This window comes from Commensalibacter sp. M0133 (assembly GCF_016101485.1).
GTDB lineage: Bacteria > Pseudomonadota > Alphaproteobacteria > Acetobacterales > Acetobacteraceae > Commensalibacter > Commensalibacter melissae.
On sequence record NZ_JACFQI010000002.1, the window covers coordinates 115344 to 173014 of the forward strand.

50 protein-coding genes and 1 tRNA gene (2 of these 51 cut by a window edge) are annotated in these 57671 nt (G+C 39.3%); 25 read left to right on the plus strand and 26 right to left on the minus strand.

Translation table 11 applies throughout. The features are described from left to right. From H3T46_RS05430 to H3T46_RS05445, 4 genes are all read left to right on the plus strand, one after another. Positions 1-80 carry the end of a pseudouridine synthase gene (locus H3T46_RS05430; protein WP_198197778.1) on the plus strand. 697 nt of this gene lie to the left of the window's left edge, so only the last 80 of its 777 coding nucleotides appear in the window; the start codon falls outside the window, past its left edge; its stop codon occupies positions 78-80. 4 nt (positions 81-84) lie between these two features. Next, positions 85-642 (plus strand): 16S rRNA (guanine(966)-N(2))-methyltransferase RsmD, encoded by a 558-nt coding sequence (gene rsmD / locus H3T46_RS05435; protein WP_110439128.1) that lies wholly within the window; start codon positions 85-87, stop codon positions 640-642. Between the two features lie 70 nt (positions 643-712). After that, positions 713-3397, plus strand: coding sequence for a DNA translocase FtsK 4TM domain-containing protein (locus H3T46_RS05440; RefSeq protein WP_347401014.1), 2685 nt, complete (start codon positions 713-715; stop codon positions 3395-3397). 17 nt (positions 3398-3414) lie between these two features. After that, entirely contained in the window at positions 3415-4080 is a 666-nt protein-coding gene (locus H3T46_RS05445) for an RluA family pseudouridine synthase (protein ID WP_230873474.1), read from the plus strand. 31 nt (positions 4081-4111) lie between these two features. On the opposite strand, the gene rfbD is transcribed toward H3T46_RS05445, so the two are convergent. Genes rfbD through rfbB form a run of 4 tightly spaced genes read right to left on the minus strand, consistent with a single transcriptional unit; the run spans position 4112 to position 7550 of the window. Continuing rightward, positions 4112-4990: a dTDP-4-dehydrorhamnose reductase gene (gene rfbD, locus H3T46_RS05450; RefSeq protein ID WP_155580986.1), complete on the minus strand. Its 879-nt coding sequence runs from the start codon at positions 4988-4990 to the stop codon at positions 4112-4114. A gap of 12 nt (positions 4991-5002) precedes the next feature. Further along, positions 5003-5563 (minus strand): dTDP-4-dehydrorhamnose 3,5-epimerase, encoded by a 561-nt coding sequence (gene rfbC, locus H3T46_RS05455; protein WP_198197780.1) that lies wholly within the window; start codon positions 5561-5563, stop codon positions 5003-5005. Positions 5564-5592: 29 nt separating this feature from the next. Next, positions 5593-6498, minus strand: a complete 906-nt coding sequence (gene rfbA, locus H3T46_RS05460) for a glucose-1-phosphate thymidylyltransferase RfbA (RefSeq protein ID WP_155580988.1) — start codon at positions 6496-6498, stop codon at positions 5593-5595. Beyond that, positions 6495-7550, minus strand: coding sequence for a dTDP-glucose 4,6-dehydratase (rfbB, locus tag H3T46_RS05465; RefSeq protein WP_155568600.1), 1056 nt, complete (start codon positions 7548-7550; stop codon positions 6495-6497). The genes rfbA and rfbB overlap by 4 nt, the downstream gene beginning before the upstream one ends. A gap of 158 nt (positions 7551-7708) precedes the next feature. On the opposite strand from rfbB, the gene H3T46_RS05470 reads away from it, so the two are divergent. Together H3T46_RS05470 and H3T46_RS05475 are read left to right on the plus strand one after the other, a co-directional pair. Then, the gene (locus H3T46_RS05470; RefSeq protein ID WP_122124140.1) at positions 7709-8368 is read left to right on the plus strand and encodes a histidine phosphatase family protein; all 660 of its coding nucleotides are present in this window, start codon (positions 7709-7711) and stop codon (positions 8366-8368) included. Between the two features lie 129 nt (positions 8369-8497). Beyond that, positions 8498-9826: an oligosaccharide flippase family protein gene (locus tag H3T46_RS05475; protein ID WP_198197782.1), complete on the plus strand. Its 1329-nt coding sequence runs from the start codon at positions 8498-8500 to the stop codon at positions 9824-9826. A gap of 194 nt (positions 9827-10020) precedes the next feature. On the opposite strand, the gene H3T46_RS05480 is transcribed toward H3T46_RS05475, so the two are convergent. Both H3T46_RS05480 and moaC read right to left on the minus strand, forming a co-directional pair. Further along, positions 10021-10096: transfer RNA gene (locus H3T46_RS05480), tRNA-Lys, on the minus strand. A 77-nt stretch (positions 10097-10173) separates the two neighbouring features. Further along, complete coding sequence (moaC, locus tag H3T46_RS05485) at positions 10174-10647, minus strand: cyclic pyranopterin monophosphate synthase MoaC (protein ID WP_198197784.1); 474 nt, start codon at positions 10645-10647, stop codon at positions 10174-10176. 56 nt (positions 10648-10703) lie between these two features. Here moaC and H3T46_RS05490 point away from each other — a divergent pair, with 56 nt between their 5' ends. Genes H3T46_RS05490 through mog form a run of 5 tightly spaced genes read left to right on the plus strand, consistent with a single transcriptional unit; the run spans position 10704 to position 13802 of the window. After that, positions 10704-10952: a MoaD/ThiS family protein gene (locus tag H3T46_RS05490; protein WP_110439136.1), complete on the plus strand. Its 249-nt coding sequence runs from the start codon at positions 10704-10706 to the stop codon at positions 10950-10952. A 1-nt stretch (position 10953) separates the two neighbouring features. After that, positions 10954-11412 (plus strand): molybdenum cofactor biosynthesis protein MoaE, encoded by a 459-nt coding sequence (locus H3T46_RS05495; protein WP_155566063.1) that lies wholly within the window; start codon positions 10954-10956, stop codon positions 11410-11412. Next, the gene (gene mobA, locus H3T46_RS05500; protein ID WP_198197786.1) at positions 11405-12019 is read left to right on the plus strand and encodes a molybdenum cofactor guanylyltransferase MobA; all 615 of its coding nucleotides are present in this window, start codon (positions 11405-11407) and stop codon (positions 12017-12019) included. Before H3T46_RS05495 ends, mobA begins: the two co-directional genes overlap by 8 nt. Beyond that, positions 12003-13211, plus strand: a complete 1209-nt coding sequence (glp, locus tag H3T46_RS05505) for a gephyrin-like molybdotransferase Glp (RefSeq protein WP_198197788.1) — start codon at positions 12003-12005, stop codon at positions 13209-13211. Before mobA ends, glp begins: the two co-directional genes overlap by 17 nt. A gap of 24 nt (positions 13212-13235) precedes the next feature. Beyond that, positions 13236-13802 (plus strand): molybdopterin adenylyltransferase, encoded by a 567-nt coding sequence (gene mog, locus H3T46_RS05510; RefSeq protein WP_198197791.1) that lies wholly within the window; start codon positions 13236-13238, stop codon positions 13800-13802. A gap of 10 nt (positions 13803-13812) precedes the next feature. Here mog and moaA read toward each other — a convergent pair whose 3' ends face one another. From moaA to H3T46_RS05555, 9 genes are all read right to left on the minus strand, one after another. Beyond that, positions 13813-14802, minus strand: coding sequence for a GTP 3',8-cyclase MoaA (gene moaA / locus H3T46_RS05515; RefSeq protein ID WP_347401015.1), 990 nt, complete (start codon positions 14800-14802; stop codon positions 13813-13815). A 130-nt stretch (positions 14803-14932) separates the two neighbouring features. Further along, positions 14933-15547 (minus strand): ABC transporter ATP-binding protein, encoded by a 615-nt coding sequence (locus H3T46_RS05520; protein ID WP_232350013.1) that lies wholly within the window; start codon positions 15545-15547, stop codon positions 14933-14935. Between the two features lie 50 nt (positions 15548-15597). Continuing rightward, positions 15598-16275 (minus strand): molybdate ABC transporter permease subunit, encoded by a 678-nt coding sequence (gene modB, locus H3T46_RS05525; protein WP_198197795.1) that lies wholly within the window; start codon positions 16273-16275, stop codon positions 15598-15600. A 6-nt stretch (positions 16276-16281) separates the two neighbouring features. After that, positions 16282-17058, minus strand: a complete 777-nt coding sequence (gene modA / locus H3T46_RS05530; RefSeq protein WP_198197797.1) for a molybdate ABC transporter substrate-binding protein — start codon at positions 17056-17058, stop codon at positions 16282-16284. An 18-nt stretch (positions 17059-17076) separates the two neighbouring features. Then, positions 17077-17763 carry a respiratory nitrate reductase subunit gamma gene (gene narI, locus H3T46_RS05535; RefSeq protein ID WP_110439144.1) on the minus strand — a complete coding sequence of 229 codons (687 nt, stop codon included), beginning with the start codon at positions 17761-17763 and terminating at the stop codon, positions 17077-17079. Next, entirely contained in the window at positions 17747-18403 is a 657-nt protein-coding gene (narJ, locus tag H3T46_RS05540; protein WP_198197800.1) for a nitrate reductase molybdenum cofactor assembly chaperone, read from the minus strand. Before narJ ends, narI begins: the two co-directional genes overlap by 17 nt. Beyond that, entirely contained in the window at positions 18403-19959 is a 1557-nt protein-coding gene (narH, locus tag H3T46_RS05545; protein WP_198197802.1) for a nitrate reductase subunit beta, read from the minus strand. Before narH ends, narJ begins: the two co-directional genes overlap by 1 nt. A gap of 10 nt (positions 19960-19969) precedes the next feature. Continuing rightward, positions 19970-23668 carry a nitrate reductase subunit alpha gene (locus H3T46_RS05550; RefSeq protein ID WP_155566073.1) on the minus strand — a complete coding sequence of 1233 codons (3699 nt, stop codon included), beginning with the start codon at positions 23666-23668 and terminating at the stop codon, positions 19970-19972. A 32-nt stretch (positions 23669-23700) separates the two neighbouring features. Then, on the minus strand, positions 23701-25083 hold the full coding sequence (locus tag H3T46_RS05555) for a NarK family nitrate/nitrite MFS transporter (protein ID WP_155566074.1): 1383 nt from the start codon (positions 25081-25083) through the stop codon (positions 23701-23703). Positions 25084-25358: 275 nt separating this feature from the next. Here H3T46_RS05555 and H3T46_RS05560 point away from each other — a divergent pair, with 275 nt between their 5' ends. The 3 genes from H3T46_RS05560 (at position 25359) to H3T46_RS05570 (ending at position 30166) form a co-directional block, all read left to right on the plus strand. Further along, positions 25359-27539 (plus strand): TonB-dependent siderophore receptor, encoded by a 2181-nt coding sequence (locus H3T46_RS05560; protein ID WP_198197804.1) that lies wholly within the window; start codon positions 25359-25361, stop codon positions 27537-27539. Positions 27540-27601: 62 nt separating this feature from the next. Then, a complete protein-coding gene (locus tag H3T46_RS05565) occupies positions 27602-29491 on the plus strand; it encodes a histidine kinase (protein ID WP_198197806.1) in 1890 nt (629 codons plus the stop codon). A gap of 18 nt (positions 29492-29509) precedes the next feature. Beyond that, the gene (locus H3T46_RS05570; protein ID WP_122124155.1) at positions 29510-30166 is read left to right on the plus strand and encodes a response regulator transcription factor; all 657 of its coding nucleotides are present in this window, start codon (positions 29510-29512) and stop codon (positions 30164-30166) included. On the opposite strand, the gene H3T46_RS05575 is transcribed toward H3T46_RS05570, so the two are convergent. Beyond that, positions 30163-30915: a HesA/MoeB/ThiF family protein gene (locus H3T46_RS05575; protein WP_110439153.1), complete on the minus strand. Its 753-nt coding sequence runs from the start codon at positions 30913-30915 to the stop codon at positions 30163-30165. The two genes, H3T46_RS05570 and H3T46_RS05575, sit on opposite strands and share 4 nt — an antisense overlap. A 206-nt stretch (positions 30916-31121) precedes the next feature. Here H3T46_RS05575 and H3T46_RS05580 point away from each other — a divergent pair, with 206 nt between their 5' ends. Continuing rightward, on the plus strand, positions 31122-32822 hold the full coding sequence (locus H3T46_RS05580) for an alginate export family protein (RefSeq protein WP_198197808.1): 1701 nt from the start codon (positions 31122-31124) through the stop codon (positions 32820-32822). A 96-nt stretch (positions 32823-32918) separates the two neighbouring features. Here H3T46_RS05580 and H3T46_RS05585 read toward each other — a convergent pair whose 3' ends face one another. Genes H3T46_RS05585 through mnmE form a run of 5 tightly spaced genes read right to left on the minus strand, consistent with a single transcriptional unit; the run spans position 32919 to position 38489 of the window. Beyond that, the gene (locus H3T46_RS05585; RefSeq protein WP_198197810.1) at positions 32919-33821 is read right to left on the minus strand and encodes a ParB/RepB/Spo0J family partition protein; all 903 of its coding nucleotides are present in this window, start codon (positions 33819-33821) and stop codon (positions 32919-32921) included. Positions 33822-33837: 16 nt separating this feature from the next. Beyond that, entirely contained in the window at positions 33838-34626 is a 789-nt protein-coding gene (locus H3T46_RS05590) for a ParA family protein (protein ID WP_155581001.1), read from the minus strand. A gap of 1 nt (position 34627) precedes the next feature. After that, the gene (gene rsmG / locus H3T46_RS05595; RefSeq protein WP_347400766.1) at positions 34628-35248 is read right to left on the minus strand and encodes a 16S rRNA (guanine(527)-N(7))-methyltransferase RsmG; all 621 of its coding nucleotides are present in this window, start codon (positions 35246-35248) and stop codon (positions 34628-34630) included. Then, positions 35238-37133 (minus strand): tRNA uridine-5-carboxymethylaminomethyl(34) synthesis enzyme MnmG, encoded by a 1896-nt coding sequence (mnmG, locus tag H3T46_RS05600; protein ID WP_155581002.1) that lies wholly within the window; start codon positions 37131-37133, stop codon positions 35238-35240. Before mnmG ends, rsmG begins: the two co-directional genes overlap by 11 nt. A gap of 21 nt (positions 37134-37154) precedes the next feature. Beyond that, positions 37155-38489 (minus strand): tRNA uridine-5-carboxymethylaminomethyl(34) synthesis GTPase MnmE, encoded by a 1335-nt coding sequence (mnmE, locus tag H3T46_RS05605; RefSeq protein WP_155567422.1) that lies wholly within the window; start codon positions 38487-38489, stop codon positions 37155-37157. A gap of 199 nt (positions 38490-38688) precedes the next feature. On the opposite strand from mnmE, the gene H3T46_RS05610 reads away from it, so the two are divergent. Beyond that, complete coding sequence (locus H3T46_RS05610; RefSeq protein WP_122124160.1) at positions 38689-39006, plus strand: hypothetical protein; 318 nt, start codon at positions 38689-38691, stop codon at positions 39004-39006. Between the two features lie 106 nt (positions 39007-39112). Beyond that, positions 39113-39565 carry a methylated-DNA--[protein]-cysteine S-methyltransferase gene (locus tag H3T46_RS05615; RefSeq protein ID WP_198197812.1) on the plus strand — a complete coding sequence of 151 codons (453 nt, stop codon included), beginning with the start codon at positions 39113-39115 and terminating at the stop codon, positions 39563-39565. Positions 39566-39643: 78 nt separating this feature from the next. On the opposite strand, the gene rho is transcribed toward H3T46_RS05615, so the two are convergent. Continuing rightward, positions 39644-40915 carry a transcription termination factor Rho gene (gene rho, locus H3T46_RS05620; protein WP_155569715.1) on the minus strand — a complete coding sequence of 424 codons (1272 nt, stop codon included), beginning with the start codon at positions 40913-40915 and terminating at the stop codon, positions 39644-39646. A 385-nt stretch (positions 40916-41300) separates the two neighbouring features. Here rho and trpB point away from each other — a divergent pair, with 385 nt between their 5' ends. The 7 genes from trpB (at position 41301) to glpK (ending at position 49590) form a co-directional block, all read left to right on the plus strand. Next, positions 41301-42527 carry a tryptophan synthase subunit beta gene (gene trpB, locus H3T46_RS05625; protein WP_198197814.1) on the plus strand — a complete coding sequence of 409 codons (1227 nt, stop codon included), beginning with the start codon at positions 41301-41303 and terminating at the stop codon, positions 42525-42527. After that, on the plus strand, positions 42524-43336 hold the full coding sequence (trpA, locus tag H3T46_RS05630) for a tryptophan synthase subunit alpha (protein ID WP_155566083.1): 813 nt from the start codon (positions 42524-42526) through the stop codon (positions 43334-43336). The genes trpB and trpA overlap by 4 nt, the downstream gene beginning before the upstream one ends. Positions 43337-43377: 41 nt before the next feature. Continuing rightward, positions 43378-44238, plus strand: a complete 861-nt coding sequence (gene accD / locus H3T46_RS05635; protein WP_122124164.1) for an acetyl-CoA carboxylase, carboxyltransferase subunit beta — start codon at positions 43378-43380, stop codon at positions 44236-44238. A gap of 5 nt (positions 44239-44243) precedes the next feature. Further along, a complete protein-coding gene (locus tag H3T46_RS05640; RefSeq protein WP_198197816.1) occupies positions 44244-45548 on the plus strand; it encodes a folylpolyglutamate synthase/dihydrofolate synthase family protein in 1305 nt (434 codons plus the stop codon). Between the two features lie 192 nt (positions 45549-45740). Next, positions 45741-47249, plus strand: a complete 1509-nt coding sequence (gene glpD, locus H3T46_RS05645) for a glycerol-3-phosphate dehydrogenase (protein ID WP_155572371.1) — start codon at positions 45741-45743, stop codon at positions 47247-47249. A gap of 25 nt (positions 47250-47274) precedes the next feature. Then, positions 47275-48063 carry an MIP/aquaporin family protein gene (locus H3T46_RS05650; RefSeq protein WP_198197818.1) on the plus strand — a complete coding sequence of 263 codons (789 nt, stop codon included), beginning with the start codon at positions 47275-47277 and terminating at the stop codon, positions 48061-48063. Positions 48064-48090: 27 nt separating this feature from the next. After that, positions 48091-49590 carry a glycerol kinase GlpK gene (glpK, locus tag H3T46_RS05655; protein WP_155566088.1) on the plus strand — a complete coding sequence of 500 codons (1500 nt, stop codon included), beginning with the start codon at positions 48091-48093 and terminating at the stop codon, positions 49588-49590. A gap of 35 nt (positions 49591-49625) precedes the next feature. Here the strand turns inward: glpK and H3T46_RS05660 are convergent, their stop codons facing one another. From H3T46_RS05660 to H3T46_RS05675, 4 genes are all read right to left on the minus strand, one after another. Beyond that, positions 49626-50525 (minus strand): DMT family transporter, encoded by a 900-nt coding sequence (locus H3T46_RS05660; RefSeq protein WP_110439168.1) that lies wholly within the window; start codon positions 50523-50525, stop codon positions 49626-49628. A gap of 163 nt (positions 50526-50688) precedes the next feature. Next, positions 50689-52218, minus strand: coding sequence for an efflux transporter outer membrane subunit (locus tag H3T46_RS05665; RefSeq protein ID WP_198197820.1), 1530 nt, complete (start codon positions 52216-52218; stop codon positions 50689-50691). Between the two features lie 4 nt (positions 52219-52222). Further along, positions 52223-55384, minus strand: a complete 3162-nt coding sequence (locus H3T46_RS05670) for an efflux RND transporter permease subunit (protein WP_283949372.1) — start codon at positions 55382-55384, stop codon at positions 52223-52225. Positions 55385-55407: 23 nt separating this feature from the next. Beyond that, positions 55408-56577 (minus strand): efflux RND transporter periplasmic adaptor subunit, encoded by a 1170-nt coding sequence (locus tag H3T46_RS05675; RefSeq protein ID WP_155572374.1) that lies wholly within the window; start codon positions 56575-56577, stop codon positions 55408-55410. 379 nt (positions 56578-56956) lie between these two features. Here H3T46_RS05675 and H3T46_RS05680 point away from each other — a divergent pair, with 379 nt between their 5' ends. Then, positions 56957-57671 carry the 5' portion of a helix-turn-helix transcriptional regulator gene (locus tag H3T46_RS05680; protein WP_155572375.1) on the plus strand. It continues 11 nt past the right edge of the window, so only the first 715 of its 726 coding nucleotides appear in the window; it begins with the start codon at positions 56957-56959; its stop codon lies off the right edge, out of view.

Here is a 57671-nt window from a genome sequence, read left to right on the forward strand (position 1 = left end):
AAAATAGTCTTGATGAGGTTTCAGGAAAAGTCATTAGAGAGCAAACGGGTAAACACATACCTTTATCCAGAAATAAATAGATAGATGCGAATTATTGCCGGTAAATATAAGGGTACACATTTGTACCCCCCTGCTGGTCTGGAAACCCGTCCAACGGCCGATCGTGTAAGACAAACATTATTTGACATGCTTATACATGCAGAATGGGGAGGACAATATTTTTTGCAGGACAGCCTTGTTCTCGATGCTTTTGCCGGAACGGGTGCCTTGGGTATTGAAGCTTTGTCCAGGGGGGCAAGAAAAGGTTTTTTTTGTGAAAAAAATAAATCAACTCGTCAGGTTTTAGAAAAAAACTTGACCCGTTGTCATTGCCATTTGAATAGTGTAATTTACAGTGATTATCAGGCCCTGCCAATAACTGAACACCCCTGCAACCTGGTTTTCTTGGATCCCCCATATCGAAAAAACCTTATACCTTATACACTCCAGACGCTAGAAAATAAAAATTGGCTTTCCACCCGATCCATTATCATTACAGAAATTGCACAAGATGAAAATCTTATGCTAAATGATAATTATCATATGTTAGCTGAACGAAATTTCAAAAATACATGCCTAAAATTTTGGGTAAAAAGAAAATAACCAAGGGTATATTTCAGTTTTATAACCCTATAAAAATAAATAAACCCCTGTAAGGATTTGGATAATTACTGTGCCTAACCAGAATAAAATTGGAAAAAACACGACTTCAAAATTTCAATCTTCATTCAGTAAAAGGCTGATACAGGCAAGCGGCTGGATTCTATGGATATTTGCCTTGTTACTTATGCTGGCATTGATCAGTTACAATCCTTATGACCCTTCATTCAATACCTCGTCAAACCAGCCTCCCAGCAACTTGCTCGGTTATATTGGATCCCATTTGTCAGATATTTTAATTCAATGGGTTGGAATAGCCAGTTTTTTCCCAGTGCTCGTTTTTATTGCATGGGGTTGGCGCATCATACGGTTTCAATATTTAAAAGGAATAATTATCCGTTTTATAGCCATGATTATTGCCATACCAGTCATGGCTGCGCTAATTGTGGCAACCATCCTGCTATTTTCAGGCAACAAAGTTCCTACGCTTGTTATTCCACCTGGATTGGGGGGATCAATTGGTTACGTGATCGCGAGAACATCTTTGATAGCGGCTCAGGATACACTTGGCATTATGGGAAAAATCTTGATCTGGGTTTTAAGCGCCATATTTTGTTTGCTGTTAATCCCTCTAACAATGGGATTGTCAAAACAGGAATGGAAAAAGATCATAGGTTTTTTCAAAAAGATCTTTCAATTTTTCTATTATACTTTACTCAGGAAATCTAAACCTTCCGAACCAGAAACTGATCATTATATCAATAATTCTTATAATGTCCCTCCACGAACCCACAACCATTCGCCTTTTAAATCCAATCCAGATATCCTGAAGGAAGAACAAACCTATACCCCTCCCGCCTATCAGGATTCTGTCAGGGAAACAACCCATGCCATTCAGCCTTATGCAAAAAAACAGAAACCCTCTTCACTGGCACCAGACAACACACCTATTTTCAACCCGGAGGACGATCAGGAAGATGCCCAGAATAATTATCGGCCGGCATCGCAGTCCTTGATAACAAAGCAAGAAACAACAGTATCCACCACAGTTAATAAAAATGAGCAACCTCTGAGAGAATTAACAAAACCCACCGAATCAATAGAATATGGAGATACCCGGCAACCTGACAAACCTTATGAAAAAAGGGAAACTACGCCCATAAAAAATAAAGGTATTTTTTCCCTGCTCCATAAACCTCTTAAGGAACACTTTGTATCTTCCAATAATGCATCTGAATCTCACCCTCCCTCATTTGAAGAACAATCAGGAAACGGTTGGTCTTTTCCTTCCCTTTCCCTGTTAAAACCCAATTTAAATCACGAAAGCAATAAACCTACACCTGAAATGCTTCATGCCAATGCTCGCATGCTGGAAACCATTTTGGATGATTACGGGGTAAAAGGCACTATAGGTAATATTCTACATGGCCCAGTAGTAACTTTATATGAATTGGAACCGGCTCCAGGTATCCGGTCTGCTCGTGTCATTGGCCTGTCCGATGATATCGCCCGCTCTCTTTCCGTTATATCAGTGCGCATTGCCACCGTTCCAGGCAGAAATATCATCGGAATTGAGGTTCCCAACAATATTCGTGAAATTGTATATTTTTCCGAACTGCTTAATACAGAAAACTGGCACAGAAATTCTGCACGTTTATGTCTGGCTTTGGGGAAAAACATTTTTGGTGAGCCAATTTATGCAAATCTTGCAAAAATGCCACATCTATTAATTGCTGGAACTACCGGTTCAGGGAAATCAGTGGGCGTTAATGCCATGATTCTATCCTTATTATATCGCCTGTCTCCTGATGAATGCCGTTTGATCCTAATTGATCCAAAAATGCTAGAGCTTTCTGTATATGAAGGTATTCCCCATCTTTTGACCCCTGTTGTCACCGATCCGCACAAAGCCTTGTCTGCCTTGAAATGGGCGGTAAGGGAGATGGAAAGACGTTATCGTCTTATGTCCCAGCTTGGAGTCAGGAATATTGATGGTTATAACCAGCGCATAACCAATGCAAAAAATCAAAGCAAGGTCATGACAAGACGCATACAAACAGGCTTTGATCCTGAAACTGGTAAACCAACATTTGAGGAACAGCAAATTCCCCTTGAACATTTTCCCTATATCGTTATCGTCATTGATGAAATGGCTGATCTCATGATGGTGGCCGGCAAAGATATCGAAGCTGCCGTTCAACGTCTTGCGCAAATGGCTCGAGCTGCCGGAATACATGTTATCATGGCAACACAGCGTCCTTCCGTTGATGTAATTACCGGGACCATTAAGGCGAATTTCCCCACTCGTATCTCTTTTCAGGTAATCAGCAAATTTGACAGCCGAACTATTCTTGGTGAACAAGGAGCCGAACAATTATTGGGACAGGGAGACATGTTATTCATGCAGGCGGGTGGACGTATTGAACGCATTCATGGTCCCTTTGTTTCTGATGAAGAAGTTGAACGGGTTGTTCAGCATTTACGCACACAGGGTGAGCCGATTTATGTTGAAGATGTTACCGTTGACCCTGTGGAAGATAATAATGGACGTTCAGGCGGCAATAATGATGAATTATATAACCAGGCAATCAATCTTGTTTTAAGGGAGGGAAAGGCTTCCACCTCATTTATTCAACGTCATTTATCCATCGGGTATAATCGAGCAGCCAAAATTATTGAACAAATGGAAAAAGAACGGATTGTCAGTCCTGCCAACCATGTTGGTAAACGTGAAATCCTTATTAAAAGATCAGAATAAGGGGAAGATTCTTTACCTTGCTTCCTTTTAGAATTCTTTATCAAGATAACTATTATATTATCATTGACAAACCTGCTGGAATGCCTGTGTATTCGAGCGATAAAAATGTTTCCATTCCCTCTGTCGAAAATTTTTTTCCCCTGTTATCAAGACGAAAAGAAGGGCCGTGGCTAGTACACCGTTTAGACCAGGATACAGCAGGATGTTTATTAATAGCCCTACGCAAGCAAGCCCTAATCAAGGCCCAAGCCTGTTTTGCGCAACATAAAGTAAATAAAGTCTATTGGGCCATTGTTCAGGGTAGACCGAAAAAATATTCCGGCATCATTACATCCCCCCTTTTAAAAATAACACAAAAGGGCCAATGGAAAATGATACAAGATAATAAGGGTCAGAATGCACTGACAAAATGGAAATTTTTGAAAGGCGATAATACTTGCAGTTTAATTGAACTTAATTTACAAACGGGTAGAACCCATCAGGCCAGAGCCCATTGTTCCATTATGGGACATCCAATTATCGGTGATACAATATATGGTGCCAAGAAATATTCATCCATTCCATTATCACTATTGAGTCGAACCCTAACGCTTCAATTGGAAACAGCCATTTCTGCTACGGCTCAGCCACCACAACATATGCTACATTACATAAATAAATTCAGCATATATAAAAAGTCTTAACCCTCAAGATCAAGACTTTTATATTTAAATTCTATGTCGAGAAAATTTTTTTAATGACATTATCAACACTTTTATGCCAATCCGGTAACCGTATGGCAAAAGTTTTATAAAGCTTGTCCGTATTCAACCTTGAATCCTGCGGTCTTTTTGCAGGAGTTGGCCAATCTTCAGTTTTTATAGAAGTAATGGAAGGCATTTTTTGTCCATAACGCTCTGCCTGTCTCAATGCATATACAGCCAAATCATACCAAGTCGCATCACCCGTTCCAACAGCATGATAAATACCGCTCCAATTCTCCTGCCATTTTTGACCGACAATCTGGTCTGCTATTTTCATAATCGTCCAAGCCAAATCATCAGAACAGGTTGGATTTCCCTTCTGATCCCCTACAACACGAAGCGCTGGATTTTTGGCTCCCGCGTTAATCATAGTACGAACAAAATTTTTTCCGTGCGCCGAATAAACCCAAGCTGTTCTCAATATAATTGCATGAGGATGGGCCTGTAAAATAGCCTTCTCTCCTGCAACCTTACTTGCCCCATATACTGTTTCGGGAGAAATTGGATCCGTTTCAACGTAGGGAGTCCCCTTTTCACCAGAAAATACATAATCCGTTGAAATATGAATCATGGGAATATTATATCCTGCACATAATTCAGCAAAATAGGCAGGCCCATCGCTATTGACCAAATAGGCTTCATCTCGATGATCCTCTGCCGCGTCAACAGCCGTCCATGCTGCAGTATTTACAACAAGGTCAGGTCTATCTTGCTCAAAAACTCCGGATATCGTATTATGTTGTGTAAAATCAAACTGTGGACGGCCGATGAACTTTAAGCGTTTATCATGCAAATTCCGTAAAGATTCTGCCAATTGTCCATTTTTCCCGCCAATTACTAGAATTGTCATCAGTTTATCCTTTTATGAATATGAAAACCAATTCTTTGCTGCTGAAAATGATGGATTTTGCATATCTTTTTCTGATAAAATCGCATCATTTACAGCGATTGGCCATTCAATGTCAATTTCTTTACAATTCCATAAAACAGCACGCTCACTGGCTTTATTATATAAATTTGTACATTTATATTGTACCATAACGTTTTCTGTTAACGTACAAAAACCATGTAAAAATCCTGGTGGTATCCACAATTGAGACCAATTGTCAGCTGATAATTCCGCAGCAACCCATTTCCCATATGTCGGAGAACCCGTTCGCGCATCAATAGCCACATCCCAAATCGAACCTTGCGTACATCTTACCAACTTCCCTTGTTCATAAGGGCCCAACTGACAATGCAAACCCCTCACAACACCTTTCTGAACAGAAAGGCTTTGATTATCCTGCACAAAAGGCAAATCAATCCCGACTTCTTTTAATCGCTGTGCATTATAGGTTTCTGAAAAAAATCCACGATTATCCCGAAAGCGAGGAGGTGTTATCAATAATACTTCTGAAATGGCTAATTTTTCTATTTTCATGACAAATATTTCTTACTTTTAATAATTAATTACTTTTGATTAAAACCTTCGTTTGCAACATCCATCAACATTCTCCCAAGGTCTGTTTTATTCAATTTTTTTGCAATTGTACGTAATTGCTCCGCATTAATAAATCCTCTATGATAGGCCACCTCAGCAGGAGATCCCACCAAAATCCCTTGTCTTGCCTGAATCATTTGCACAAAATTTCCCGCCTGCATCAAACTGGCGGGAATACCGGCATCCAACCAAGCACAACCCCGACCCAGACGCTCTACATGTAAATTGTCATTTTCAAAATAAATTTTATTTAAATCCGTGATTTCATATTCACCACGTGCTGATGGTTTAATTTTTTTTGCATATTCTGTAACCCTTGAATCATAAAAATACAGTCCTGTCACAGCCCAGTTTGAAGGAGGATCTTTCGGTTTCTCTACAATCTGGGTTACCTTGCCATTTTCATCGAATGTCACAACACCATACCGTTCAGGATCACTAACCTGATAACTGAATATCGTTGCACCGGATTTTCGTTGAACCGCCTTTTGCAACAACTGACTTAAATGTGAAGCAAAGATCAAGTTATCCCCCAGCACCAGGGCACAAGGGGAAGCATCCAACCACTCTTCAGCTAAAACAAAGGCTTGTGCAATACCTTCAGGTTTGGGTTGAACACAATAGTCAAACTTCATTCCAATATCAGAACCGTTTCCCAATAATCTTTTGATTTGTGGTATATCATGAGGGGTAGAGATAATCATGATTTCCCGAATACCTGCCAGCATTAATGTTGTCAGCGGATAATAAATCATGGGTTTGTCATATATAGGCAATAGCTGTTTACTGGAAACAGCTGTCAAAGGATATAACCTTGTACCTGATCCACCAGCCAGTAATATACCCTTTATTGATTTTTCATGCTGATTTGTCATTGTTTTATTCCCAACCGTTGTCCAGCATAATGTTTTTGACGAATATTCTTCCACCAATCCTCATGATTCAAATACCATTGAATCGTTTTACGAATTCCTTCTTCAAAATTGTGTTTTGCTTTCCATTTTAATTCGGTTTGGGCATGGACTGGATTTATTTCATATCTAAAATCATGACCTGGACGATCCGTTACAAAATGAATCAACCGCTCGTATTTTCCCTGAGGATCAGGCTTCAGTTCATCAAGAATATGACAAATCGTTTGCACAACCTCCAGATTAGTTCTGGGTTGTTGGGCACCAATTGCATAAGTTTCTCCCGGAATTCCAAGCTCTATAGCTTTTACAAGCGCTTCAGCATGATCTTCAACATACAGCCAGTCTCTTATATTATCTCCCTTACCATAAACTGGTAGAGCCTTGCCTTCCAAGGCATTGATAATCATTAACGGGATTAACTTTTCTGGAAAATGCCAAATGCCATAATTATTTGTTGTGTTTGTCACAAAAGTTGGAAGTCCATATGTATGAAACCAAGCCCTAACCAGATGATCTGAAGCTGCTTTTGAAGCAGAATAAGGACTGCGCGGATCATAGGGAGTTTGTTCTGTAAATGGGGGATCTCCAGACTGTAAAGCACCAAAAACTTCATCTGTTGAAATGTGATGGAAACGGAATTTTCTTTGTCTATCTACTGACATTGCTCTCCAATATTCATAAGCAGCCTGTAATAAACAATATGTTCCATGAATATTGGTCCGAATAAACACTTCTGGCCCATCAATCGAACGATCTACATGAGATTCTGCAGCCAGGTGCATTACTGCATCAGGCTTGAATTGATTAAATATTTTTTTTAATGAAATAAAATCAGTAATATCAGTTTTGCAAAAAGAATACCGGCTATTTCCGGCTATTTCTGCCACATTATCAAGAGAAGCCGAATACGTTAGGATATCGATATTAACCACTTCATGCTGCGTATTTTTTATAAGATGTCGAATCACAGCTGAACCAATAAAACCACATCCTCCAGTGACTAAAATCAACATTATTAATGTACCTTAAATAATTTTTTTGTATTTTATATTATAAATTTATTGAATATCTTCAAAATATCTTAAAAATTTATAATAATTAAATCAAACCAATTTGCAATTTATGATATAAATACCCATATTTTTTGACTATATAAAGTATATCATTGCTTATGTCTAACAATAATTTTAGTTTCATAGACCATCCTGATTCTATTGGTGATACGACACGTTTCTGGTTTATTCGTCATGCAATTGTTAATGAAAAGGATCGTTCTTATCTTTATGGTACTAAAGATGTTCCAATCTGTCCTACACATTTAAAAAAACAACAAACATACTATCAGTTTCTGGCCAAGAAATTACCCAAGACACAACTTTGGTTCATTACCAGCCTGTCCCGTACAAGAGATACGGCCTTACAAATTCAAAAGGCGGGTTATGGATCTGAGAATTTACAAATCGAAAATGCTTTTCTGGAACAGAATCTTGGAGCCTGGCAGGGTCTATCACATGTTACAGTTGAAAAACACCGAAAATTTTCTGCGCATCCTTTTTGGCCCTTCTCAGCCGAAGAAACTCCACCCAAAGGTGAAAACATGAATGATGTCCATCAAAGAGTCAGTTGCAAAATGGAGGAATTTAGCAGAATATACACAAATAAAGATATTATTGTCATATCTCATGGCGGGGCTATTCGGGCTGCCCTTGCCTATGCTTCAAAAATCCCGGTTAATTCAGCATTATCCTTTGCCATTTATAACCTTTCCATTACTCTGATAGAAAAAACACGTGAACATTGGCATATTATTACGGTAAATGATATGATTTAGCCTTTTATTTTTCTAAAAAAAATTACTATATATTTTAACTTAAAAAAAAATTGCTAAGGCATTATCTCTTTAATGCCCTGAAAAACTGAAAATAACAAAATCTGTTTACTTGAAACTATGGAATAAAGAGTGCCAAAGAATAAAATCCCTTCCTATAGAGGCAGTTTAAGGCGGTCAGGATATAACGTATTAAAATTATTAAGCGGAAAGATCATCAATGTTCCTCTTGGTTTAGCCCAAATTTATTTAACAACCCGACTCATTGGTGATAAAGGATACGGTTTTCTGGTTCTTATATACGCTTTTGGCCAGCTTGTGGGCGATGTGGCAGAATTTCAATCATGGCAGACTGTCTTGCATTACGGTCTTAAACCCTATCAAAATAAAGATCTTCCCCTTTTTCAACGAGTGTTGCGATTTTCTTTTTTACTTGATGCATGCAGTGCTACCTTTGCCTTGGTCGTCAGTGTTCTGATTGCCATAAATTTCAGCAATATTTTGGGGTGGCCACCTGAATGGCATTATCTGGGTATCATTTTCAGTTTTTCTGTTTTATTTACGACAAGTGCAACAGCCAATGGCGTTTTATTATTATTGAACCGTTATGATTTACTGGCCATTCAAGGGACAACAACAACAACAGTTCGGTTCTTGGGCATCTCTTTTCTTACCCTTATTCATGGTGGTATGTTGGGAGCAGTTATTGTCTGGACTTTTGCCACTTTCATGAATTTCATTACTATTTTGGTCACCGCTTTGTACCAACTTTACAAACAAGGTTTTTTAAAAGGATTTTTCAATCGTATTAATGATGGGCTTACCAAAGATTTACCCGGGATATGGAAATTTGCCTGGAATACCAATATAAACATGACTTTTTCCCTTGTTTCCGCCCATATAACCGCTCAAATTATTGGAAGTATGCTTGGTACTGTTCAAAATGCACGCTATTCGATTGCCAATAAAATTTCAGAAGCGATTGCAAAACCTGTCATTATGCTACAATCTACATTATATCCGGAAATGACCCGCTCATGGCAAGGCAGCAAACCATCGCACCTTTATAAAATGGCCTTGCAAATCACTCTTTTAACCGGCGGTATCATTTCCGTTATTTTTCTCATTCTACCTTATATTGCACCATATATCATTTCATTATTACTTCATAAATCCACCACACCTGAAACCCTTCATTTACTATATTGGTTGGCTGGTGCAAAAGCAGTTATCCTATGGGGGATTTCTTTGGAACCCATTTTAATCACAACAGGAAATACCAAAGGGGCATCCATTTCTCGTGGAATAAACAGTTTCATTTATATACCAATGTTGATTATTTTTATTCAAAAATGGGGGATACAGGGGATTGGACCAGCCACCCTAATTTCATCTGTATTACTGGTTATTTCCCAAATCCTTTTTGTTATAAAATATAAAAAGAAAACTATAACACAATAATAAATTCTGCATTATTATGAATAATATTCTTATTAAATATTATAATATTGTTTAATGCTCATTAATTTTTTTATTATTTAAATAACCAAAATTCTAAAACATGAATTTTAAGCTCATAATATGGGGCTTTTAACTTAAAAATACATATTTCTCAAAATTATATTTGATAAATAAAAATTTCTGTATCAAGAAAATGGTGGGCGCACAAGGGTTCGAACCTTGGGCCCGCTGATTAAGAGTCAGCTGCTCTACCAACTGAGCTATGCGCCCCACACAGAACTTTTATCAAGAAGCGATCAAAAATACAAGATGAATTCAGTAATTAGACTGAACTTTCCTTATAAAATTTAAAAATTAAATTCTCCGCTTTTCCCACCCTTTTTAGAAACAAGATGAATGTTATGCATGACCATTCTTTTATCTACCGCTTTAAGCATATCATAAACGGTTAACAATCCTACAGAAACCCCTGTCAACGCTTCCATTTCAACTCCTGTTTTGCCCTCTGTATCAACAGTAACCCGCATATGCACAATATGTTTGCTTTCTTCCAATTCAAATTCCACTTTTAGATGATTTAGCGATAATGGATGACATAAAGGGATCAAATTTGAAGTCTGTTTGCTGCCCTGTATGGCGGCAATTCTTGCTATACCTAGTATGTCACCCTTATGACTGTTTCCTTTTTTCAAAAGTTCAAAAGCTTCCTGAGACATCTGGATTGCCCCCCCAGCTATGGCAGTTCTTTTCGAGATTTTCTTATCTGCGACATCAACCATGTGAGCTTGCCCAGACTCATCAAAATGCGTCAATTTACTCATGATATTCTTCCTATATTAATCTTTAAACTCATTCTAGCAGATGCTATATATATAATATGATAAAAATCCGTTATTTTGGTTTTCTTAAAGATATTTTACAAATTGAAGAGGAAGAAATTACCTGGGACAACGGTAATTCACAAGATTTACTTAATTTTTTAAGAAGCCGCAATGCCTCTTGGTCGGACGCCTTGGCAGAAGAAAACATTTTCCGCCTGGCCATTAATCAACGCATTATCTATCAACCCACTCCCCTTCATCCTGATGATGAAGTTGCCATTCTACCTCCTGTTACAGGAGGTTGAATTGTTCTCTGTCAAAATACAGACCCAACCTTTTTCACAAGAGGAATTCCGAAAAAAGATTCACATTTTCAATTGTGGTGCAATTGTCAGCTTTACCGGTATCGTCAGGGGGTTTGATGAAAAAGAACCGCTTGATTATCTTTATCTTGAACATTTTCCGTCTGTAACTGAACAAGAAATTGAACGAATAATTCATTTGGCAAAAAAACGATGGGATATACAGGGTTGTCAGGTTATACACCGCGTGGGGAATTTACGGGTAGGAGAAGAAATCGTTTTGGTTCTGACAGCGGCCAGTCATAGAAAGGCTGCATTTGAATCTGCTGAATTCATAATGGATTATTTAAAATCAGAAGCTCCATTCTGGAAAAAAGAATTTTTTAGAAACGGACAGTCAAGATGGGTCAGGGCTAAATCATACGATTTAAAAGAAAAAGAACGATGGTCCAGTCATGAATGATAAAAATATTGCCGCCTTTATTCTGGCAGGTGGGGAAGGTCGGCGTGTAGGATGTCAAAACAAAGGATTACTTTCTCTTAATAGTCATCCCCTTGTCAATCATGTTATCCAACGTATTCAACCGCATGTTCAAAACATTTTGATAAGCGCAAACAATCATATTGAAACTTATCAATCTTTTGGTTTTCCAGTCTACCAGGATCTCCCCCAATGGAAAGGAAAAGGTCCCCTGGCTGGCATTGTCAGTCTTTATTCCTTTATTCCCGCTCATACAGATTACATATTGGTTGTTCCCTGCGACACTCCCTTTTTACCCGCAAATCTAGTTTCCTCACTTTATCACGCATTGATATCAAATCCAGACTTGCTAATTGCGTACGCAGCGACACCAAAACAGATTCATCCAAGTATCTTCTTATGCAAACCCTGTACGAATGACTATCTTGCCAATCATTTAAATCATCAGCATTATAGCCTTAAATCATGGATATCTGCACACCCAAATATAAAAGTGAATTTTCATGATGAACATGAATTTACCAATATTAACGACCTTGACACATTAACCCGTTATCAACAAGACAGGCACCATGCTAAAAAACTATGATGAGGCCCTTGAAGAACTTCTGCAAAGAACCTCTATTAAACAACCCATAGAAGATTATCCCCTTTTAAAGGCAAATCATCTAGTTCTTGCTGAAAATATTTATGTTCAATATGACACACCTTTTTTCAGCAATAGTGCCATGGATGGCTATGCTCTGGGTGGTGACCCTTGTCAATGTTCTGAATGGCAAATTACAAACCGGATTGCAGCAGGAGATTCCCTTTCCAATGTCACCCTTCAAACTGGTGAAGCCGCACGAATTTTTACCGGAGCTCCAATTCCCCCCGGAACCAGCGCTGTAATCCAGCAAGAAAATACAAAAATTGAAAACAACACCCTAACTCTTACCTCGCAGATCAAAAAAGAACAAAATATACGCTATCAAGGGGAAGAACTAAAAAAAGGTGATATACTGCTTACACAAGGCCATAGGCTTACGCCCGCAAGTGTTGCCTTACTGGCAAGTCAAGGCTATCAAAATGTCAAAATATATAAACCTTTAACCATTTGGGTTTATTCCACAGGAAATGAATTGATCAACCCAGGTCAGCCTCTATCTTCTGGCAAGATTTTTGATGCAAACCGTTATCTTTTGCTAACCTGGCTTCAAAAAACCAGACATCATGTCATTGATGCAGGCATTCTTCCCGATAATCGGGATAAAACTGAAATCGCATTAAAAAAAGCCGGTAAAGAAGCAGACATCATTATCTCATCTGGTGGAGTTTCGGTTGGTGAAGAGGATCACGTTCATGCCGCCTTACAACAGCTTGGCCAACTCATTTTCTGGAAACTTGCCATTAAACCCGGCAAACCTTTTGCCTGGGGACAAATCAATAGCAAAATATTCTTTATGTTACCCGGTAATCCTGTCAGCACCCTCGTCACCTTTCAACAACTTGTTATTCCCGCTTTACGACATCTTGCCGGCGAAACATTACAGAATTGCCTGCCAAAAACTATTCTTGCTCAAGCCCAATTTGAAAAAAGGAAAACCCAAGCAAGACGGGAGTTTTTACGGGTGCGGGTTGATTATTCTCAATCACCTGCTCATGTTAGTCTTTTAAATAATCAGGGTTCTGCCATGTTGGCAACATTTTCCCAGGCAAATGGATTGGCAGAAATTCCGGAAAATACCCCTGTTCATAAAGGAGACTTTATAAAAATTTATCCACTTGACTATTCTCTTTAGACTTTATTGATAGGAAAATATAAAATGACAGCAATAAAAATTGGTTTGGTTTCTGTCAGTGATAGAGCCAGTCAGGGTATATATGAAGATAAAGGTTTACCTGCCTTGAAAAATTGGCTGGATAAAGCGGTTCTTAACGAAAAACAATATATTGAGCATTTAATTCCTGATGAACAGGATCTGATTGAAAAAACATTAATCGATCTGGTCGATCATCAAAATTGTCCCCTTGTTTTAACCACGGGCGGTACAGGCCCTTATATCCGAGATGTGACACCTGATGCAACTCTGGCCATCGCAGATAAAGTTATGCCCGGTTTTGGTGAGCAAATGCGTCAAGTCAGTTTATATTTCGTGCCAACCGCCATTCTGTCACGACAAGTGGGCGTAATCCGTAAAAAAAGCCTGATACTAAACCTGCCCGGACGTCCGAATGCCATTCGTGAAACGTTGGAAGGGGTAAAAGATCAAGATGGCAAGGTTCTTATACATGGAGTATTTGCCGCGGTTCCAATGTGTATCGATGTAATTGGTGGACCCAGGATTGAAACAGATGAAAAAGTCGTAAAAGCTTTTTTACCTAAAAAATAGGACTGTCAACCTATCCTCCTGTCTTTGACATAATACGCATAATTTTATTGGGCTGTTTTAAAAAATCATGTTCTTTTGGCTTTAGTTCTATCGCTTCTTGAATGGCCTGATCCAGTTCTTTATCACTACAATGATTTTTTAATAACGGCCTTAACGCAAAGCTGTTATCCTGTCCCAAACACATATAAAGGGTTCCATCAACCGACAATCTAACCCGATTGCATGTCGCACAAAAATGCTGTGATAACGGTGTAATTAATCCAAGACATACATTACCTGTTGCTGTTTCCCAGTAACGCGCCGGACCATTTCCTATTATCTTCATCGTTGAACGCAAATCGTAATGTTTCCTTAATCCTTGTATAATGGGTTGTAGCGAGACAGTTGTCATATTTTGCCCGGTTTTTCCCATTGGCATGACTTCAATCAAACACAGAATAAACCCGTGTTCAATACAAAATTCGAGCATTCGTTCAATTTCTGCCATATTCTTATCTGGCAATACAACCATGTTAATCTTTATTTTATGAAAACCCAGTTGTTTTGCTGTTCGCAGACCCTCCATAACCTGCTCTAGACAATCCAGACCTGTAATATCCTCTATATTTTTACGATTCAAGGAGTCAAGACTTATGTTCAAACGATCTAAGCCTGCCTCAAACAATGATTTGGCATGGTATGTCAGCAAGGTTCCATTCGTTGTAATGGATAAATCCTCCACCTCATCAATTTTTTTAATTCGATGCACCAGATCTGTCAGGTTTTTGCGAACCAACGGTTCACCACCAGTCAAGCGAAAACGTTTTGTACCTAATCTTACAAACGCACGAACAACACGCATTAATTCATCAAAAGTGAGCCAATGGTCTGGAGTTTCAAAATCATTAAATCCTTTCGGAATACAATAAGAACATCTTAAATTACAGCGATCCGTAACAGAAATTCTTAAATAATCAATTGTTCTACCAAATTTATCAATCAGCATCAGAAACTCGGCCACGTCATAATTGCAATAAAGACTTTGTAGTTATGAATTTTATATATGTGTTTAAAAATCAAAAAAAAAACATAAATATTTCTAAAAAATCATTATAGATAAAATACAATCAAACTATTATTTATTAATTCATCTAATAATTACTATTTTTTCCCAAATGTAAGATATCCTCACCAAAACACTCTACATCCTCATCATCGTGCGATATAACCATCATCAAGCATTGTAACCGTTGTTGAATATCCCTTATTTCATACCGCAATTTGCGTCGCAAGCGACTATCGAGCATTGAAAACGGTTCATCTAGTAACAACAAATCGGGTTGCGCAACCAATGCCCTGGCCAATGCAACCCGCTGTTGTTGCCCCCCCGACAATTGATATGGATAATATTCAGCATAGTTCAGAATTTCCAAGCGATTCATCCAGTCCTTAACAATTGCAAAATCCTGACTGACACGGGGATTAAATATTCCCTTGACAAGTGAGAAGGAAATATTCTGTTTGACTGTTAAATGCGGAAAAAGACTATAACCTTGGAAAAGATAAGCAAGTTTTCTCTCCTGGGGGGCCAGATTGATTTTACATTTCTGATCAAAAAAGATTTTATTATTAATTTTTATCAACCCGCAATCTGGTGAATTTAATCCCGCTATTATTTTAAGCAATGTTGTTTTTCCAGATCCAGATGGGCCAAATATCACCACTGAACGATTTTGAGAATAAAAATCAACATTGAGCTGAAACATATGATGATGATTTTTTATTATTTTTTTGAGATTTATTTGAAATATCATGATCAATAAATTGAATTATGCGTAACATTCAGCCGTTTAGCCATAAATAAAACAAAAATGCAAACAGCGGATAAAATCAAGACGGATATATTTGCAACATGATCCTTTCCCGCTTCAACGGCTTCATAGATTGCCAAAGATAGGGTTTGTGTTTTTCCGGGAATATTTCCGGCAATCATCAGGGTTGCACCAAATTCTCCCAAAGCTCTGGCAAATGCCAGTAATAAACCTGCCATAATACCACGCCAAGCCAAAGGTAGGGTTATACGGAAAAAAATCGCCATATCAGAAATAGTCAATACCCGTGCAGCCTGTTCATAACAAGGATTGATTGATTCAAAGGCACTTCTTGCGGGTTTGAATATCAAAGGAAAAGTCACGACAATAGCGGCTAAAACAGCCCCCTGCCACGTAAATATAAGACTAAGATGAAAATATTTTCCCAATATTTGTCCTATCCAACCATGCTGTCCAAACAATACTAACAAATAGTATCCCAATACAGTCGGCGGCATAACCATTGGCAATGTAAAGACAATATCTAAAAATTCCTTACCATAAAAACGATATCGAGCAATAAAATATCCTGCAGGTATTGCCAGAAACATATTGATCGCGACTGCGAAAACGGCAATTTTCAAGGATAGAAAGAGAGCCGTCCAGGTAAAATTTATTCCCATGAACAATTACCGAACAGCAAAACCGTATTGTCTAAAAATTCTCTGACCTTTAACTGAAAATAACAGGTCCATGAACGCCTTAGCCTGATTTGGGTTTTGAGTATTTTTAACCAAGGCAACTGGGTACTGAACAGGTTTTGGCAAAGGAACCCGATAAAGTATTTTAACTTTATCTGAAAAAAGTTTTGCATCACTTTCATAAACAAAACCAACATCCACTTCATTACGGGCAACATAATCCAGAACCTGACGGACATTTTGCGCAGGAATGAATTTATCTTGTAATTTTTGCCATAAACCTGCAGCCTGCAATGCATGTTTTGTATAACGACCCGCTGGAACAGTTACAACTTGTCCCAACGCGATCCACTTAATCAAGGGTTTATCTAAATCTGCCAGCTCCCGTATCTGTAACTTGCTATGAATAAAAGTCACAAGAACCAAATGATTATTAATAAAATCCTGTCTTGATCCAGGAAAAATCAATCCTTTTTGCTCCGCCATATCCATTGTGCTTTCATCGGCACATGCAAAAAGATCAACCGGGGCACCCTGTGCTATTTGATTTAACAGACTGCCCGAAGAACCAAAATTAAATAAAATTTTATCCTGAGGGTGCGATGTTTCATAAATTTTAGCTATATCTTTAAAAGCATCGCTTAAACTAGCCGCCGCAGAAACAACAATCTCTTTTGCCTGAACGGAATGAAAAAATCCAAAACAAGCCAGAACAACAGCCAATAGTTTAAGCAATCTTAATTCCAGTATTTTGGGATTTTTCATCAGTTCACATCTTCACGTTTATGAACGTGGTCTTACCAACTGCCAGCGTCGAGTTACATAACTGACCATGGCAAAGCCACTAAATACATGAACCAAACGAGTAAATGGGAAAATAGCAAATACCGTCATTCCCATAAAAAGATGGAATTTGAAGATTGGTGACGCATTCATGATATAGGCCACGGCATCACCTTGAAAGGTAATTGTATGCTGCACCCATGTCATAAGTTGAACCATTTCATGACCGTCCGTATGCTGAGCCGAAACAAAAATTGTTGATAAACCAAGTAACAAAGTCAATAATAACCAGACCAACAACAATTTATCACGCCAGGTACTATTTGCCAATATACGGGCTGAAACAAACCTTCTGTGAATAAGGATCAAAATCCCAACCAAACAGATACTACCCATGATGCCGCCAGCCATCATGGCGAAAATCTGTTTTGCTGAATGGGTAACTCCCAGTGTATCCCAAACCCAGATGGGTGTTAAAAGACCGAAAAGATGCCCAAAAAACAGACCTAAAATACCAATATGAAAACAGATATTTCCAAATCTTAATTGTCCACGATATAAAATCTGGCTGGAATCACTTTTCCATGAATATTGTTCACGTTCAAAACGTACTAAGCATCCAACAACAAAAATTGTTAATACGATATACGGATAAATTCCAAAAATAAATTTATCGAGATAATGCATGACTTGCCCCTTTATTTTCATTGTCTACAGAACAGAGATTACAGGCATTCGTTTGTAAAAGAGGTTCAACTCCCTCAATATTTGGGCCAAATTTCTCCATTGCCTCTTCCATATCTTTAACTGGAGAAACTTTTAAAGGTTGAGGTTGAACAGAAGAATAATTGACAAGTAAAGTGAAAATACCCGCATAGACAGACTGACTTTCCCGCAATTTTGATCCGATGTGATCAATCACGTCAATTGATGCCGCCAGTAAATCTTTTGCTTCATCTTCATTACAGACAGATAAAAACTCTAAAAATAAAGGCAAATAATCTGGTAATTCATCGATTACTGAAATATCATAACCATTTGCCTTATATTCTGACATGAGATTGACTAGGGCTTGCCCCCTTAGACGGTCCTCACCGTGAATATGCTCAAATAAATGCAATGAACATGATGGATTACGATCGAAAAGTGAAACATACTCTTCTTGCAAATCAATCAAATCTTTTTCTTGCAAATGTTCCAATAAGGGAGAAAGCAAGCTCCATTCAATCTCAAGCGTTTTTAAACGTCCCAAAATTGAAGGGAGTGCATCAACCAATTCTTGCTCTGGATAACATAATAAAACTGAAAGTATCTTAAAAATTTCCATCAGCTATTGCTTTCTTTTGCCTTGTTCTGTTCACGATCCTCTACAGCGTCGTGAAAGATAATTGGAGAAACCTTTTTGCCAAAAAGACTTGCCTTATTCACCCCGTCAGAGCATCCATTCCCGAAAGTAAATCCACAGGAAGCCTTATCCTGGAATGCGTTTTCAACCATTTCCTTGTGAGATGATGGAATGACAAAACGATCTTCATAATTCGCAATCGCCATAATCTGATACATTTCTTCAATCTGGACTTCAGTCAAAGCCGTATCTTTCAAGACAGAACGATCAGGACGTTGATCAACAGACTTGCTACGCATATAACGACGCATCGCGATCATGTTTTCCAAGGCGTTAATAATGGGTTCTTCTTTCCCCGCCGTAAGCAAATTAGCCAAATAGCGAATTGGAATACGTAAATCCTTAATACCAGGAATAATTCCATTCTTGCCAATCATGCCATTCGCTACTGCAGACTGAATAGGCGATAAAGGTGGAATATACCAAACCATTGGTAAGGTGCGGTATTCTGGATGCAGGGGGAAAGCAACTTTCCATTCTACTGCCATTTTATAGACCGGTGAATTTCTTGCCGCATCCAACCAGCTTTGGGGTAAACCCTGTTTAAGAGCTTCCGCAATAATTGCCGGATCATTGGGATCTAAAAAAACATCCAGTTGGGATTCATACAAATCCTGGGTATCTTCCGTAGATGCAGCCTCTTTAATTTTATCTGCATCATAAAGTAAAACACCCAGGTAACGAATACGTCCTACACATGTTTCGGAACAAACGGTTGGCTGTCCACCTTCAATACGTGGATAACAGAATATACATTTTTCTGCTTTACCAGAAACCCAGTTAAAATATATCTTTTTGTAGGGACAGCCCGAGACACACATCCTCCAGCCGCGACATTTATCCTGATCTATCAGGACAATACCGTCATCCTCACGTTTATAAATTGAACCTGAAGGACAACTTGCAACACAGGCTGGATTTAAACAATGCTCGCACAATCTTGGTAAATACATAAGAAATGTATTTTCAAAAGTTGACAGCATATCCTTTTGAATACCATCAAAAAGCTTGTCTTTTGCACGCTTTGAAAATTCTCCACCAAGATCATCCTCCCAGTTTGGTCCCCAATTTATTTTTTCCATTTTTTGTCCGGTTAGGACCGAAACTGGTCGGGCAACAGGGGGAGTTTTTACATCCGGAGAATTTTGCAAACGCTCATAATCATATGTAAAGGGTTCATAATAATCATCAATTTGCGGAAGATTGGGATTGGCAAATATATTTGCCATAATATGTAACTTGCCACCCTGACGGGGACGCAACTTGCCACCTTTTAAAACCCATCCACCATTATATTTATCCTGGTTTTCCCATTCCTTGGGATATCCAACCCCTGGTTTTGATTCAACGTTATTGAACCATGCATATTCAACACCATCTCGACTGGTCCATACATTTTTACATGTCACGGAACAAGTATGGCATCCTATGCATTTATCCAGATTCAACACCATGCCAATTTGAGCTCTAATTTTCATTGGTAATCTCTTATGCCTCAACTTTTGGGTAATTAACGCTAACAGTCTCTTCAAGCCAATCGACATGCTTCATTTTACGGACAACAACAAATTCATCACGATTTGAACCAACTGTTCCATAATAGTTAAAACCATAGGAATATTGCGCATAACCGCCAATCATATGTGTCGGTTTTAAGACTGTTCTTGTTACCGAATTATGAATGCCGCCGCGTTTTTTTGAAACTTCTGCACCGGGAACATTGATGATCTTTTCCTGAGCATGATACATCAAGGTCATTCCTTCTGGAACGCGCTGACTTACAATTGCTCTGGCCGTTAAAGTTCCATTTAGATTGAAAACCTCAATCCAGTCATTATCAACGATACCAGCCTTTTGTGCATCAATTTCGGAAAGCCAGACATGTGGCCCGCCACGGGATAATGTCAACATCCGTAAATTATCGGAGTAAGTACTGTGAATGCCCCACTTTTGATGTGGTGTGATAAAATTCAGGACTATTTCTGGATTTCCGTTACCATGCTGTCCCAAAACCTTTTGAGTTGTTTTCAAGTCAACCGCTGGACGATAGACACACAACATTTCACCAAATGCACGCATCCATTGATGATCCTGATAAAACTGCTGTCGACCGGTCAGGGTTCTCCAAGGAATCAGTTCATGAACATTTGTATAACCAGCATTGTAACTTACCGTTTCACTTTCCAGGCCTGACCAGGTTGGGGAAGATATAATCTTACGTGGCTGAACCTGTATATCACGAAAACGAATGGAATCATGTTCACGAGGGGTGGCCAAATACGTATGGTCAATACCTGTTACTTTTGATAATGCCCCCCATGCCTTGACAGCGATATGCCCATTTGTTTCAGGAGCAAGATTCAGGATCATTTCAGCCGCATCAATAGCAGTATCAAGTCTCGGCTGTCCCTTTGCAATACCCTGACCAACAACCTTGTTTAAATTACGTAATTGATCAACCTCATGCTTGGTATCCCAACTTATACCTTTACCACCATTACCAAGTTTTTCAAGTAAAGGACCAATTGATGTAAACTGTTCATAAATTGCTCCATAATTTCGCTCGATAACTTTCATGGCTGGCATTGTTTTACCAGGAATAGGATCACATTCACCCTTTTTCCAGTCTTTAACGTCAAAAGGCTGCCCCAACTCTTGTGGAGTGTCATGCATTAAGGGTGTCAATACAAGATCTTTTTGATTTCCAAGATATCCTGCGGCGAGTTCAGAAAATTTTCCAGCCAGTCCTTTAAAAATTTCCCAATCACTTTTACTTTGCCATAAAGGTTGTACAGCCTCGCTTAAAGGATGAATAAAGGGATGCATATCCGATGTATTCAAGTCATTTTTCTCGTACCAGGTGGCCGTCGGAAGAATTACATCTGCATATAAACAAGTCGTTGACATACGGAAATCCAAGACGACCAGAAGATCCAGTTTACCCTCTGCGGCTTCTCTTACCTTGATTTCCTTCGGTTTAATACAATTTTGCTCTTCACTTAAAACTGCATTCTGAGTACCCAAAAGATATTTAAGGAAATATTCATGTCCCTTACCTGAAGAACCAAGAATATTGGAACGCCATACAAACATGTTGCGTGGAAAGTTCACTGGATTATCAGGGTCATTACAAGACATGTCAATTGCACCTGATTTCAATCCTTCAACCGCATAGTCAATGGGATCTTTATTTTGAGCAATTGCATTTTGTGTCAACGTCAACGGATTCATTGACAATTGCGGTGCAGAAGGTAACCATCCCATCCGTTCAGCCTTGGCATTACAATCAATCAGCGCCATACCTTCAAATTCACTCAGGCTATTTTGTGAGGCAACTTCATTGATAGCCAGCTTTTCATGACGCCATTGACTTGTATGATTGTAAAAGAAGGATGTTCCGTTCATCTGACGAGATGGACGATTCCAATCCAATCCAAATGCCAATGGAGCCCAACCGGTTTGTGGCCTCAGTTTTTCCTGACCAACATAATGGCACCAGCCACCTCCACTTTGACCTATACATCCACAAAGCATTAACATGTTGATAATGCCACGATAGGACATATCCATATGATACCAGTGGTTTAATCCGGCGCCCACGATGACCATGCTTTTACCATGAGTTTTATCGGCATTTTGGGCAAATTCACGAGCAACCTGAATAACCAATTCAGGTTTTACACCAGTATGTTTTTCCTGCCATTTAGGAGTATAGGGAACATCATCCATATAATCTCTAGCGCCATCACCTAGACCACGGTCAATACTGTAATTGGCAGCCATTAAATCAAAAACTGTAGTAACCTTTACCTGATTGCCATCAGCCAAGGTAATGGTTTTAACCGGAACCTTTCGGAGCATTTGTTCATTTTTGCTTTCTCCAGCAAAATAATTGAACACAACCTCCGCAACATTATCATGCTTACCCAGCAGACTAAGTTGGGCCTTAACAGTCTGTCCTTTGCTATCCTGTTCTTTAAGATTCCATTGACCTGTTTCACCCCAGCGAAAACCAATTGATCCTTTGGGGGTTACAATCTGTCCTGTCAATTCATCAATAACAAGCGTTTTCCATTCAGGATTGTTTTTTTCATCAAGCTGATCTGCCAAATGACTGGCACGCAAGAAATATCCGGGAACCAGTTGGCCATTCTTTTCATCAAGCATAACCAGCATTGGCATATCTGTATATTGACGGCAATATGACGTAAAATATTCAGAGGGACGGTCCAGATGAAATTCTTTGAAGATTACGTGCCCCATCGCCATGGACAAGGCAGCATCCGTACCTTGTTTGGGAGAGAGCCATATATCACTGAATTTTACCATTTCACCATAATCTGATGAAACAGCGACCGTTTTTGTACCTTTATAACGAACTTCGGCATAAAAATGAGCGTCTGGCGTGCGAGTCATGGGGATATTTGATCCCCACACTAGTAAATAGGTTGAATTATACCAATCGGCTGATTCCGGAACATCGGTTTGCTCGCCCCATACTTGTGGGCTTGCTGGTGGCAGATCGCAATACCAATCATAAAAAGATAGCGGAACACCCCCAATAAGAGAAAGATAACGGGATCCGGAAGCGTAGCTGACCATCGACATAGCCGGAATAGGAGAAAATCCGATAATACGGTCGGGACCATATTTTTTGATGGTAAAGTTATTTGCCGCGGCAACAAGCTCGTTGACTTCCCGCCAGGTTGATCGGACAAAACCGCCCAATCCACGTCTTTTCTTGTAAGAACTGGCCAATTCTGGTGTTTGACTGATATATTCCCAGGCGGATATCGGATCCATCTTCTGACGTGCATCACGCCATAATCTAGCCAGCTGTCCACGCAGCATTGGATATTTAACACGTTGGGCAGAATAAACATACCAGCTGTAAGATGCCCCGCGAGGACATCCCCTGGGTTCATGATTGGGTAGATCCGCACGAGTTCTCGGATAATTTGTCTGTTGGGTTTCCCAGGTAATCAATCCACTTTTAACATAGATTTTCCAACTGCAGGATCCAGTACAATTCACACCGTGAGTTGATCTTACGATTTTATCCTGTTGCCAACGTTGTCTATACGCGTCTTCCCATTTTCTGTCCTCGTTAACAACAGCGCCATGCCCGTCAGCAAAACTGCTTTTCGTTTTTTTAAAAAAGTTTAAACGATCTAATATATGGCTCATAATCAATTTCCAAATTCTAAATCAAATTTGTCTTAACAACGTATTTCAGCATTTCTGCGAAGGTAGTACCAACGGTTTATCAAAAGGCAAAATACGTAAAATCCCACAAAAATATAAAAAGCTAAATTATACGATCCGGTATAACTTAAAGAGGTTCCATACAGTTTTGGAATTATAAATCCACCATAGGCACCAATAGCCCCCATAAAACCAAGAACCGCACCGGTTTCCTTGGCAGCATCCTCATTCATCTGCTCTTCAGATTCAGCTTTTTGTTTTTTAAGGTATTTCTGGTAAAATATTGTGAATATTCCGGGAACTTGGGCAAATACGGATCCATTTCCCAATCCAACAAAAATGAACAGGATCATAAAACTTATCAGGAAGCCGACAAAACTTCTTGATTCTTCCGGGGCTGAGATGAAGAAAACGATACATAAGGAAAAAACAATCATACCCAGGAAACTGATTTGAGTTACCCGTGTCGCTTTGAATTTGTCAGAGGCAATTCCCCCAACAACTCTAAATATGGACCCTAGCAAAGGGCCTAAAAAGGCGTATTTTATTGGATTAACATCAACGAATTCATGCTTTATCAACAGGGGCAATGCTGCTGAAAAACCGATAAAGGATCCAAATGTACCCAGATAAAGCAAACAGGCAACCCAGGTATGTTTACGCTTGAAAATTATTGATTGCTCTGAAAAAGATGCCTTGACCGTGGCAAGGTCATTCATCCCAAACCAGGCAGCGATAACGGTTACCGCAATAAAAGGTACCCAAATATAGGTGATATTCTGTAACCAGACAAGACTCTGCTGACCGTTATGAATACGTGTTTCTGGTCCACCCCCCAAAGCACCAAAGATACTGACGCCAATAACCCACAAGGTAACAAATTGTACAAACGGTACACCAAGATTTCCCAGTCCAGCATTTACCCCCGTGGCAAATCCCTTTCTTGATTTAGGGAAAAAATATCCGATATTTGCCATAGAGGAGCTGAAATTTGCTCCACCAAATCCACACAACAGGGCCAAGATCACCATTGTTGCAAAACTGGTATTTGGATTTTGTATGCATATACCAAAACCAATGGTTGGAATCAAAAGGGTGGCTGTTGAAAAAACCGTCCATCTTCTTCCACCAAAAATGGGAACCATAAAGGCATAGATGATTCTCAGGGTTGCCCCTGACAATGCAGACAATGCCGTTAAAAGCATTAGTTGATTTTGAGTATATTTAAACCCAACTTCTGGTAGATAGACAACAACGACACTCCATAATTGCCATACAACGAAAGCAAGTAAAAGAGCAGGAACGGAAATCCATAAATTCCGTAAAGCAATAACACGTCCTTGCTTTTCCCAAAACTGTTGATTTTCCGGTTCCCATTTTGTTAGTAAATGAGACATTTTTTTTCCTTGGTTGATGAACCAATACGTTTATATCTGTATTGTTTTGATCTTTATTGTATAAGTTAAATAAAACGCATAATTGTTTTAATATTATTTACATCTTCCGCAAGATCGAACCAATTAGTCAAAAGCTTATAGAAATCTGGAATAATGGCTAGGTTGTTTATAGCCATTTGGCTAAGTATAATTAGTCGTTTTCCTACTATTAATATATCATATTCATTTCCATTATTAGAATAATTTCTTGAATTATTAATCCATGAAGAATTTGCATGAATAGAAAACAAAAATATATTCTACCCCTGCTTCTTCTTTTCCCTCTTCAAACAATGGCACAAAAGATTTCAACCTCGAACAATATGGAAAGAGATGATGAAAAATCCGAAAAAATTACTGTAAGGGGACAAAGAAGGGCTGACGGATCAGTTGCGGTAATGAGTACTCCAGACGTTACCTTGGGCCCCTTGGGTTCCTTGAAATCTGAAGACGCACCTTTTTCAATCATGTCAGTTCCTCATGACGTTATTGCCAATCAACAGGCAAGAAACGTTAATGATCTAATGAAATACCTTCCTTCCATACAACTCGAGGCCCGTGGATCTGCAGGCATGGCCAGGCCGCAATCCAGGGGGTTTGAGGGGGACGTAACAGCAAACAGCCGTATTGACGGGCTCAATATGACAACCACCACCCCCTATCCAACGGAAATGTTTGAAAATTTGCAGGTTCTGAACGGGTTGGCCGGGGCTATGTATGGCCCACAAAATCCAGCCGGCATTTTCAGTTACCAGCTCAAACGTCCCACTGACCGTCGTACGGAACATCTTTCAATCAATTACGATTCAATTGGTGCCGTGACGGAATATGCGGATGTGTCTGGTCGAGTCGGTAAAAATGGGTGGTTTGGATATCGTTTAAACCTTCTGCATGATGAAGGCACCGCCTATGTGGAACACAGTCAGTTAAAACGTAATCTGGTCAGTGGTGATTTTGATATTCATCTTTCCTCCAAAACCGTTATTGAGATAGATGCCAGCCATTATACCTATAATGAAAGGGGAACAGCGACGAATTTTTCGTTTGATAATTCCATTCAACTGCCATCCGCACCCAATATGGGCAAGGCCTATCTTGGGCAAAAATATGCCGGCTTTAATACGGAAACAAATACCTTTCTCGGAAAAATCAAACACCAAATCAATAAAAAATGGAGATTTACTGCGGGAGGGCTCTATCAGGATGCCAAACGAGAGATGTTCAACAACAGCAATCGACTCCTAAACAGCAAGGGTGATTATCAACAATCTATTTCGGTAGCCGGTCAGGCAAACGTTTTTCAGGTAGGGAGCAATTTTGCCTATGTGAATGGAGAAGTAAATACAGATTTTGTAAAACATGAACTTGTTTTGGGCACCAATGGATATATGAGGGGTAATTACAATCCCACTCATACTGAAACAATCAATCTTGGAACCAGCAACATACACAATCCTCGTCCATTACCGGGTCATAGACCAAAAGGATGGGGACGTTATCAATCGGCCTTAATCCAGCAACAAGCCCTGATTGCAGGCGATACAATCCATTTTAATCAACAATGGGCCATTATGGGTGTTTTCAGTTGGAGCTGGTTAAGCAATGACAGCTGGAACATGAAGGGAAAGAAAACCGCACACAATTCCCATGATGCGGCATTTAGTCCAACAACAAGCCTGATTTATCATCCTCTTGAAGGTCATACCGCCTATTTCACTTGGGCAAGAAGTCTGCAGGCGGGAGATATTGCCCCAGCGACGGGAGTAATTAATCCAAACCAGATCATGGCTCCCTATCGTAGTGAAGAATATGAAGTGGGCTATAAGGTCAAATTCAACCGCCTGTGGTTAAATGTTGCTGCATTCCGTATGACACGTCCATATGCATTTATCAATCCAACAACCCATATTTTTGCCGTCGCAGGACAACAGCGCAATTATGGGGTTGAATTTCAGGTCGCAGGACAGATATGGGATAGTCTATCTATTCTTGGAGGTGTTACATGGCTTGATGCACAATTGGGAAAAACAGGAAATATTGCCACCTCTCATAAACAAATTGTTGGTGTCCCACCTGTTCAGGCCAACCTGCTGATTGACTACCAATTACCTGTCGCAAAAGATCACATCCTGTATGGTATGGCATTCAACATCAATCTTCACTATACAGATCGTCGGGCTGCCAATAATTACAACACCACTTTTGCCAAGGGGTATTTTACGACAGATGTCGGGATGCGCTACGCCTTCAATGTCTTTAACACCCCACTTGCAGCACGATTTAATGTCAATAATGTAACCAATAAACATTATTGGATGTCTGTATATCCATCCTCAATTAACGGAGGCACCGCAAATAACAGTGCTTATGCTGGATTACCCAGAACATATCAATTTTCATTGGCAGTTGATTTCTAATATTTAATTCAAATATATGTTAAAATAATCTTATCATAATATTTACGAACAATTATCAAATAATGAAAATCACGCGGTATTTTAACAAGCTTTCAACCAAACTGCTTACCTGTACTATCGCATGGGTTGTATGTGCCATATTCTTTACGGGATATGCACTCGCCCTGCTTTGGCAGCTTGAAAATGCTGGAATTGCCATCAATTATACAGGCAGTTTGCGCATGCGTGTCTATTACATGATGTTACTTTCTAATCAAAACGATTATGTAAACCTGCAGCATGAACAAACGAAATTTATTACAATCCTTAATAAATTAAAAAAATACGATAATAATACCTTAATTTTTTCAAATAATAAAAAAATAAACCTGCAAATAAAATATATTGAAAAAACCTATAATAACCAGATATTGCCGCTTATAAACCAGTCCTCTGGATATCACAGATTAACTGACAAAAATTATTATCATCTCAACACATTCGTAGAAGACATTGATCTTTTAGTCAAACTGATCGAAAATCAAAATACGCAAGACATCATTTGGCTTCGATACATAATCACAACAATTATCCTGATGATACTGATAACTGCCTTTTCGAGCATATCCCTGTTATATAAATCAGTCATCAATCCGTTGAAACATCTTGAATCAAGTATCAAAGCCCTAAGTCAGGGTAATCTATCCAGACGTATTCCTGTAAATGGCAATAGTGAATTTGATATTGTCTCCTCCGGTTTTAACCAGATGGCACATAATTTGCAGGACTTATACAATAACCTTGAACATAAAGTTTCGGATAAAACACTTGCATTAAAGAAAAAGAATCATGAATTAACTATTCTTTATGACATGATCACCTTTTTACATACCTGCCTGACTCCCAATATGGCAACCGAGAGATTCCTTGAAAAAATTATTGATTTAAGTCAAGCGGATGCCGGATTTATCGGCTTTCTTAACGAAGAGAAAGACGCCATGAATTTTATTTGTAGCCAAGGTTTTCCAGCACAATTAAACACCATTGAACAATGTTATTTTTCTGCCAACTGTTTTTTTGATATTTCTTCCCTGCCCAAAAATTCCTATCCTATTTGCGTCAAAACTGATCAGCAGGAAAACTGTCTTATACCCTCGTGCGTTAAAAAATTATTTAGTCATTTTATCATTTTTCCTATTTGGCATAATAAAAATGAAATAGGGTTAATGGTTCTATATTTTAAAAAAAGGGAATCTACTTTTTCTCCAGAAACCTACCACTTGATTGAAACATTGACCTGTCAACTTGGTGTATCCATTGAAAATTACCAATTAACCGCCAAAGAAAAACAGCTTGCCATTATGGAGGAACGCAACTTAATTGCACAGGGATTGCATGATAGCATAGCCCAAGCATTGTCCTTTCTTAACTTGCAAGCTCAAATGCTTGAAAAGGCAATCAATAAGAATGACCTTGACAAAGCCAAGCAAAATCTGGATTTTATTCAGCGTGGCGTGCAAGAATCCTATGACGATGTTCGTGAACTGTTAATGAATTTTCGAACCAAGATTGGCAAGGAAGATTTTGAGACTGTTGTTAAGAAAGTCGTGAACCGTTTCAAAGCCCAGACAAAAATACCTGTAAAATTAATTAATCTGCAAAAATTTTTATTTATTACAAAACAACAGCAATTACAGATCATTTTTATTCTTCAAGAAGCTTTATCCAATATTCGTAAACATTCAAAATGCAAGCTTGCAACAATTGAATTTAGTTATAATAATTCTTTCATGATGCGTATTCATGATGATGGTGTCGGATTTGACCTTAATACCTTGCAAAAAAAACAACAGAACCATATCGGTTTATCAATTATCCAAGAGAGGGCAGAAAATATTTCCGGAAAAATAAACATTACCTCAACACCTAATCATGGTACAACCTTGGAACTGACTATTCCGATAAACTTATAGAACGGTAGTATAAAGAAAATGCAAACAAAAATTAAAATTCTGCTTATTGACGATCATTCTTTATTTCGTTCAGGATTGAAATTTCTTCTTAACAATCAGGAAGATATAGAGGTTATTGGAGAGGCGCAAAATGGATCAGAAGGTATAAAACTGGCCCAGAAACTTAACCCTGATATCATCCTCCTTGATCTGGATATGCCAAGAATGGGTGGAAAAGAAACGCTCCAAAACCTTTTAAATATTAATCCAGACCTTAATGTCCTAATTTTAACTGTTTCTGAAGATAATGATGACCTTATTCAATGTATGACACTTGGAGCAAAAGGCTATCTTTTGAAAAATATCAATACCGATTTCCTATTGGACAGTATTCACAAAGTTTATGAAGGAAATAATATTCTCTCCCCAGCCATGATATCAACCCTTATCGATCAATTCCGACCCAATGAAAAGGAAAAGGACGAAGATCTCTATGATTCTTTAACACCAAGGGAAAAAGAAATATTGGCTTGGCTGACCAAGGGAATAAGTAATAAAGAAATTGCCCGTTTTTTGAGCGTGTCAGAAAGTACAATCAAATTACATGTTCAGAACATATTACGAAAACTTAATTTACACAGCAGGGTTCAGGCAGCAATTTATGCCCTAGAACATGGTTTTGACAAAACACCCTAGTTCCTCAAACAACCACACACGTTACAATGCGGATTGCGATCACATTCCAGCATATGAAAAGAAAAATTCAAAGCATTATAATGCAGTATCCTGCCTGTAAGAGCTTGACCCATCCTGGATATTACCTTCAAAGCCTCTGAAGCCTGCATAGCTCCCATTGTATTGACCAATGGGGCGTAAACACCGGTAAATGAACAACGGTCCTGTTCTGTTTCCGCTCCATCAAATAGACAGGCGTAACATGGTGATCGATCATTATTTGAGTCAAATACACTTAATTGCCCTTCAAACCGTATGGCCGAGGCATAAATTAAAGGTATTTTACTAGAATATGCAACCCGCCCGATCATTTGTCGGGTTTTTAAATTGTCACTACAATCCAAAATCACATCATAATCATGAATTAATGAAGATAATTCATCCTCGGATAAACGGTAAGGCACAGTATCAACAGTAATATCCGGATTTTGTCTATGAATGAAATCAGCCATTACATGATTTTTGAATTTACCAATATCATCAGGTGTATAGTATGTCTGTCGTTGTAAATTGGACAGTTCGATCCTGTCATTATCAACCAGCATTAAACTGCCAATACCCGCAGCAGCAAGAATAGGAATTGCTGCACAACCCAGTCCCCCGCATCCTATAACCATAACACGGCTATCTAAAAACCGTTTTTGTCCATCCAAATCAATTTGCGGCAAAAGGATATGGCGACTGTATCTTACCAATTGATCTTCATGCATTATTTGAAATAACCCAAATAAATAACCATATAATGATAAGCGTCATAAAGAATACTAGCCATAAGACTAGCAACAAAATATTCACAAAGATTAATATAACCTTATTCTTAATATAAATAATACTATACATGTGGATAATATAAATTCTTTTCTTAAAAGAATAATATAATTAAATAAAACAATAATATTAGTATGAATGATAAACTATGAATAAATCAACTATTCTGGCTAGTTTAAAAGTAGTTAATCATATTTGTTTCTCATTACTACTTTTAACTTCAATACATACTTACGCTAAAGATCAAACAAAACAAACATTACTTCCAACAGATTCAAAAATTCAAAATAAAACCGATTCTACATTTACTGATTACTCAAATCTTAATAACCGTTGTACAAAAATTGTCACAGCGGCTGGTAAATATGGAAATACACGATATCCGGATTGGGGTGTCTTCAACAAACACAGCGGTTTTGGACCCGTTGGTAATTATTCTTGGTATGCTTTCGGACAATACGCCCCATACGCACAAGCAAGATGGGCAGAAGACTGGAGCGGATTATGCAATGATCCCCATAAAAATGATGACTGGTTTAACCGACTCAAGTATATTCCCCTGAATGATTCTGGGGATATCTGGCTGAGTTTAAACGGCAATGAGCGGTTTCGTCATGTTTTCGACAGCAAACCATATATGGGATTTGGAGCCAAAACAAATTCCAACCGTTTATTGATTCGTAGCGTTTATGGTGCTGATTTGCATATTGGTTCCCACGTAAGAGCTTATGCCGAACTCATTAATGGTGTTGCTGGTGGCAGCAACACTTTTGGCTATCAAACAGGTTTTCAACGTAAACGACTTGATATGCAGCAAGGTTTTTTAGAAATAAAGGGGAACCTGCTTGGTGCAAAAATGGGAGCAATGGGAGGACGTCAATATTTTGTTGATGCCCCACTCTCCATGACTTCCGCACGGGAACTGACTAATATTCGTTACAGTTGGGATGGATTCCGAGGCTATGCATTCTGGAAAAATTTCAGAGTCGACATTTTTGACTTCTGGCAAACTGACTTTTCCAAAGATCATGTTTTTGGTGCAGGACCCAGTTATAATGCTCGCATGTTTGGTGGTTTGGCCAGTTATGCTCTTCCCAGCTTTAAAGTGCAGAATGTGAATAGCCAATTATATCTTGATGCCTTTTATATTGGTTACCTTTATAACGGTAATGCTGCAGGTCTTCCCACACCAACACCCGGAAAAAACCGTCAAGGCTCTACAAGACGTGATAATATCGGCGGAAGGTTGAACGGAAATATTGGCAATTTCACCATTGATATTACAGGTATATATCAGGGTGGTGAATTCCGTCCCGCAAATTCTGGTAGTAAAACACGTCCAGTCAGAGCCTATGCATTTGATGCGATTTTTGCTTATAACTTTAAAAACGTGCCGGGAAATTTGTCATTGGGCCTGCAAAGCGACTATTTTTCTGGTGGCAACTATCACAAAGATCACGGCGCGGTCAGAAATTTTGCTGTTCCCTATTTTACAACAGCAAACTATCAGGATATGACGCTATATCTGGCAACTTCCAATACAGTCAGTACAGGTCCTTTAATCACTTACAATCCAACAAAAAAAGCACTTGTCAAATTGCACGCACCTGTAATTTGGAGAGCCAATACCAATGATACAATTTACGGTGTCGGATTCAACTATCCTTTGCGTGACAATTATTCTGGTGGATTTGTTGGTGCAATTCCCCAGTTTACTCTCGCTTATGCAATTGCTCCCCATCTTGTTTTAACTGGAGACTTTGGCGGTGTTCTAGCCTCACAATCCATAAAAAAAGCTGGTGGCAATGACAGTGCTTTCCTTATGGAAACACTCGACTTCAGGTTTTAACCTTTTTCATTCTATACTTTACTTATTATTTTGTCGCTTATTTTTAATAATAAGCGACTTTTTTATGTATGGGTCTATGAAGTATCAATATTTCATTTAATTTTTTAACAACGTTAAAATCTCATCAAACTGTTCAAGGGATTTATAAAATATTTTTAAGGACCCACCTTTACCATCAAATTGAATTTTGACATTAAACCCTAATCTGCCACGCAAATCTTTTTCAAGTGACTCTATCTCAGGATCGATTGGCTTTTTTTTCAAGTGTAAATTTTTATTAACCGCTTTGGCATTTTTAACTAGGGCTTCTGTTTGTCTTACAGTTAAGTCATTTTGAATAATTTCTTTTGCCGCTGATACAGGATCGGGATGCATAAGCAAGGCTCTTGCATGTCCCGGAGTTAATATCCCATTTTTCAAATAATTTATAATCTCATCCGGCAATTGCAATAGGCGGATTATATTAGCAATATGTGAACGTGATTTACCCAATGCAGAAGATAACTCATCCTGAGTAAGATTGAACTCATTTAATAATCTTGAAAAACCTTCAGCCTCTTCGATAATATTTAAATCCGTACGCTGTAAATTTTCCACTAATGCGACAGCCATTGCATCTTTGTCAGTAAAAGAGCAGATCCTAACCGGCACCTCATCAATCATGGCCAGTTGGGCAGCACGCCAGCGACGTTCCCCAGCAACAATTTGGTATTGACCCTTTTGGGTATCTTTTTCCTTAACCAGCAGAGGTTGTAAAATACCATGTTGTCTGATTGAGTCCGCCAACTCTTGTAAAGCTTCAGGCTGCATAATTTGTCGAGGTTGAAAAGGACCAGGCTCAATTATGTCAATAGGTAAAATCTGCATTTTCAAATCTGAAATCCCAAGATCGGATCCGATATCTTTCTGATTATCCTCATCTTTAACCGACTCCCCTAATAAAGCGGCAAGTCCTCTTCCCAAACGAATTTTACCCTGATCCCTTTTCTTACCCTTCATATTTCCTACCCTCAAATTAAGCAAATCGACGATTCAATTCCTTAGCCAAGTTTATATAGGCTTGTGCTCCAGTTGATTTAGGATCATACACCATTATTGGCTTTCCATAACTTTGTGCCTCTGAAATACGGATATTGCGTGGAATAACTGTTTTACAGACCTTATCCCCAAAAAAATTCCTGGTATCTTCAGCAACAAGCTCTGAAAGTCTGTTGCGTTTGTCATACATCGTTAAAACAATTGCCTTTATATCCAGATCAGGATTTACCTTTTTCTGCAAATGTGTAACCGTTTTAACCAGATGACTTATTCCTTCAAGTGCCAGAAATTCACATTGCAACGGAACAATAACACCAGTAGCAGCCGCCAAGGCATTTACCGTTAACAGTCCAAGGCTTGGAGGACAGTCAATCAAAATATAATCATATATACCTATAAATTGCTTAATTGCTTCCTTGAGCCGAAATTCACGTTTTTCAATATCAATCAACTCAAGCTCTGCAGCCGCAAGGTTGCCATCAGCTGTAATCAACGATAATCCTGGAATCATGGACTCCTTGATCATTCCATCAACCACTTTGCCATTAATTAATAAATGATAGGTTCCTTTATCACGATCGCCATATTCAATTCCCAATGCAGTTGAACTATTTCCTTGAGAATCAAGATCAATTAATAGAACCTTCTTTTTTTCAGCGAATGCGGTGGCAAGATTAATTGCTGTCGTTGTTTTACCCACCCCACCTTTTTGGTTTGCAATTGCCAAAATATAAGTCTTTTTTGATTTTGTCTTTTTAAGCGCCATTTTATTCAACACGTTCAAATTGATTAATCTTAACTATTACCCCATCGGCATTCGTTTGACTGGAAAAGGTTTTATAATTTATTTTCCAATTCTTTTGTGCCTCTTCAATTTCCAGATTAACAGACCGGCCTTTCAAAAATAAACAATAACCATTTTTATTTAAAATATTTTTTGAAAATTTCAAAAGCTGAGTCAATGAAGTCAATGCCCTTGCCGTCACAACATCTGCACTGATAGCATTCACATTTTCAATCCTTTGGCAAAGCACAGTTGCTTGTGTTTTAGTCTGTCGCAGAACTTCCCTTAAAAAAATTGTCTTTCTCATATCAGATTCAATCAATATTACAGGAATATCTGTTGACAATGCCAAGATCAGACCGGGAAATCCTCCACCTGATCCAAGATCAGCAATAGATTTTACAGATGAATCAAGATACCGAATCAATTGAAAGCTGTCATATACATGACGTTTCCAGACCTGATCCATACCCTGTTGCGATACCAAATTTATTTTTTTGTTCCATTGCTGAAGTAAAGAGATATAAATTTCCAGTTTCTCTATTGTTTCACGTGAAACACTCTTTAAAAACGGATAATTTTTTATATAACCGTCAAGATTCACAACAATTATCCTTTTCCCCTTTTTGCGGGGTTCGAATATATGCCAATATAGCCATCAATGCAGAGGGTGTTACCCCCGGTATCCTTTGGGCAGCACCAAAAGAAACAGGGCGAACCGCTTCTAGACGTTCCTGCATTTCACGACTTAATCCGCCAATTTTCCTATAATCAAGATCCAATGGCAAATTGATTCTGGACTCCTGGTCAAGCTGCCTGATTTCCCTGGCCTGTCTAACAAGGTAACCTTCATAACGGGCCTCGGTACGAATATATTGTTGAACTCTTGATGTTAATTGATGAAACCAAGGAGCGACTTTCTCAATTACCTCCTCAGAAGGGCATAATGATAAAATTTCAAATAATGACCGCCAGCGTCCATCAAACGAAATCTGCATTCCATAACCATTCAGGGTTTTAGGCAGGTATTTCTCTCCCTTCGCTCTCTGAACAGAATTTTTGATATGATCTATATCCTGAAGATATAAAGCCAATCGTTCAGCCCCCAAACACCCCAACTGTTCAGCCAAAGGAGTTAACCGTATATCTGCATTATCTGCCCGTAAAGTCAAGCGATATTCTGCCCGTGAGGTAAACATACGATAAGGTTCAGTCACCCCTTGCGTTGTCAGGTCATCTATCATGACACCAATATAACCCTGGCTACGATCAATTATAATTTTTTCTGATCCAGAAGCATGATTTGCGGCATTAATTCCAGCCAACAAACCCTGAGCTGCGGCTTCCTCATACCCTGTTGTACCATTGATTTGTCCGGCAAGAAACAATCCGGAAAAATTTGGCAATTCCAAGGTCGGATTCAAGGATCTCGGATCAATATAATCATATTCCACGGCATAACCTGGCCTGACAATCACGGCATTTTCCAGACCTGGAATTGAATGAACCATTCGTTCCTGAACATCTTCTGCAAGACTGGTTGATATTCCATTCGGATAAACCAAATCCCCACCTTCATGTCCAGGCAATGCTTCAGGCTCAATAAAAATCTGATGACGCTCCCGATCAGCAAAACGGACAATTTTATCCTCGATTGACGGACAGTAACGAGGTCCTTTTCCAGTAATTGCACCCCCATAGACTGCAGAAGTATGAATATTATCCCTTATTATCCGATGTGTTTCAGGAGTGGTTGCAGTTATCCGGCAGGAAACAAATTCATTAAAAGCGTTATCAGTCAATCGGCTAAAAAACTCAGGAGATTTATCCCCCTTATCTTCTGTCAACCGCTCCATATCGATGCTTGATCGCAACAGCCTTGGAGGGGTTCCTGTTTTTAAGCGACCCATACGCAGTCCCATCGCTTCCAATCGGTTTCCCAATATTGTGGCAGGTTTATCTCCAACTCTTCCGGCTGGCTGACTTTTATTGCCAACATGGATAACTCCGCGCAAAAAAGTTCCCGTCGTTAAGACAACCGCTCCTGACAGAAATTCACGACCATCCTCGCAAATAACACCACATATTTTATTGCCAATATCGACATTGAGATCAGCAACCGCACCCTCCATAATAGTCAGGTTGCTTAATTCTTTTAAAAATTGTTGAACCGCATTACGATATAACATCCGATCAGCTTGAGCCCTAGGTCCATGTACTGCTGGACCTTTGGAACGATTAAGCAGCTTGAAATGAATACCCGCCCGATCCGCTGCTTTTGACATGATACCATCAAAAGCATCAATCTCCCGAACAAGATGCCCTTTGCCTATTCCACCAATTGCCGGATTACATGACATGATCCCAATCGTGTTAAGAGAATGGGTCAGCAATAAAGTTCTTGCCCCCATCCGAGCAGAAGCTGCAGCCGCTTCACTTCCAGCATGTCCTCCACCAACGACAATTACATCGTATTTTACATTTATCATTAATCTTTTCTCAACTCGACCTTACTTACCGATACAAAATTGACCAAATATGGTATCCAACAGATCCTCCACACCTACAGCACCAGTTAGTCTACCCAAACTCTGCATAGCTAACCGCAATTCTTCACCACGCAATTCAGCCCATTCCATTTCTTGAGCTTTTTGCAAATGTTGAACACATTCTGTTATACCTAATCGATGTCTTACCCGTGTTAAAGGGGGTGGCCCCTGACGGGATATTAATTCTTTGGTTTTCTGAACCAATAAACTTTTGAATTTATCCATCCCCTCACCCGATTTGACGCTGATTAACACGGTTTTATCTGACTGACTTAATAATGTTTCACGTGAAACATTTAAATCAATTTTTGTTCGAACCAATAGATCACAAGATAATTCAGGGCAATCATTTTTATCCGCAGCATCCATCAAACACATTACATAATCTGCATTTTGAGCGATCTTGTAGGCTCGCTTTATCCCCTCTTTTTCAATTTCATCTTCTGTTTCACGTAACCCTGCGGTATCCACCAAGGTTACAGGAACATCACCCAATACTACCCTGACCTCAATAACATCTCGTGTTGTTCCAGCCTGTTCGGTCACAATCGCCGCATCACGGTCAGCCAAATAATTCAATAAACTAGATTTTCCAGCATTTGGTGGCCCCACAATTGCAAAGGTCAGTCCTTTTCTCAAACGTTCCCCTCGTCCTTGATCATTCAGATGGTCAATCATTTCAGAATGCAAATCAACGATTATCCTCTTCACATTCTCCTCAATCTCTTGCGGCAAATCCTCATCCGGGAAATCAATTAATGCCTCTTGAAATGCCAACACTTCGCGCAATTGTTTTGCCCAACCATGATAAAGGTCACTTAATCCACCTTCCGTTTGTTCCAAAGCCTGTTTTCTTTGCGCCTGCGTTTCCGCCTCAACAAGATCGGCAATACCTTCCGCCTGTAATAAATCAATTCGGCCATTCAAAAACGCTCGCTTGGTGAATTCACCTGCCTGGGCAGGAATGGCACCATAAGAAACCAATACCTCCGCAACAGCATCAACCACAGCAGGACCTGCATGCAAGTGCAGTTCTGCACTATCTTCACCCGTATAACTGTTAGGGCCCGGGAACCACAGCAGCAAAGCCTCATCCAGTAATTCTTTCTGACCCTCCTGAATTTTCCATAATTTACGAACCGACGCCAAACGTGGTTGCGGCACTTGATGACACATTCTGTGTAAAATAGAATAAGTTAAAGGCCCACTCAAACGCATGATCGCAACAGCACCCCTGCCCATTGCAGTTGCCAAGGCAAAAATTGTCGTATTTGAATTTAATGAAATATTTTCCATACAATATTAACTTATCTACTTAAGATATATATTTTTTATATGGTCGTAACATAAAAAAATCTTTTAATACATACGAAAAGATAAATTCATTCATATAAAATCAATTTTCTTCAAATCAATAAACTAAATATTACTACACATATCATTGTACGCTACCTATAATAATTATAATTATGCAACTAAATTGAAGGGATATAATATGCGTGACCTAACAGATAATGAAATTAACAATGTATCAGGTGCCGCTTCTTTTACCGCAATTGGTTCGTTAATTGGTTCTCGAATTGGTAATGGACTAAATCAGCTGAGTAAAAATATCTCTGGAAAAGAGCCAGAGAAATCATATATAACAGGTGCAATAAATATAGGTTATGGAATCGGTGAATTTCTGGATAATCTTAATAATCGATCTGTTTGGGGGGATGCATGGAATAACACTCAAACAGGTATCACTCAACTTATTAATGCAGCCGTGACGAATAGTCTTAATGATCTGAAGATTTTACTTCCCGCTTAAATTTTAGAGACAATCCCCAATAGAATAAATTGATAAATAAAATAAATTATCTTAATTTTGTAAATTGCTACATTTACAGAAATAAATTTCAGATTTTTATAACACCATGGGTTTTATATCTTTTCATTCTCCAGTCGGTGATCTTAGTATCGCTGAAAATGATAATCTTATCGTCTCAATTGATTGGGGCTGGGGTAGTCTTGAAGAAAAAACACCCTTATTGGAGGAGGCAAAAAACCAGATTGACGCGTATTTCAATGGTAAACTAAAAAAATTTGATTTACCCATTCTATCGCCTGGAACAGCCTATCAACAACAAGTCTGGGAATTTTTGCAAACTATTCCCTTTGGTACGACAAAATCCTATTCCGAACTCGCCAAAATAATAGGAGGAAGTGCCCGTTCCATTGGAAATGCAAACGCCGCAAATCCAATTCCCATTATCATTCCATGTCATCGTGTCATTGGTAAACGAACTTTAGGTGGATATTCTGGAGGGGAAGGGATTAAAACCAAAGAATATTTATTGAATATTGAAAAATTATTTAACACACCTTAATCAATATCTCTATAATTCAGGAAATAGAATAAATACATAGGATTTATTCTATTTCCTAATGTTCAATACTTTTTACGATCAAGTATTCATAGCATCAAAAAAATCTTGATTGTTTTTGCTGTATTTCAACTTATCAAGCAAGAAATCCATTGCATCCATCGTTCCCATTGGCGCCAAGATACGACGAAGCACCCAAATTTTTGACAAGCTCGAACGATCCACCAATAGCTCCTCCTTACGGGTACCGCTTTTAGTAATATCAATCGCAGGAAAGGTTCGTTTATCAGCAAGCTTACGATCAAGAACAAGTTCAGCGTTACCGGTTCCCTTAAATTCCTCAAAAATAACCTCATCCATACGACTACCCGTATCGATCAGTGCCGTTGCGATAATGGTTAAGGAACCACCCTCTTCAACATTACGCGCTGCACCAAAGAAACGTTTTGGACGTTGCAACGCATTGGCATCCACACCGCCAGTCAGAACTTTACCTGATGAAGGAACAACAGTATTGTAAGCCCGAGCCAATCGCGTAATGGAATCAAGCAAAATCACAACATCGCGTTTATGTTCAACCAGTCTTTTTGCTTTCTCCAAAACCATTTCCGTAACCTGAACATGACGATGCGCAGGTTCGTCAAAGGTTGAGGAAACAACCTCACCTTTGACTGAACGAATCATATCCGTAACCTCTTCCGGACGTTCATCAATCAGAAGAACAATTAAGACAACCTCGGGATGATTGGTTGAAATTGCTGTTGCTATATTCTGCAACATCACGGTTTTACCCGTTCTCGGCGGTGCAACGATAAGCGCACGCTGCCCCTTACCAATGGGTGTTACCAAATCAATAACTCTGGGTGTAAAATCCTTATTTGGATTCTTGCTTTCCATTAATGATGGAATTTCCATCTGTAACCGTTCATTTGGAAATAGGGGGGTCAAATCATCAAAATTGATACGATGACGAACCGCTTCCGGATCCTGATAATTGATTGTATCAACTTTCAGCAAGGAAAAATAACGCTCCCCATCTTTTGGAGCGCGTATTTCACCAGAAACAGTATCCCCTGTCCGCAAACTAAAACGGCGTAACTGTGCGGGAGAAACATAAATATCATCCGGTCCTGGCAGATAATTGGATTCAGAGGAACGTAAATATCCAAAACCATCTGGTAGAATTTCCAGAGTTCCCTCTCCATAAATAGCTTGATTGTTCTCAGCAAGCTTTTTAAGGATGGCAAACATCATATCTTGTTTACGGAGTGAGGACGCGTTTTCAATCTGCAAACTTTCTGCATAATTGAGCAGTTCTGCTGGAGATTGCGCCTTGAGTTCGGCAAGTTGCATAGATGGAGGCTCTATATAATAGAAAATTAAATCATATAAATAAGGAAAGGAAATATGGCGATCAAATACTTAAACATTTACCAAATTGTATATTGATCCTTTATTCATACATTTCAAAACAAAAACGTAAAAATAAAATACACATTTCATACGAAGGAAATTTTGATATATATATATCAAATATAAGATTGGATTTATAGATAAAAAGATCAAAAACGTCAAGAACTTTAATTTTTAAATAAAATTGAAAAATAACTATTTTTTTTTCAAAAAGCCATTTAAGTTACAATTCCATTTATTTGCTGTAAAATCCAGAATCATTTAAACTCAACCAAACGATAATTTTGTTGATTTTTTATTTCAATCAAGTTTTTAGGAGAGAAACGTGGGGTCCCAAACTAGTTCATCCTTTAATAGTTTAAGACAGGGTCCTGATGAACATGGACATTTTGGAAAATATGGGGGAATGTTTATTGCCGAAACACTTGTCCCTTTAATCCTTGATTTGCAAAAAGCTTATCAATCCATTCAGAAAGATCCTGGATTCCAAAATGAATTGACCTACTATTTAAAAAACTATGTTGGAAGACCCAGCCCATTATGGTTTGCAAAACAATTAACAAACATTGCCAATGGTGCAAAAATCTATCTGAAACGTGAGGATCTCAACCATACGGGAGCCCATAAAATTAACAATGTCATGGGTCAAATCTTGCTGGCCAGACGCATGGGCAAAACACGCATAATCGCTGAAACCGGAGCTGGCCAACATGGCGTTGCAACAGCCACAGTCTGTGCACTATTCAATATGGAATGTGTAATCTATATGGGCAAGGTTGACATTGAACGTCAGAAACCAAATGTTTTCCGCATGGAACTGTTGGGCGCAAAAATCATTCCTGTCACCGCTGGCAATGCCACATTAAAAGACGCCATCAATGAGGGGTTAAGAGACTGGGTAACAAATGTTCATAACAGCTATTATCTTATGGGTACAGCTGCCGGACCTCATCCTTATCCCATGATGGTCAGAGATTTTCAATGCATTATTGGCAATGAAGCCAAAAAACAGATTTTGGAAGCGGAAGGGAAGTTACCCAATAAAATTATTGCTGCAATAGGCGGCGGATCAAATGCAATTGGTATTTTTCACCCTTTTCTGGATGATCCTACCGTATCCCTAATTGGTGTTGAAGCGGGAGGAAAGGGGCTGGATAGTGGAAAAACCGCAGCCTCTATTGAACGGGGATCATCAGGGGTATTGCATGGTAACCGTACGTATCTGTTACAAGATGATGATGGTCAAATTACTGAACCTTACAGTATCAGTGCCGGACTGGATTATCCCGGAGTGGGTCCTGAACATTCCTGGTTACACGATCTGAAACGAGTGGAATATGTTGCCATCAATGATGATGAAGCAGTTGACGCATTTCAGAAATGCACAACCAAAGAGGGAATCATCCCGGCCCTAGAAAGCTCTCACGCTCTTGCTCATGCATTGAAAATTGCTCCTGCCATGAAGTCAGAAGATATCATCATTGTCAATCTATCGGGTCGAGGCGATAAGGATATTGATAATATCGCAAATTATTTAGGAGTAAAATTATGAGCCGTATTGCCACCTGTTTCAAAACTGTTAGACAAAAAAAACGTGGAGCTTTTATCCCTTATATAGAATCTGGTGACCCTGATTACCAAACCGCCTTAAATATTCTAAAGGCCATGCCACATGCAGGCGCGGATCTGATTGAAATTGGCATCCCCTTTAGTGATCCCATGGCAGATGGCCCAACAGTTCAGGCAGCTGCCAACCGTTCGTTAAAAGCCGGAACCAATATGCAAAAAACATTGCAAATGGTTCGGGATTTTCGTCAGGACAACCAAACAACCCCTATCATTTTAATGGGATATGTTAATCCAATCGAACATTATGGATACGAACGTTTTTGTCAGGATGCCGAACAGGCTGGTGTTGACGGTCTAATCATTGTTGATATGCCTCATGAGGAATTAGGCTGTATTCTACCATATGCAGGAAAACATCATCTTGATGTTATTCGGCTGGTAACCCCGGTCACTCCCAAAAACCGTTTGGAAAAAATTCTTAAAGATGCCAGTGGTTTTATCTATTATGTCAGTATTACGGGAGTGACAGGCACCAAAACCGCGTCCCAGAAAGATCTGGAAAAAACCATTCCCATCATTCGTTCCGTTTCCGACCTCCCTATCGCAATCGGGTTTGGAATTTCAACAGCTGAACATGTTCAAAACGCTATAAAACATGCAGATGCTGCCGTTGTTGCCTCAGCTTTATTAAAAACACTGGAATCAACCTTAAATCAGGACTATCATTCTACTGATACAACCATTGAAAAAGTTATCCAGCATGTTGCGCTCCTGTCAGCGAATACCCTGTAAAACAGGTTTATAAATTAATCATCATCAATGAAAGATCAGTTATGAGTTGGCTTACGGAATATGTACGTCCCAGAATTCAAGGATTTTTAAAAAAAGATATACCTGATAATCTGTGGACCAATTGCGATGCCTGTGACCAAATGCTGTTAATCAAGGATTTACAAAAAAACATGAATATCTGTCCACATTGTGGACATCATATGCGTGCATCTGTGAAACAGCGTTTGGAATGGACTTTTGACCAGGATTCCTATACTTGCATAGAGCTCCCCAAAATGCCTGTAGACCCCTTAAATTTCAGGGATAAAAAACGTTATACCGATCGACTAAAGGAAAACCGCACAAAATCACAACTTGAAGAATCAATTGCCGTCGCACATGGTACCATTCTGGAACAAAAAGCAGTGGTGGCCGTTATGGCCTTTGAATTTATGGCAGGCACAATGGGAGCCGCCTTTGGTGAGGGTTTCCTTGCGGCAACCCGTCTTGCCCTTTTACAACAATCCCCTTTAATCATATTTACCGCATCAGGGGGGGCCAGAATGCAAGAGGGAATGATTAGCCTTATGCAGATGCCCCGTACCGTCATCGCTGTAGAAATGCTGAAAGAGGCCAAAATTCCCTATATCGTCGTCTTTACCAATCCAACAACAGGCGGGGTGACTGCTTCCTTTGCAATGTTGGGGGATATCCACATCGCAGAACCCAATGCATTAATCGGATTTGCAGGTCCACGTGTTATTGAAAATACTGTTCATGAAAAATTGCCAGAAGGATTTCAACGGTCAGAATATCTTCTTGATCACGGCATGATTGACATGGTTGTTAAAAGAACAGATATGCGAGAAACGCTTGCCAATCTCATCAGCCTGTTATGTAACACAAATACACAAACATCCTAGCTTTTATGAATTCTCCTGTTTTAACCGAATTTACTGGACGCTCAGGTCAAATACTCGAGCGACTTAACAAACTATATCCCTCTTTGATTGATCTATCCCTCAATCGATTGAAACGGTTGCTAAACGATCTGGAAAATCCAGAGCGGCATCTTCCCCCAACAATTCATGTGGCCGGTACGAATGGAAAAGGCAGCACCTGTTCCTTTTTGCGTGCCATAGGCGAAAAAGCGGGATGGAATGTTCATGTTTCAACTTCACCCCATCTGATCAATGTCACAGAACGTTTTCGAATTTCAGGCCATCTGATTGATGAAGCAGAATTATCAGATACCTTGTCCTACATTGAAAAAGTTAATAATCAACAACCCATCACGGTTTTTGAAGTTCTAACAGCCGCCACTTTTTGTCTATTCGCGAAATATCCAGCTGATCTGGCAATTATTGAAGTAGGATTGGGTGGGCGCTTTGATGCAACAAATGTCATATATCCCATTGCCAGCACCATCACCTCCATCTCAATGGATCATGAAGCTTTTCTTGGCAACAGTCTTGTAAAAATTGCTAGGGAAAAATCTGGAATCATCAAAAAATCCATACCTGTTATAACTTATAATCAATCCCCAGAAGTATTGAACATTTTACAGGAAGAAGCTCAAGCCAAGAATGCCCCACTATTTATCCAGGGGAAAAACTGGACTATTGAAAAACAAAGGGATTATCTAGTTTATAATGATTCCAAGGGAACGCTTCAATTACCTCTACCCAGTCTAATGGGATTTCATCAGGTTAATAATGCAGGTTTGGCGATTGCCACTTTACGTGCAACCCAACTTGCCGTGCCAGAATATGCATGGCAAGGTACTGCAGAGGCACAATGGCCGGCACGTTTGCAACGCTTACAAGGAACATTGACCAGGTATATCACTCCAGAAACAGAGTTATGGCTGGATGGAGGACATAATGCCGATGCCGGGCAAATCCTTGCCCGATTTATAAAGTCTAAATGGCAGGACAGGCCCCTTCATCTCATTGTTGGCATGAAAAACAATAAAGATTCCAGTGCATTTCTTGCCCCTCTTATCCCGTTATGCACCTCTATACAGGCTGTGGTTGAACCTGATCAACATATGGCCATGTCCATTGATAATATTATCCAGGCTTCTAAAAATCATGCCATTAGCGGTGGAACGATTAAGAATGCTTTAATTCATCTTCAACAAACAGAAAAAAAACCTTACAGAGTCCTTATTTGTGGAAGTCTTTACTTAGCAGGAAGTGTTTTACGTCAAGATGGATGGAAACCTGTTTAAGGTTTATTTATATAACTATTTATAATTAAACTTTTATTTTCTTTTAAATATATGATTTTTACTTTTAGTACAACTATACTTTACCAGAAATAGCCCAAATAGGGCCATTTCTTGCTTGATATTTCATATCTCCTGAAACCATATTAAAAAAATAAAATTAAATAAATAAAATATTCTTTCAGGAGATTACTAATGAACACCCAGCCTACAACCTATGATCTTTTAATTGTTGGTGGTGGCGTCAATGGAACAGGTATTGCTCGCGATGCAGCAGGACGAGGATTAAAAGTTTTACTCGTTGAGAAAGATGATCTGGCAAGCCATACTTCTTCTGCAAGCACAAAACTAATTCATGGCGGATTGCGTTATCTTGAATATTATGAATTTCGCCTGGTTCGGGAGGCCTTACAGGAACGTGAACGTCTTCTTAACCTGGCCTCTCATATTATACGTCCTCTTGAATTTGTTCTTCCTCATCGAAATTCCATTCGACCAGCCTGGATGATTCGAATCGGATTATTTTTATATGATCATTTGGCAAGCCACCCAAAATTGCCTAACTCCAAATTAATCTCATTACAAACCTCTCCATATGGACAACCTTTACGAAATGACATCAAAAAAGGCTTCACCTATGCAGATTGCGCCGTTGATGATAGCCGCCTTGTTGTATTAAATGCAAAAGGGGCCTCTATGCTGGGTGCCAACATTCGTACTCAAACAAAATTTGTGGATGCCAAACGCTCAACAAATGAATGGAGTGCAACAATCCAAGATAATAAAACCCAGAAAAAAACAACCATAACAGCAAAAGTAATTGTGAACGCAGCCGGACCATGGGTTGCAGAACTTTTACAAGACAAACTGCATGTTCAAAGTAAAATGAATGTTCGGCTTGTCAAGGGCAGTCATATTGTTGTCAAAAAACTTTATGAAGGTCCTCAAGCCTATATTCTACAAAATGATGACAAACGGATTGTATTTGCCATTCCCTACCACGAAGAATTCACATTGATTGGCACAACAGATATTTCCTGGGATCAATCTCCAGATATTTTACCTGGGATTGATGAAAATGAAACCGAATATCTATGTAAATCGGTGAACGATTATTTCAATAAGAACATTGCTCCAAAAGATGTAATCTGGAATTATTCTGGCGTTCGTCCACTGTATGACGATGCCTCCAGCAATGCTTCAGCAGTAACCAGAGATTATCACCTCGATTTGAATGAGGAAAACAGTCAGGCACCTTTACTCTCAATCTTTGGCGGGAAAATTACAACCTATCGCCGCCTTGCAGAACATAGCATGGAAAAACTAGCCAAGTTTTTCAAATATACCCGCCAAAATTGGACGGACAAAGAACCTTTGCCAGGTGGAAATATTACCGATGGCAATTTTGATTTATTTTATAAAGATTTTCGCAATACTGTTTCCTTCCTTGATGAAATCACTGCCAAACGCATTGCACACAGTTATGGAACAGATGCCATAAACATTATTCACAATGCCAAAAGCAAGACGGATATGGGTATTGATTTTGGCCATGGTTTGACACAACATGAAGTTGATTACCTTGTCGAAAAGGAATGGGCCATGACTGTAGAAGACATTTTATGGAGAAGAACAAAACTGGGATTATATTTCACCCAAGAAGAGCAAGGAAAACTGGCTCAATATTTGCAAAAGTCTCAATAACCTCCCCCCAGAAAGTCAATAACATATGCAAAATACAAAAAATCTCATAGGAGAGCTCATTTCTGAAGCGATTGCAGTTACAATTATCATATTTATTGGTTGTTCAGCAGCAGCAATGCTTCTTATGTATGATCCAAGTCCTTATCAAAATGCCTATTGGGGTGTTGCGATTTCCTGGGGATTAAGTGTAACTTTCGCGATCTATGTTACTGGCAGCATAAGTGGCACCCATGCCAATCCTGCTGTAACACTAGCCCTTGCCTTATTCCGGAATTTTTCCTGGAAAAAAGTCCCCGCCTATATAATCGCCCAGGTTTTTGGCGGGATTTGCGGTGCAGTTCTTGTTTATTGCATGTATTATTCAGTTATTGACCATTATAATGTTGTCCATCACCTGACCCGCCCATCGGGCGGTGGGGCCGGTGTTTTTGTCACATCGCCCGGATTAACAGTCACACCTATCCATGCTTTTTTTAACGAAATCCTTTTAACTGCATTTTTGGTTTTCAGTATTTTTGCCATTACTGATGAATACAATACCATTGCCCCACAAGCAAACAGTGGTGCACTGATTATCGGATTTGTAGTTGCTGCTATTGGTGCATCGGCAGGATATCTTGAAGGATGGGCGATCAATCCCGCACGTGATCTTGGTCCTAGAATATTCATCTATTTGGCTGGCTGGGGACCTTCTGCCTTTCCTGGTTTACCCTCTTATTGGTGGGGCCCTATTTTCGGCCCATTCCTAGGCGGTGTCATGGGTGGAGGTGCCTATCAATTATTCATTAAACCCTTTTTATCTCGTACATCATAACCCAATTACAAAGCGGATATAATTTCCATGAATAAAGCTCATTATATTATTGCCCTTGACCAGGGCACAACATCTACACGTTCAATTATCTTCAACACACGGGGCCAAGAAATATCGCTCAGCCGACATGAATTTACCCAGCATTATCCTCAACTTGGATGGGTTGAACACAATCCGGAGGACATCTGGAGTGATACTGTATATACAATTAAAAACGCCATTGCCAAAGCTTCCCTTGAAGGTAAAACCAGTGAAATTGCCGCCATAGGCATTACCAACCAACGTGAAACAGTTGTTATCTGGAACCGTAAGACGGGCAAACCTGTCTACAATGCCATCGTATGGCAGGATCGACGGACAGCAAATTCATGCAGAGCTTTAAAGGAAGAAGGGCTGGAAAAAACAATCTATGAAAAAACAGGCTTACTTCTTGACCCCTACTTCTCCGCGACAAAAATTGCCTGGATATTGGATAACATCCCGAATGTAAGATCTGAAGCAGAACGCGGTGAACTGGCTTTTGGTACAATTGACAGTTTCCTTTTATGGCGTCTAACTGGAGGCAAGGTTCACGCAACAGATGCAACCAATGCCAGTCGAACCCTGCTGTTTAATATACAAACACAATCATGGGATCCAGAACTACTCAAAATCTTTAATATTCCCGCCTCTATTTTACCTGAGGTAAAAGATAACAGTACTTTGTTCGGCACAACAGACCCTGCCTTGTTTGGTAATTCAATTCCCATTATGGGAATGGCGGGGGATCAGCAAGCCGCATTAATCGGTCAAGCCTGTTTTGAACCCGGCATGGTTAAGGCAACCTATGGCACGGGATGCTTTATGCTGTTAAACACAGGGGACAAAATCGTAACCTCCCAAAACCGCATGCTCACAACAACGGCCTATCGCCTAAATGGTAAACCAACCTATGCACTTGAAGGATCCATCTTTGTTGCTGGTGCTGCAATCAAATGGTTAAGGGATGGTATCGGAATCATCACCCATGCCTCACAAACCAATGATATGGCAACCAAGGTTAACGACAACCATGAAGTATATATGGTTCCAGCCTTTGTCGGATTGGGTGCCCCCCATTGGGAACCTGATGTCAAGGCAATCATTACTGGATTAACCTTCAATGCGACAGCTGCCCATATAGCCCGTGCCGCACTAGAATCCATTGCCTATCAGACCTATGATCTTGCCGAGGCAATGAAAAAGGACAGTCTTGAAGAAATCTCATCCATCCGTGTTGATGGCGGAATGTCAGCGAATGACTGGTATTGTCAATTCCTGGCCAGTATTATGAATACAACCGTCGAACGACCCGCTTATATTGAAACAACCGCAATGGGAGCTGCCTATCTTGCTGGTCTTGGGTGCGGTATATGGAACAATATCGAAGATATTACGACCAACTGGTCCGAAGGTAGCACTTTCAAACCGGCAATGGAACAAGCAGAACGGGAAAGAAAACTTAAAGGTTGGCGACTAGCCTTTAAAAAAGCTTTACTGAAAGAATAATTTTTTCTCATGCCTTTATCCTTATAAAGGCATTTTCATTTTTTATTATTGGGAATTGAGATACAAACCAGACATAAAAAAATCAAACCAATTCCTAACCAGCCAAAACCTGAAAATTTTTCCCCTACAATTATTACGGCAAGAAATGTTGCAATAACAGGTTCCAACAAGGTTATCAAAGTTGCCATGCTTGTTGGAACAAAGGACAGGCCGTAACCAAAACAAAGATAACCAATAAACATGGGAATAGTCGCCATATAAATTCCAACAGATAAATTGCTCCATGAATTCAAATATGTTCCGCCCGTTATCAATAAAACTGGTAACAGCAAAAGACCACCAACCCCGAAAATACTTCCCATCGCTGCCTTTGATGGAATTTCATGATGTATCAAATGTCTTGCAACCCATGTATAGAATGCATAGGTGAACCCTGCCAACAATCCCAATAAAATACCCAGACTGATTCTTGCAAAGGATATTGGGCTATATAAGGTATGTTGGGCAGAAAAACAGAGCAAGATGATACCCGATACTCCCATAAAGGCACCAATAACCCATTGTAGGGTGACTTTGAAATGATCCATTATGTTTTCAAGTACAGCGGAAAAAAATGGTGCCGAACCAATTGAAACAACTGTTCCAACCGTAATACTGGCAACCCGCATCGAACCATAAAAAGCCAAAGGGTAAAACATAACGGCAAGGGCACCCAATATAATCCAACCTTTTTGACTATATAATTTCCCCTGATAATTTTTTAGACATGGCAAGGCAATCACTGATTGCAACAACCCACCGATACCCATAGCACCTGACCCAATCGCAAGCGCACTCACTTCAGGTGCAAATTGAGCGGCAACCCCTGTTGTCCCCCATAAAACAGAAGCCATTAAAATAGAGATTATCCCTATGTATTTTTTTCCAATATTCATATCCGTTTTTTTACCGATAACTGATTGATTTTACTATCCATTGCAATTCGGCACCTGTTCAATACAATTTTTCAAAATAAAAATAAAATTCATATGGATAAAAAAAAGAGATTATCCTCTTCAGATAATCTCTAATCGCAAACCGATTTAATTCATAATAAATTTATTGCTTGCTCTTATCTACCTGAGTATTCAATTTCTTTCCATTGGATTGATAGGTCTGAAAAGCATTTTCTGCACTCCATCCTCCTCCCAACGTTCTGTACAAAGTTGAAAGACTCTGCATATATTGAAGACGTGCCTGAATAGATGAAACTTGGGCGGTCAATAATGTTCTTTGCGCCGTTAATGTGCTGATATAACTATCAATTCCATTACTGAACCGGGCATAGGACAAACGGTAATCTGTCTGGCTTGCCTTGACATTGTCAGATTCAGCTTTCCACTTTTCTTTTAATGTTGTTCTGGCTGCCAAAGCATCCGCAACTTCCTTGAAAGAAGATTGTATCACTTTCTGATAATGAGCGGCGGCGGCACGCACTTTAGCTTTTGCTGTTCTCAATTGTGCCAGATTTTGCCCCTCATCAATTACAGGTACGGTAATTTTCGGCATAAATGTATAAGCCGCAGAATATGGCCCAAACATTTGTGCAAAAGTTGCTCCTGCCGTACTGCCTGATGTTGTTAGCTGAATGGATGGAAAAAAAGCGGCTCTGGCATATCCAACATTCGCATTGGCTTCTTTAAGCTGATGTTCTGCCAATAAAATATCTGGACGACGTTCGAGAAGATCCGATGGCATACCCGACGCCACCTCTGGCATGGAAACAAAATTATCCAGAGAGGGATTAGGACCGGCCTTTTGCAAGACAGATTGTGGAATAGGCTGACCAATCAACAAAGTAAGACTGTTCAGATCATTGGCAACCGTTTTTTGATAAACCTGCTCCTGACTTCGGGCTTCTTGCAACAATTCTGTTGCTTGTGCCACAGCCTGGGCATTTTGTTGACCATAGGTATGCATTCCTTGAATTAATTGTAAATTCCTTTCACGATTATGCAAGCTTTCCTGAACAGTACGAAGACTGTCACAATCCGCAAGCCAGGCCATATATGTATTGGCAACCTCGCTAATCAACGAAATTTGCACAGATAAAGTATTCTCTACCTGCTGCAAGTAACTTTCCCTGGCCGCTTTGGTCAAACTCCGAACATGATCGAATATATCAATTTCATAATTTGATACACCAAATCCCGTTGATAATTGGTTCCAATGCGTATAGCCCCGCATACCGCCCAAGGTTTTTCCCGGACTCGTTTGATAGGAAGCCCCCGCAGAATAATTTACTGTTGGAAACAAATCACCTCTTTGACGCATGTAACTGGCATGGGAAGCCGTAATATTCTCGATTGCCTCACGTAAATCACGATTATTAGCCAAAGCCATGGAAATTAATTCACTCAAGACTGGATCCCGAAAGAAAACCTTCCAACCGACATTATAGGCTTGTGGCAAATTTGAATCCTTGGGCAAGGGGGGCCCATAAGCGGGGCCCATCGGCCATTGCTGGGAAATTGATGCATCTGGGCGTTTATAATCTGGAACAAGATTACAGGAGGTCGTTGAAAATATCATTAAAGCTAAAGTCATGGATATAAGCGGTGACCGAAATGACTTTCTTATTTTCATCATTATTTTACTCTCCTGTCTGTCCAGCGGTTGCATCAACATTCTTATTATTTAATGGATGAGGACGCACCTTGAATAATCCCAGAACGACAATAAAAAATACAGGGACAAAATAGAGGGCCAACAAAGTGGCTGTAATAACACCACCCACCACACTTGTACCAATGGCCACGTGACTTGCAGCACCCGCCCCTTTTGCAATTGCCAGAGGAACAGTTCCGATCACAAATGCCAGCGAGGTCATCAGAATAGGCCGAATACGTTCACGTGCAGCCATTATCGCTGATTCTTCCAATGTTTTTGTACCAGTATCATAATGTTCCTTAGCAAATTCAACAATCAGGATGGCATTCTTGGCCGCAAGCCCCACGGTTGTTAACAACCCAACCTGGAAATAAATATCATTATCTATTCCACGCAGATAAACCGCTGCCGCCGCTCCAATAATTCCCAAGGGAACCACCAGGATAACGGAAAAAGGTATAGCCCAACTTTCATACAAAGCCGCCAAAGATAAAAAGACTGCCAAAATAGAAACAGCATATAGTTTTCCGGCTTGTCCAGAGGACTTTTCCTGTTCATATGACATGCCCGTCCATTCATAGCCTATTCCCTTGCCAAGTTCATTTGCATAACCCTCAATGATTTTCATCGCTGTACCATTACTGATACCAGGAGCTCCCTGCCCCATGATTTCAAAAGATGGATAACCGTTATAGGTCTCCACTTTCTGAGGAGCCATTTTCCACTCACCATCAACAAACGAGGTTAATGGAACCATCTTGCCATTGTTGTTCCGGACAAACCAACGCCTTAGATCATCAGGCTTCATTCGCGACTTGACATCTCCTTGTACAAACACGTGTTTTACACGGTCACGCAAGTTAAATAATCCCGCATCAGAAGATCCCAGAGCAATGGATAACGTTTGATTGATACTGTCAATACTAACCCCTTGGGCATGTGCTTTATCACGATCAATATTGAAATAATATTGCGGGGCAATAGGCAACCCATTCGGGCGAACGGCAACGAGACGATGATCCGCACTGGCCTTTTTTAACAAAGCGTCCCTTGCCTTCATAAAGGTAATGGTATCCAGATGTCCACGATTTTGCAATTCAAAGTCAAACCCGGTTGACGAACCTAAATCCATAACGGGAGGCGGAAGAAATGCCAACACATTGGCGCCAGGGATAGAAGACAATGCATGCATCGCCCTTGTTGCGATAGCTTGAGCGGTTGCCCTGGAATCGCTACCCCTTTCATCAAATTCTTTCAAACGGGCAACACCAAAAGCTGCACTCTGGGCCTGACCACCAAAATTGAACCCAATCGCCGTAAAAACAAACTTGATATATTTATTCTCATACTTAACAAAGTAATCTGTCATTTTCCGGGTGACATTCGACGTCATTGCGGCTGAAGATCCAGGACTCAATGTTGCCTGCATGTAAACAACCCCTTGATCTTCATCAGGTAAAAACCCTTCGGGTAAAATATAAAAAACACATAATCCGGCAACCGTAATGAATACATAAATAATCATGGTTATACGTGAATGGTGAATCATATGCTTCACCCCTCGAATATACCCATCGACCATTTTATCAAACCCGTTATTAAATTTCGTAAAGAACCAACCGTGCTGTTCCTTTTTTTCCTTAGGTTTTAAAACCGTTGCACACAAAGCGGGGGTAAAAATCAATGCAATGACAACAGAAAGAGCCATCGCTGCAACAATGCTAATTGAGAATTGCCGATAAACCACCCCGGCAGAACCGCTGAAAAAAGCCATGGGAATAAAAACAATGGATAGAACAAGCGCAATACCAACCAGGGCCCCACTAATCTGATCCATGGAAATTTGAGTAGCCTTTTTAGGAGAACAATGTTCCTCCTCCATAACACGCTCAACATTTTCCACGACCACAATCGCATCATCCACAAGCAACCCAATGGCAAGCACCATAGCCAACATTGTCAAGGTATTGATCGAAAATCCAGCAAAAAACAGGATTGCGAATGTTCCCAACAAAACTACGGGAACGGCAATTGCAGGTACAAACGTCGCCCTAAAATTTTGCAAGAAAACATACATCACAACAATAACCAGCAAAATCGCAATAACAAGAGTTTCAACGACCTCTTCCATTGATTCAATAATATATGTCGAGGTATCTTGTGGATATAAATAGGTTGTATTTGCTGGAAAATACTTGGATAATTCTGCAATCTTATTATGAATATCTTTTGACAGCGCCAACTGGTTGGCCCCAGAAGCAAGCTTGACACCAAAAGCAGCAACAGGCTGATTGTTAATCATACCAATTGGCTGATAAGTCATTGGTCCCAATTCAACCCTAGCAACATCTTTCAATCGGATACGTGCACCGTTTACCTGTGTTTTAACAACTATATTCTGAAATTCCTCTGGTGTGACCAAACGTCTTACACCACCTGTATAAATATCAGAACGCTGGTTAGGCAAAGCTGGCAATTTTCCAAATTCACCCAAAGGCTGTTCCGAGTTCTGGGAACCAATTTCATTCATCACATCCGTTGCATTAAGCTGATAATCATGCAGCTTATCTGGATCCAACCAGACACGCATCGCATATTCTGATGAAAAGGCTGTATAATCTCCCAACCCGTTCAATCGGGTAACGGGATTCTGTATATCACTTGCCAATAAATCTCCCAGAGCTCCCTCATCCATGGATTGATCAGAAGATTGAACGGCAAAAAACATCATGTAACTTTTATTGGATTTCGAAATACGAATTCCTTGCAACGCAACCGTTGATGGTAACAATGAACGGGCAACATCAATACGGTTCAATACTTGAACCTGTGCAATATCCGGACTGGTACCCTGTGCAAAGGTGAGGGTAACCAATGCGGTTCCATCAGCATTAGCGGAAGTGGAAATATATTCTAGGTTATCCAAACCGTATAGATTTTGACTGATTGGATCAACAACCGTTCTTTGAACCGTATCTGCGGTAGCACCTGGATAGGTAAAACTTAATGTAATTGGTGGAGGGGCGATTGAAGGCCATTGTGCAATAGGCAGGCTTATAATAGAAATTGTTCCAATCAATGAAACAAGAATAGCAATAACCCAAGCAAAAATCGGCCTGTCAATAAAAAAACGCGACAATGACATGTAAAAATTCCAATTATAACACTTTAATTAGGGACCTCTGCCGTAATCGTCCGTCCTTCTTTAGGAACGACTTTTTGACCTGGCCTGTATGAAGTTGGATTACTAACAAGAAGATGATCACCATCTACTGGACCTTTTGTAACAACCCAGTATGTATCCTGAATACGTTGTAATTCTACATTACGTCTTTCAATAACATTGTCCTTGTTAATAATATAAATATAGGGAGCATTATCCAAACCACGCATAATAGCTTCCTGAGGGATTAAAAAGGCCCCTTTCTCATATCCTTCATGCATAACAGCACGAACATACATGCCTGATAACAATAATTTATCAGGATTACGTATGATTGCCCGCTGAATAACAGATCCTGTTTCCTGATCTGTCACAACTTCGGTAAATAATAAATTCGCCTGTAAGGGATAACGAGAACCATCTTCTAAAATCAAATCAATAGGAACATGGGCTGCCCCACGTAAGGTCTGTAATTTTCCATTTTCCTGTCTTGAACGTAAACGCAACTGTTCTGCGGTAGGTTCAATAATATCAACAAAAATTGGATCAAGTTGCGTAATGACAGCGACTGGATCGGCCTGATTAACAGACATTAATGCGCCCTGCGTTTGGATAGAACGACTTATCCTTCCAGAAATGGTGGCATTAATTCCCGTATATTCAAGATTCAGTTCAGCCTGTCTTACTGTTGCTTTATCACTTTCAATATCAGCCTTAGTTGCTTCTTGTGCAGCAAGTGTATCATCATAATCCTGACGACTGACAGCATCCATATTTTTCAATGGGCCATATCTTTTTAACTTCAAAGTCTGGGTGCGTAATGTCGCCAAATCACGGTTAAGCTTACCCCGCGCCTCATTTAAAGCGGCTTGATAGGGTCGAGGATCAACCTCATAAAGCTGTTGTCCCTTAATAACATCCGTACCTTCTTCAAATAACCTTTTATAAAGATATCCATTTACCTGAGGACGAACCTGTGAAACGCGCATCGGAGAAACACGTCCAGTCAGCTCAACTAAATTCTCAACTTCTTGAGCATGAACCGTTACAAAATTCGCACTAGGTATGGGTCGAGCAGGTTGCTGTTTTTTACATGCATTAAGTGGCAATAATAAAGCAAATAATAAAGCATATTCTTTATGCCATTTTGTAAAGAAAGAATCTGTTATTGTCACTTCTCTTCCCTATTTCCTTAAAAATCAAGATAAATTTACTGTTGAGTATCTATAAATAAAGTAAATTTTAAATTATAATATGAACAATTTAAGCTTATTCACTTAATAATATACATAATATTGTATATTCTTATTAAAAGCCTTCCCATAATATCGGTATGCTTCGAATAAACAACAGTTATTTTTCAACAAACAAAAAAATTGAATCCAAATTTTTCATTTTCAGCAAATTATTGGAAAACTTAACCAATAAATTTAACTATTAAAAATAATCTTATTTACCGTATATTTTTATAAGCTGTATAGCCGGTTTTGATTTTAATATTAAAACTTATAAAGTAAAAATATACAATTCCAACATTTTATTTTAAAAAAAAGAATGACCACCATTGGTAACAACGTCAAAAAAATTAGAAAATATTTAAAACTTTCTCAGTCCCAATTGGCAGAAAGAGTCAGAAAGCTAACGGGTCGATGCTCCCAACAAACCATAGCGAATATTGAAAATGGCAATATTCGTGAAAGCTCTCTTTTACCTTATGTTGCACTTGCTCTGAATGTTAAACTCGACCATCTAAACCCAAATATCGGCAAGGGGAAATTAAAAAGTCAGATTAAACTTACCCCAAAAATAACTCAATTTTTCAATTCAAATTTTAAAGTTAACTCAAAAAAAGATAGCTCTGATTTTAGTGATCATTCTTTTGATAACTTTAAACTGGATGAAGAAATACCTGTTTTCGGTACAATGAACTTGATCCATGATGATTTTATTCTGACGGATACGCCCATTGAGTATGTTAAACGTCCCCATGTTGTAACATTTGAAAAAGATGCTTTCGGTATTTCAATCGCAAACCGTAATATTGAACCTATCTTTAAAATTGGCGACATTATAATTTTACATCCCCGTAAAATTGCCAAGAAAGGAAATATCTGTCTTTTTTTAAAGGTGGATAATAATCTCCACATCTATACAATGGGAGAATTAATAGAGGATCACCAGAATTTCTGGTTAATAAAATATTACAATCCTGAAAAGGAAAGAAAAATCTGTAAAAAAACGTGGCAGAATTATTTTACCGTCGTTGCAA

Bases quoted from the DNA above. Each gene is read 5' to 3' on its own strand.
- rsmD (WP_110439128.1), top strand. From the start codon at position 85: ATGCGAATTATTGCCGGTAAATATAAGGGTACACATTTGTACCCCCCT.
- rfbD (WP_155580986.1), bottom strand. From the start codon at position 4,990: ATGACAATTCTAGTAATTGGCGGGAAAAATGGACAATTGGCAGAATCT.
- rfbC (WP_198197780.1), bottom strand. From the start codon at position 5,563: ATGAAAATAGAAAAATTAGCCATTTCAGAAGTATTATTGATAACACCT.
- rfbA (WP_155580988.1), bottom strand. From the start codon at position 6,498: ATGACAAATCAGCATGAAAAATCAATAAAGGGTATATTACTGGCTGGT.
- rfbB (WP_155568600.1), bottom strand. From the start codon at position 7,550: ATGTTGATTTTAGTCACTGGAGGATGTGGTTTTATTGGTTCAGCTGTG.
- H3T46_RS05470 (WP_122124140.1), top strand. From the start codon at position 7,709: ATGTCTAACAATAATTTTAGTTTCATAGACCATCCTGATTCTATTGGT.
- moaC (WP_198197784.1), bottom strand. From the start codon at position 10,647: ATGAGTAAATTGACGCATTTTGATGAGTCTGGGCAAGCTCACATGGTT.
- H3T46_RS05490 (WP_110439136.1), top strand. From the start codon at position 10,704: ATGATAAAAATCCGTTATTTTGGTTTTCTTAAAGATATTTTACAAATT.
- mobA (WP_198197786.1), top strand. From the start codon at position 11,405: ATGAATGATAAAAATATTGCCGCCTTTATTCTGGCAGGTGGGGAAGGT.
- glp (WP_198197788.1), top strand. From the start codon at position 12,003: ATGCTAAAAAACTATGATGAGGCCCTTGAAGAACTTCTGCAAAGAACC.
- mog (WP_198197791.1), top strand. From the start codon at position 13,236: ATGACAGCAATAAAAATTGGTTTGGTTTCTGTCAGTGATAGAGCCAGT.
- H3T46_RS05520 (WP_232350013.1), bottom strand. From the start codon at position 15,547: ATGTTTCAGCTCAATGTTGATTTTTATTCTCAAAATCGTTCAGTGGTG.
- modB (WP_198197795.1), bottom strand. From the start codon at position 16,275: ATGGGAATAAATTTTACCTGGACGGCTCTCTTTCTATCCTTGAAAATT.
- modA (WP_198197797.1), bottom strand. From the start codon at position 17,058: ATGAAAAATCCCAAAATACTGGAATTAAGATTGCTTAAACTATTGGCT.
- narI (WP_110439144.1), bottom strand. From the start codon at position 17,763: ATGCATTATCTCGATAAATTTATTTTTGGAATTTATCCGTATATCGTA.
- narJ (WP_198197800.1), bottom strand. From the start codon at position 18,403: ATGGAAATTTTTAAGATACTTTCAGTTTTATTATGTTATCCAGAGCAA.
- narH (WP_198197802.1), bottom strand. From the start codon at position 19,959: ATGAAAATTAGAGCTCAAATTGGCATGGTGTTGAATCTGGATAAATGC.
- H3T46_RS05550 (WP_155566073.1), bottom strand. From the start codon at position 23,668: ATGAGCCATATATTAGATCGTTTAAACTTTTTTAAAAAAACGAAAAGC.
- H3T46_RS05555 (WP_155566074.1), bottom strand. From the start codon at position 25,083: ATGTCTCATTTACTAACAAAATGGGAACCGGAAAATCAACAGTTTTGG.
- H3T46_RS05560 (WP_198197804.1), top strand. From the start codon at position 25,359: ATGAATAGAAAACAAAAATATATTCTACCCCTGCTTCTTCTTTTCCCT.
- H3T46_RS05565 (WP_198197806.1), top strand. From the start codon at position 27,602: ATGAAAATCACGCGGTATTTTAACAAGCTTTCAACCAAACTGCTTACC.
- H3T46_RS05570 (WP_122124155.1), top strand. From the start codon at position 29,510: ATGCAAACAAAAATTAAAATTCTGCTTATTGACGATCATTCTTTATTT.
- H3T46_RS05575 (WP_110439153.1), bottom strand. From the start codon at position 30,915: ATGCATGAAGATCAATTGGTAAGATACAGTCGCCATATCCTTTTGCCG.
- H3T46_RS05580 (WP_198197808.1), top strand. From the start codon at position 31,122: ATGAATAAATCAACTATTCTGGCTAGTTTAAAAGTAGTTAATCATATT.
- H3T46_RS05585 (WP_198197810.1), bottom strand. From the start codon at position 33,821: ATGAAGGGTAAGAAAAGGGATCAGGGTAAAATTCGTTTGGGAAGAGGA.
- H3T46_RS05590 (WP_155581001.1), bottom strand. From the start codon at position 34,626: ATGGCGCTTAAAAAGACAAAATCAAAAAAGACTTATATTTTGGCAATT.
- mnmG (WP_155581002.1), bottom strand. From the start codon at position 37,133: ATGATAAATGTAAAATACGATGTAATTGTCGTTGGTGGAGGACATGCT.
- mnmE (WP_155567422.1), bottom strand. From the start codon at position 38,489: ATGGAAAATATTTCATTAAATTCAAATACGACAATTTTTGCCTTGGCA.
- H3T46_RS05610 (WP_122124160.1), top strand. From the start codon at position 38,689: ATGCGTGACCTAACAGATAATGAAATTAACAATGTATCAGGTGCCGCT.
- H3T46_RS05615 (WP_198197812.1), top strand. From the start codon at position 39,113: ATGGGTTTTATATCTTTTCATTCTCCAGTCGGTGATCTTAGTATCGCT.
- rho (WP_155569715.1), bottom strand. From the start codon at position 40,915: ATGCAACTTGCCGAACTCAAGGCGCAATCTCCAGCAGAACTGCTCAAT.
- trpA (WP_155566083.1), top strand. From the start codon at position 42,524: ATGAGCCGTATTGCCACCTGTTTCAAAACTGTTAGACAAAAAAAACGT.
- accD (WP_122124164.1), top strand. From the start codon at position 43,378: ATGAGTTGGCTTACGGAATATGTACGTCCCAGAATTCAAGGATTTTTA.
- H3T46_RS05640 (WP_198197816.1), top strand. From the start codon at position 44,244: ATGAATTCTCCTGTTTTAACCGAATTTACTGGACGCTCAGGTCAAATA.
- glpD (WP_155572371.1), top strand. From the start codon at position 45,741: ATGAACACCCAGCCTACAACCTATGATCTTTTAATTGTTGGTGGTGGC.
- H3T46_RS05650 (WP_198197818.1), top strand. From the start codon at position 47,275: ATGCAAAATACAAAAAATCTCATAGGAGAGCTCATTTCTGAAGCGATT.
- glpK (WP_155566088.1), top strand. From the start codon at position 48,091: ATGAATAAAGCTCATTATATTATTGCCCTTGACCAGGGCACAACATCT.
- H3T46_RS05660 (WP_110439168.1), bottom strand. From the start codon at position 50,525: ATGAATATTGGAAAAAAATACATAGGGATAATCTCTATTTTAATGGCT.
- H3T46_RS05665 (WP_198197820.1), bottom strand. From the start codon at position 52,218: ATGATGAAAATAAGAAAGTCATTTCGGTCACCGCTTATATCCATGACT.
- H3T46_RS05670 (WP_283949372.1), bottom strand. From the start codon at position 55,384: ATGTCATTGTCGCGTTTTTTTATTGACAGGCCGATTTTTGCTTGGGTT.